The 57,671-nt window shown below is 56.6% G+C and carries 48 protein-coding genes and 3 pseudogenes (2 of these 51 running past the window's edge); 20 read left to right on the top strand and 31 right to left on the bottom strand.

Annotation, left to right across the window (positions count from 1 at the left end; translation table 11 throughout):
• The 4 genes and pseudogenes from EDC27_RS16820 to EDC27_RS14960 form a co-directional block, all read right to left on the bottom strand.
• A pseudogene (locus tag EDC27_RS16820) lies at nt 1-502 on the bottom strand (sugar transferase) (its annotated part extends 177 nt beyond the left edge of the window); the annotation flags it as partial.
• Nucleotides 439-813, bottom strand: coding sequence for a hypothetical protein (locus EDC27_RS14970; protein WP_148045788.1), 375 nt, complete (start codon nt 811-813; stop codon nt 439-441). The pseudogene EDC27_RS16820 and the gene EDC27_RS14970, both read right to left, overlap by 64 nt.
• Before the next feature lie 292 nt (nt 814-1,105).
• Nucleotides 1,106-1,309 (bottom strand): DUF6485 family protein, encoded by a 204-nt coding sequence (locus EDC27_RS14965; RefSeq protein ID WP_123291438.1) that lies wholly within the window; start codon nt 1,307-1,309, stop codon nt 1,106-1,108.
• Nucleotides 1,310-1,331: 22 nt separating this feature from the next.
• Nucleotides 1,332-1,523 carry a hypothetical protein gene (locus EDC27_RS14960; RefSeq protein ID WP_123291437.1) on the bottom strand — a complete coding sequence of 64 codons (192 nt, stop codon included), beginning with the start codon at nt 1,521-1,523 and terminating at the stop codon, nt 1,332-1,334.
• A 167-nt stretch (nt 1,524-1,690) separates the two neighbouring features.
• On the opposite strand from EDC27_RS14960, the gene trkA reads away from it, so the two are divergent.
• Together trkA and EDC27_RS14950 are read left to right on the top strand one after the other, a co-directional pair.
• On the top strand, nt 1,691-3,055 hold the full coding sequence (gene trkA, locus EDC27_RS14955; RefSeq protein ID WP_123291436.1) for a Trk system potassium transporter TrkA: 1,365 nt from the start codon (nt 1,691-1,693) through the stop codon (nt 3,053-3,055).
• Nucleotides 3,055-4,506 (top strand): TrkH family potassium uptake protein, encoded by a 1,452-nt coding sequence (locus EDC27_RS14950; RefSeq protein ID WP_123291495.1) that lies wholly within the window; start codon nt 3,055-3,057, stop codon nt 4,504-4,506. Before trkA ends, EDC27_RS14950 begins: the two co-directional genes overlap by 1 nt.
• 166 nt (nt 4,507-4,672) lie before the next feature.
• Here EDC27_RS14950 and EDC27_RS14945 read toward each other — a convergent pair whose 3' ends face one another.
• The 3 genes from EDC27_RS14945 to mltG form a co-directional block, all read right to left on the bottom strand.
• Nucleotides 4,673-6,319: a fatty acid--CoA ligase gene (locus EDC27_RS14945; RefSeq protein WP_123291435.1), complete on the bottom strand. Its 1,647-nt coding sequence runs from the start codon at nt 6,317-6,319 to the stop codon at nt 4,673-4,675.
• A 116-nt stretch (nt 6,320-6,435) separates the two neighbouring features.
• The gene (locus EDC27_RS14940; RefSeq protein ID WP_123291434.1) at nt 6,436-7,266 is read right to left on the bottom strand and encodes an NTP transferase domain-containing protein; all 831 of its coding nucleotides are present in this window, start codon (nt 7,264-7,266) and stop codon (nt 6,436-6,438) included.
• 27 nt (nt 7,267-7,293) lie between these two features.
• Nucleotides 7,294-8,355: an endolytic transglycosylase MltG gene (gene mltG, locus EDC27_RS14935; protein WP_123291433.1), complete on the bottom strand. Its 1,062-nt coding sequence runs from the start codon at nt 8,353-8,355 to the stop codon at nt 7,294-7,296.
• A gap of 470 nt (nt 8,356-8,825) precedes the next feature.
• Here mltG and selB point away from each other — a divergent pair, with 470 nt between their 5' ends.
• From selB to EDC27_RS14920, 3 genes are all read left to right on the top strand, one after another.
• Nucleotides 8,826-10,754, top strand: a complete 1,929-nt coding sequence (gene selB / locus EDC27_RS14930) for a selenocysteine-specific translation elongation factor (protein WP_123291432.1) — start codon at nt 8,826-8,828, stop codon at nt 10,752-10,754.
• A gap of 94 nt (nt 10,755-10,848) precedes the next feature.
• Nucleotides 10,849-11,154 carry a Dabb family protein gene (locus EDC27_RS14925; RefSeq protein WP_211334928.1) on the top strand — a complete coding sequence of 102 codons (306 nt, stop codon included), beginning with the start codon at nt 10,849-10,851 and terminating at the stop codon, nt 11,152-11,154.
• 29 nt (nt 11,155-11,183) lie between these two features.
• On the top strand, nt 11,184-11,651 hold the full coding sequence (locus EDC27_RS14920) for a DUF1285 domain-containing protein (protein WP_170161854.1): 468 nt from the start codon (nt 11,184-11,186) through the stop codon (nt 11,649-11,651).
• A 201-nt stretch (nt 11,652-11,852) separates the two neighbouring features.
• Here EDC27_RS14920 and EDC27_RS14915 read toward each other — a convergent pair whose 3' ends face one another.
• The 4 genes from EDC27_RS14915 to EDC27_RS14900 form a co-directional block, all read right to left on the bottom strand.
• Nucleotides 11,853-13,406 (bottom strand): acyl-CoA carboxylase subunit beta, encoded by a 1,554-nt coding sequence (locus EDC27_RS14915; RefSeq protein ID WP_123291429.1) that lies wholly within the window; start codon nt 13,404-13,406, stop codon nt 11,853-11,855.
• A gap of 165 nt (nt 13,407-13,571) precedes the next feature.
• Nucleotides 13,572-15,050 carry a sigma-54-dependent transcriptional regulator gene (locus EDC27_RS14910; RefSeq protein WP_123291428.1) on the bottom strand — a complete coding sequence of 493 codons (1,479 nt, stop codon included), beginning with the start codon at nt 15,048-15,050 and terminating at the stop codon, nt 13,572-13,574.
• 97 nt (nt 15,051-15,147) lie between these two features.
• Nucleotides 15,148-16,671 (bottom strand): two-component system sensor histidine kinase NtrB, encoded by a 1,524-nt coding sequence (locus tag EDC27_RS14905; protein ID WP_123291427.1) that lies wholly within the window; start codon nt 16,669-16,671, stop codon nt 15,148-15,150.
• 26 nt (nt 16,672-16,697) lie between these two features.
• The gene (locus tag EDC27_RS14900; protein ID WP_245994630.1) at nt 16,698-18,038 is read right to left on the bottom strand and encodes a replication-associated recombination protein A; all 1,341 of its coding nucleotides are present in this window, start codon (nt 18,036-18,038) and stop codon (nt 16,698-16,700) included.
• Between the two features lie 152 nt (nt 18,039-18,190).
• Between EDC27_RS14900 and EDC27_RS14895 the strand changes: the two genes are divergently transcribed.
• Both EDC27_RS14895 and EDC27_RS14885 read left to right on the top strand, forming a co-directional pair.
• Nucleotides 18,191-18,604, top strand: coding sequence for a WxcM-like domain-containing protein (locus EDC27_RS14895; RefSeq protein ID WP_123291426.1), 414 nt, complete (start codon nt 18,191-18,193; stop codon nt 18,602-18,604).
• 229 nt (nt 18,605-18,833) lie between these two features.
• Nucleotides 18,834-19,526: a phosphoribosylanthranilate isomerase gene (locus tag EDC27_RS14885; RefSeq protein ID WP_123291424.1), complete on the top strand. Its 693-nt coding sequence runs from the start codon at nt 18,834-18,836 to the stop codon at nt 19,524-19,526.
• Between the two features lie 28 nt (nt 19,527-19,554).
• On the opposite strand, the gene EDC27_RS14880 is transcribed toward EDC27_RS14885, so the two are convergent.
• The 5 genes from EDC27_RS14880 to EDC27_RS14860 form a co-directional block, all read right to left on the bottom strand.
• Nucleotides 19,555-20,259, bottom strand: coding sequence for an ABC transporter ATP-binding protein (locus tag EDC27_RS14880; RefSeq protein WP_123291423.1), 705 nt, complete (start codon nt 20,257-20,259; stop codon nt 19,555-19,557).
• The gene (locus EDC27_RS14875) at nt 20,252-21,025 is read right to left on the bottom strand and encodes an ABC transporter ATP-binding protein (RefSeq protein ID WP_123291422.1); all 774 of its coding nucleotides are present in this window, start codon (nt 21,023-21,025) and stop codon (nt 20,252-20,254) included. Before EDC27_RS14875 ends, EDC27_RS14880 begins: the two co-directional genes overlap by 8 nt.
• Before the next feature lie 9 nt (nt 21,026-21,034).
• Nucleotides 21,035-22,078: a branched-chain amino acid ABC transporter permease gene (locus EDC27_RS14870; protein ID WP_245994629.1), complete on the bottom strand. Its 1,044-nt coding sequence runs from the start codon at nt 22,076-22,078 to the stop codon at nt 21,035-21,037.
• A 21-nt stretch (nt 22,079-22,099) separates the two neighbouring features.
• Entirely contained in the window at nt 22,100-22,993 is an 894-nt protein-coding gene (locus EDC27_RS14865) for a branched-chain amino acid ABC transporter permease (RefSeq protein WP_123291420.1), read from the bottom strand.
• 190 nt (nt 22,994-23,183) lie between these two features.
• On the bottom strand, nt 23,184-24,314 hold the full coding sequence (locus tag EDC27_RS14860) for an ABC transporter substrate-binding protein (protein ID WP_123291419.1): 1,131 nt from the start codon (nt 24,312-24,314) through the stop codon (nt 23,184-23,186).
• Nucleotides 24,315-25,352: 1,038 nt separating this feature from the next.
• Between EDC27_RS14860 and EDC27_RS14850 the strand changes: the two genes are divergently transcribed.
• Both EDC27_RS14850 and EDC27_RS14845 read left to right on the top strand, forming a co-directional pair.
• Nucleotides 25,353-26,687 carry a CoA transferase gene (locus tag EDC27_RS14850; protein ID WP_123291417.1) on the top strand — a complete coding sequence of 445 codons (1,335 nt, stop codon included), beginning with the start codon at nt 25,353-25,355 and terminating at the stop codon, nt 26,685-26,687.
• A gap of 34 nt (nt 26,688-26,721) precedes the next feature.
• Nucleotides 26,722-28,146, top strand: coding sequence for a CoA transferase (locus EDC27_RS14845; RefSeq protein WP_245994628.1), 1,425 nt, complete (start codon nt 26,722-26,724; stop codon nt 28,144-28,146).
• Between the two features lie 365 nt (nt 28,147-28,511).
• Here EDC27_RS14845 and EDC27_RS14840 read toward each other — a convergent pair whose 3' ends face one another.
• From EDC27_RS14840 to rplM, 5 genes are all read right to left on the bottom strand, one after another.
• Nucleotides 28,512-29,720: a pyridoxal phosphate-dependent aminotransferase gene (locus tag EDC27_RS14840; RefSeq protein WP_123291416.1), complete on the bottom strand. Its 1,209-nt coding sequence runs from the start codon at nt 29,718-29,720 to the stop codon at nt 28,512-28,514.
• Nucleotides 29,717-30,589: a tRNA pseudouridine(38-40) synthase TruA gene (gene truA, locus EDC27_RS14835; protein ID WP_211334927.1), complete on the bottom strand. Its 873-nt coding sequence runs from the start codon at nt 30,587-30,589 to the stop codon at nt 29,717-29,719. The genes EDC27_RS14840 and truA overlap by 4 nt, the downstream gene beginning before the upstream one ends.
• Entirely contained in the window at nt 30,577-31,614 is a 1,038-nt protein-coding gene (argC, locus tag EDC27_RS14830; RefSeq protein ID WP_123291415.1) for an N-acetyl-gamma-glutamyl-phosphate reductase, read from the bottom strand. The genes truA and argC overlap by 13 nt, the downstream gene beginning before the upstream one ends.
• A gap of 96 nt (nt 31,615-31,710) precedes the next feature.
• On the bottom strand, nt 31,711-32,103 hold the full coding sequence (gene rpsI / locus EDC27_RS14825; protein ID WP_123291414.1) for a 30S ribosomal protein S9: 393 nt from the start codon (nt 32,101-32,103) through the stop codon (nt 31,711-31,713).
• Nucleotides 32,104-32,118: 15 nt separating this feature from the next.
• Nucleotides 32,119-32,559: a 50S ribosomal protein L13 gene (rplM, locus tag EDC27_RS14820; protein WP_123291413.1), complete on the bottom strand. Its 441-nt coding sequence runs from the start codon at nt 32,557-32,559 to the stop codon at nt 32,119-32,121.
• A gap of 516 nt (nt 32,560-33,075) precedes the next feature.
• Here rplM and aroF point away from each other — a divergent pair.
• The 3 genes from aroF (at nt 33,076) to aroB (ending at nt 36,409) form a co-directional block, all read left to right on the top strand.
• Nucleotides 33,076-34,140, top strand: coding sequence for a 3-deoxy-7-phosphoheptulonate synthase (gene aroF / locus EDC27_RS14815; protein ID WP_123291412.1), 1,065 nt, complete (start codon nt 33,076-33,078; stop codon nt 34,138-34,140).
• A gap of 93 nt (nt 34,141-34,233) precedes the next feature.
• On the top strand, nt 34,234-35,214 hold the full coding sequence (locus EDC27_RS14810) for a prephenate dehydrogenase/arogenate dehydrogenase family protein (RefSeq protein ID WP_123291411.1): 981 nt from the start codon (nt 34,234-34,236) through the stop codon (nt 35,212-35,214).
• Nucleotides 35,207-36,409, top strand: a complete 1,203-nt coding sequence (gene aroB / locus EDC27_RS14805) for a 3-dehydroquinate synthase (RefSeq protein ID WP_170161853.1) — start codon at nt 35,207-35,209, stop codon at nt 36,407-36,409. The genes EDC27_RS14810 and aroB overlap by 8 nt, the downstream gene beginning before the upstream one ends.
• 237 nt (nt 36,410-36,646) lie before the next feature.
• On the opposite strand, the gene fabD is transcribed toward aroB, so the two are convergent.
• From fabD to EDC27_RS14785, 4 genes are all read right to left on the bottom strand, one after another.
• Nucleotides 36,647-37,570, bottom strand: coding sequence for an ACP S-malonyltransferase (fabD, locus tag EDC27_RS14800; protein WP_123291409.1), 924 nt, complete (start codon nt 37,568-37,570; stop codon nt 36,647-36,649).
• A gap of 136 nt (nt 37,571-37,706) precedes the next feature.
• Nucleotides 37,707-37,973 (bottom strand): hypothetical protein, encoded by a 267-nt coding sequence (locus EDC27_RS14795; RefSeq protein ID WP_148045787.1) that lies wholly within the window; start codon nt 37,971-37,973, stop codon nt 37,707-37,709.
• Between the two features lie 89 nt (nt 37,974-38,062).
• Nucleotides 38,063-38,365 carry a hypothetical protein gene (locus EDC27_RS14790; RefSeq protein WP_123291407.1) on the bottom strand — a complete coding sequence of 101 codons (303 nt, stop codon included), beginning with the start codon at nt 38,363-38,365 and terminating at the stop codon, nt 38,063-38,065.
• Entirely contained in the window at nt 38,366-38,734 is a 369-nt protein-coding gene (locus EDC27_RS14785; RefSeq protein ID WP_123291406.1) for a hypothetical protein, read from the bottom strand.
• Nucleotides 38,735-39,044: 310 nt separating this feature from the next.
• Here EDC27_RS14785 and EDC27_RS14780 point away from each other — a divergent pair, with 310 nt between their 5' ends.
• The 8 genes from EDC27_RS14780 (at nt 39,045) to EDC27_RS14745 (ending at nt 51,376) form a co-directional block, all read left to right on the top strand.
• Nucleotides 39,045-41,099: an acetate--CoA ligase family protein gene (locus EDC27_RS14780; protein ID WP_123291405.1), complete on the top strand. Its 2,055-nt coding sequence runs from the start codon at nt 39,045-39,047 to the stop codon at nt 41,097-41,099.
• 72 nt (nt 41,100-41,171) lie between these two features.
• Nucleotides 41,172-42,020 (top strand): sugar phosphate isomerase/epimerase family protein, encoded by an 849-nt coding sequence (locus EDC27_RS14775; RefSeq protein ID WP_123291404.1) that lies wholly within the window; start codon nt 41,172-41,174, stop codon nt 42,018-42,020.
• 24 nt (nt 42,021-42,044) lie between these two features.
• Nucleotides 42,045-43,043, top strand: coding sequence for a TRAP transporter substrate-binding protein (locus EDC27_RS14770; RefSeq protein WP_123291403.1), 999 nt, complete (start codon nt 42,045-42,047; stop codon nt 43,041-43,043).
• Between the two features lie 14 nt (nt 43,044-43,057).
• Entirely contained in the window at nt 43,058-43,555 is a 498-nt protein-coding gene (locus tag EDC27_RS14765) for a TRAP transporter small permease (RefSeq protein ID WP_123291402.1), read from the top strand.
• Between the two features lie 75 nt (nt 43,556-43,630).
• Nucleotides 43,631-44,911, top strand: coding sequence for a TRAP transporter large permease (locus tag EDC27_RS14760; protein WP_123291401.1), 1,281 nt, complete (start codon nt 43,631-43,633; stop codon nt 44,909-44,911).
• A gap of 132 nt (nt 44,912-45,043) precedes the next feature.
• Nucleotides 45,044-47,137 (top strand): PAS domain-containing sensor histidine kinase, encoded by a 2,094-nt coding sequence (locus tag EDC27_RS14755; protein ID WP_123291400.1) that lies wholly within the window; start codon nt 45,044-45,046, stop codon nt 47,135-47,137.
• On the top strand, nt 47,138-47,536 hold the full coding sequence (locus EDC27_RS14750) for a response regulator (RefSeq protein ID WP_123291399.1): 399 nt from the start codon (nt 47,138-47,140) through the stop codon (nt 47,534-47,536).
• A gap of 210 nt (nt 47,537-47,746) precedes the next feature.
• On the top strand, nt 47,747-51,376 hold the full coding sequence (locus EDC27_RS14745; protein WP_170161852.1) for an FAD-dependent oxidoreductase: 3,630 nt from the start codon (nt 47,747-47,749) through the stop codon (nt 51,374-51,376).
• Between the two features lie 725 nt (nt 51,377-52,101).
• Here EDC27_RS14745 and EDC27_RS14740 read toward each other — a convergent pair.
• The 6 genes and pseudogenes from EDC27_RS14740 to EDC27_RS16620 all read right to left on the bottom strand — a co-directional run.
• Nucleotides 52,102-53,211 carry an ABC transporter ATP-binding protein gene (locus EDC27_RS14740; RefSeq protein WP_123291491.1) on the bottom strand — a complete coding sequence of 370 codons (1,110 nt, stop codon included), beginning with the start codon at nt 53,209-53,211 and terminating at the stop codon, nt 52,102-52,104.
• Entirely contained in the window at nt 53,198-53,980 is a 783-nt protein-coding gene (locus EDC27_RS14735; RefSeq protein ID WP_123291397.1) for an ABC transporter permease, read from the bottom strand. Before EDC27_RS14735 ends, EDC27_RS14740 begins: the two co-directional genes overlap by 14 nt.
• Before the next feature lie 13 nt (nt 53,981-53,993).
• Nucleotides 53,994-54,887, bottom strand: coding sequence for a molybdate ABC transporter substrate-binding protein (modA, locus tag EDC27_RS14730; RefSeq protein WP_211334926.1), 894 nt, complete (start codon nt 54,885-54,887; stop codon nt 53,994-53,996).
• A gap of 23 nt (nt 54,888-54,910) precedes the next feature.
• Entirely contained in the window at nt 54,911-55,942 is a 1,032-nt protein-coding gene (locus EDC27_RS14725) for a substrate-binding domain-containing protein (RefSeq protein WP_123291396.1), read from the bottom strand.
• Between the two features lie 1,047 nt (nt 55,943-56,989).
• Nucleotides 56,990-57,282 (bottom strand): annotated as a pseudogene (locus EDC27_RS17130) (RpiB/LacA/LacB family sugar-phosphate isomerase).
• A gap of 220 nt (nt 57,283-57,502) precedes the next feature.
• Nucleotides 57,503-57,671, bottom strand: a pseudogene (locus tag EDC27_RS16620) (IS1380 family transposase) (its annotated part continues 59 nt past the right edge of the window); the annotation flags it as partial.

Below are 57,671 nucleotides of genomic sequence, written 5' to 3'. Positions count from 1 at the left end.
GGGCCTCACCTTGTGGCGAAGCATGTTACCGAAGACCTTCTTTCGAAATTCTTCGTTCAAGGCCACCGGGTGCGAACGCGGTCCCACCAGCGACAAGCGGCCCTGAATAACGTTGATGAGCTGTGGGAGTTCGTCCAGGAAACTTTTGCGCAGAAACCTTCCAAGGGGGGCACGCGAGGGTCGCCTTTGGTGGCTTGTTTGAACGTGTAGCCGTCTTTGCACACTCTTAGGGTGCGAAACTTGCCTAGTTGATAGGCTGTCCATCCAAACCATATCGCCGTTTTTTGAAAAGAATCGGGCTCGTGACCTCCTCGGGGGATTCCATCAGACGAAGGAAGCCGTCGACCATGTCGTCCACGTAGCCAAAGGATCGCGTTGGAAAACCGTCCCCGAAGACGGTGATGGGTTTGTTGAACAACGCCTGCGCGATGAACTGGCTCACCACTCGGTCGTCGTGGGAATGCATGCGCGACCCGTAAGTGTTAAAGATGCGGGCGATTTTGTGTGATCAATGGTCAGCGTCACCGTCGTGGCGCTGCGGCCTTGGGCCGAATGCAGCGTGGAGAACTCCTGTGAAGGCCCGCTTTTGGGAAGAAAGGCTCGATTGGCGTCCTCTCGAAAAAAGTCCATGACATCGCCCACGTTCCAGCTGCGAATTTCCCTGCCCGTCTCGTCAAAGGCCGTGATGCCCGGCCTTACCAGCATCTTAACAGCATAAAGTGGTGTAGCCTTCCACACATAGAATCCCGCCACCGCCAGAGCCATTCCTATGCCGATCACCACATATTTCCAGGAAAAAACCACAAGGTCCACCAGGTCCGCCACAAAGCCCTGGATTCACTGGTTTGCAGGGCACGGTTTCTCCCGCAACGGCAACACTCATCGACTTTCGCACTTCACACATTCTCAAAAGCCCACGGAAAAAACCCTCTCCCATGTGCGGGAGAGGGTTCCAGCGATCGATCGAGCGCAGCTCGAGAAGAGCGCTTCGAGCGGGTCAATGGGAATTGGTGGAAAGGAAAGGGACGTGAGCGACCGCACAGCCCACCCTCCTCACTGCCGGGGCGGGATGAGCCAACCCCACGTGCCGTGAGACGACAGGCCGTCAGATCCTTTTTTCCCGCACCAAACGGGCAAAGTGCTCAAAGGATCGATCGTAGGTACGTTCCGCGTCCTTGGGAAAGCAGCAGCCGGGAAGCTGCCGACTTTTCAAGTGATACTGAAGACATTCACAACAGAGGCCCTTCTTGGCACAGGGCTCGTAAGTGCACGGACACACATCCAGATTCTTTTCCTTGCGACATTCCATCTTGTTTCCTCAAAACCGGCCTTCAGTGATGCGCTTGCTGGGCTGCCTTTTTGTCCCCTTTGGCAATAATGAGGCTCAGAAGAAAAAGCACCACAATTTCCCACACGACCACCGCCGTCCATTTTTCAAAAAAATGCCAGAATAGGCCGCCGCCAACAATGGCGGGGACCCCACCGACCACCAACATGCCCAAGCGCCACGCCCATTGTGACATAGATTCCTCCTGTATGCCCCTTATTTCACAACGCCGGTTTGTATCAGATTCCTTAGAAGTATGCAAGAACGAGCCGGCTCCATCTTCCCTTGGGCGTGGAGTTCTGCTAAAGGCGGGACGTAACCACGGCTAAGCACGTGGACACACCATGCCCTGGAGGTGAACCTGTGAGGGTGATCATTGTGGGTGCGGGAGAAGTGGGTTTTCACATTGCCCATCGGCTTTCCCAAGAAAACAAGGAAGTGGTGGTCATCGACAAAAATCGTGAGGCATTGCAACGCCTTAGTGATCTAGCCGATGTCCAGACCCTGGAGGGATCGGGCAGTGACCCGCGCATGCTTCAAAACGCGGGCATCGATGAAGGCCAGACGTTTTTAGCCGTGACGGATTCTGACGAAACCAATCTTATCGCCACCTTTTATGCCAACATTTTAGCTCCGAAAATCAAGAAGTTGACCCGCATCCGCAACGATGCCTACACCGACTTTCAACCCGGACTTTTGGAAAAACATCTCAACATTGACAAAATCATCAATCCCGACCAGGAACTGGTTCACACCATCGAAGGACTTATTGCCGTGCCGGACGCGGAGGACGTGTGGGAACTATCCGGAGGTCGCATTCAGCTCATCGGCATTCGCCTCCATGCTGGATCGTCCCTTAATGGCAAGTCCCTCGTCGAGCTGGCCCAAGTTTCTCCCCAACTTCCCTATATCGTGGGCGCCATTTTTCGCCACGAGACCCTCATCGTCCCCACGGGCAAAGACATCTTATGTTCGGGAGATTTAATTTATGTCGTGACCGACAAGAAACATCGCCATGACGTGCTCAGCTTTTTTGGGTGCCGAGAGAAACCGCCGGAAAACATTTTGATTATCGGTGGGGGCAACATTGGGCTTCGCCTGGCCAAGCAGCTGGAAGCCCGCGATTTACGGGTGCGATTGTTGGAAAAGGATCGCCGCCGATGCAATGTACTTTCACAGGCTCTCAACAAGACCATCGTGCTTCACGGAGACGGAACGGACCAAGCTATTCTTTTGGAAGAAAACATCGCCCACATGGATACGATTGTTACCCTCACGGGCGATGAAGAAACCAACATGCTGTGTTCCCTGTTGGTCCAAAGGCTGGGTGCGCAACGCATTATCACGCGCCTCAGCAAGTTCGCCTACATGCCCATCGCTCAGGCTGTGGGGTTGGGCCGCGTGGTCAATCCCCGACTCTCGGCCATCAACAGCATTCTACAACATGTGCGCCGAGGAAAAATCTTATCGGCCGTGTCCCTTCGCGGCGAAGAGGCCGAAGTGTTGGAGGCCGAAGCCGTGGCCGACTCGCCCCTTGTGGGTCGGCCATTGCGGGAGGTGAAATTTCCTAAGGGCGCGTTGGTGCTGGCAGTTGTTCGGGATCATGAGATCGAGATTGCCACGGGCAAGACGGTCATCAGCGCGGGGGATCGCGTCGTGGTTCTCTGCTCGCGAACGGCGGTGTCTTCAGTGGAAAAATACCTTTCGGTAAGGGTGAAGCATCAATGATTTCTTGGATTTTTGTGCCCCGCGTCCTGGGAGCCCTCCTGTGGTGCATCGGCGCCACTCTGCTTCTGCCTCTGGGGTTTTCCGTGGCCTACAGCGATGGCGCCTCTGGGGCGTTCCTTTTGAGCATGGCCGTGGCGGCGACTTTGGGGGCCGCTTTGATGGTGTGGACTCGAGGCAAAGCGGTCCCGCCGGTCATCGGGCACCGAGAGGGTATCCTCATCGTGGCCTTGGGCTGGATGATCGCCGCCGCTTTGGGCGCTTTGCCTTTCATGTTTGCCAAGACCTTTTCTTCCGTTACCGATGCCTTTTTTGAATCCATGTCCGGATTCACCACCACCGGTGCCTCCGTGCTCACCGACATCGAAAGCGTGCCCGAGAGTCTCCTTCTCTGGAGGGCTTTGACCCAATGGTTGGGAGGCATGGGCATCATTGTTTTGTCCTTAGCCATCCTGCCCTTTTTGGGTGTTGGAGGCATGCAGCTCTACAAAGCCGAAGTTCCCTCCCCGGTGCCGGACAAGCTGCGCCCTCGGATCAAAGACACGGCCATGGCGCTGTGGAAGGTCTACATCCTTTTCACGGTGGCAGAAACCGCGCTGCTCATGGCCGGCGGATTGAATCTCTTTGAAGCCTTGTGCCATACCTTTGGCACCCTGGCCACCGGCGGCTTTTCCACCAAGAACGCTTCCGTGGGCCACTATCAAAGCGCCTACGTGGACGGGGTGATTACGGTCTTCATGCTCATGGCCGGCATCAATTTTTCTCTGCACTACTCTGCCCTCAAAGGCCGACCCCAGAGCTTTTGGCGCGATCCCGAATGCCGCTTCTTTCTCGGACTCTTCGCCTTGTTCACCGTCGTCACCACAGCCTCCCTTTACGGTTCGGTGTATGCCAGCATCTCGCAGGCTTTTCGGTATGCTGCTTTTCAGGTGATCTCCATGCTCACCACCACGGGATTTACCACGGCGGACTATGAGAGATGGCCGGCGCTGGCCCAAGCGGTTCTCTTTCTATGCATGTTCCTGGGAGGATCTGCCGGATCCACTGCAGGTGGGATCAAATGTCTGCGCATTCTTCTTTTAATCCAGCATGGATACCGAGAAATGCTGCGCCTGATTCATCCCCACTCGGTTTTTCATGTGAAACTGGGAGGTCGCATGGTCCCCACGGACGTGCTGCACAGCGTCTGGGGCTTCTTTGTGCTCTACCTTGGCCTTTTTGTTCTGTTTTCCCTTCTGATGGCGGCCATGAGTTCGGACCTTCTCAGCGCTTTTTCCTCTGTGGCAGCCACCTTAGGAAACATCGGGCCGGGCTTTGGCGCCATCGGCCCGGCGACTAACTACGCCGCCCTGCCCGAGGCCGCCAAGTGGCTTTTGTCTTTGAGCATGCTCCTGGGGCGTTTGGAAATCTATACGGTCCTGGTCCTTTTGATCCCCGAATTCTGGCGCCCCTAGGAGCGTGTTCGACAACGGGCTTTCTGTTTTAATTTGTAGGAGCGCCGAAAGACGTGACACGATCTCGCGGCCGGTGTCGCTCCTACAAAACCCTACTGTCACCGCATTTTCAGACAGGCTGCCGGGCACCTTCTAGGGCAGAAAGGCGCCTCGCCCCATCACAGATCTAACGATACTGCTGCCGCATCACCTTTTTGTCCAGCTTGCCCACGCTGGTCTTGGGCAACGCTTCCACAAAAGCAATCTTGTCCGGAACCGCCCACTTGGTGATGGTGCCCTCTTCCACAAACTGCATGAAATGCTGGCGAATATCTTCCTGACTCACCTTGCCCTTGAATTCGTCTTTGAGCACCACGAGCACCATGGGTCGCTCACCCCATTTCTCGTCTGGGACGCCGATGGCCGCCGCTTCGCTCACGCCGGGATGCTGCATGAGAATGTCTTCCAGAATGAGTGTGGAAATCCATTCTCCGCCGGTTTTAATGACATCTTTGATTCGGTCCGTGATCTGCAGGTAGCCGCGTTCGTCAATGAAACCCACATCCCCCGTGTGCAGCCAGCCACCGTCCCAAAGCTCCTCAGCCCGCTCCGGATCCTTATAGTAGCCTTGCGTGAGCCACGGAGAGCGCACCACCACTTCCCCGGTGCTTTTGCCATCGTGGGGCAATGGCACGCCGTCCGGCGTCACCACCTGCAAGTCCACCAAAGGAATGGGCTGGCCCGTTCGGCACCGCACGGCTATTTGCTCATCCAGGGACCAAGACATCATATGGGGTTGTGGCTGGGCCAGGGTGAGCACAGGGCAGGTTTCCGACATCCCATAGCCCGTGATCAAGTCCACCCCTCGGTCCATGGCCGCCTTGCACAAGCCCTTGGTGAGAGCCGAGCCGCCGATGATGACTTTCCATCCCGTGAGATCCACGCTCTTGGCCGCCGGGCTGGAGAGAATCATGTGCAGAATCGTCGGCACGCAATGGGAAAAGGTCACCTTTTCGGACACCAAAAGTTTCAAAATCACGGCCGGGTCATAACGGCCCGGATACACCTGCTTGACCCCTAACTGCCCGGCCACATACGGAATGCCCCATGCATGGACATGAAACATGGGCGTCAAGGGCATGTAGACGTCGTTGGATCGAAAGGTGGCCGCCGTATGGTAAGATCCCGCCGCCGCCAGCACGGCCAAAGTATGCAGCACCAGTTGTCGGTGGCTGAAATAAACCCCCTTAGGCAGCCCCGTGGTGCCCGTGGTGTAAAAGGTGGTCGCCTTGGCGTTCTCGTCAAAATCGGGAAAGGTATAATCGTCGGAGGCTCGGGCCAGCAGATCTTCGTATTCGCCGTCCAAAGGCACCTTAGTGGCGGGCGTCTCGGGGCCGTCCCTGAGCACGACGATCTTTTTAACGGTTTGAAACTGGTCCTTGATGGCTTCCACAATGGGCAGAAAATCCGTGTGCACCAAAAGCACGTCGTCTTCGGCGTGGTTTATGGTGAAAAGAATCTGCTCAGGCGACAATCGAATGTTCACGGTATGCAAAATGGCCCCCATCATGGGCACCGCGTAAAAGAGTTCCAGATACCGGTGGCTATCCCAGTCCATGACACCCACCGTGGAACCTTCAGCCACGCCAAGGCTTTTCAGCATGTTCGCCGCTTTGTGCACCCTCTGAAACATCTCGGCGTACGTAAAGCGATAAAGGTCCCGGTAAACGATTTCCTGGTTTGGTGTGCAACGCAGTGGCTTATGCAGCAGATGCTTAATGAGAAGTGGGTAGGCATAGGCAGACGGCGTTTGATCAATGAGCTTGACTGGCATGAATCCCTCCTTAAACGGTTAAAAAGAACCCCCTTGACGCGCTCCCTTTCAAAGGAAGGCTCCTTTGGAAAAGGATTTGCACCCGAAAGCACAATAAATGAAGCGGGCCGACCCCGTCAATTATTGCCTTGACGTAAACGGTAAATTTTTTGAACTTCGGCAAGGGCTTCGGGAGTGTCCACGCCCATGACTTCCCAGGGTTCGGCCAAAAGGAAGGTGACCGTAAGGCCCTTGGCGTTGAAGATTTCCGTCAGGTCGGTGAGAAAATATTCCTGAATGACAACCCATCGGCCGTTTCTTTTCTTGCGCACTTCGTGCGGGCGCTGAGCGAGGGCTTCTATGCCTTCCAGCAGGACAGTTCGATCCACGGCGTAGACGCCCGCATTGCAGGGCGCCTGCTGCATGCGCCCTTCCATGGTGCGCCAGTACTGCCATTCCACGATGCGTTGCACGCGCTTTTCGTGCACCTCGAGCTTGCCGTACTGGGCCGAGTCCTCCGGGTGAAAGGCCAAAACGTTCATGTGGGCGGTCCGCAGGCCTTCCAAAAGGCGGAAGTAGGTGAGAGGGCGAATGAGCGGCACATCGCCCATGGTGATTATGACGGCCTTTTCCTCAAGGTTTTTCAGGAAAGGGCGGGCCGCCAGCAGGGCCCCTCCCGTGCCGTCGGTGACGGGCTGAAAGATGTAAGTGCAGCCCAGTGAAGATGTTGCGCGGCGAACGTCTTCGGCTCGATGATGCACCACGATGCCCTTGGGGCCTAACGGCAGGTTTTCCAAAACCTCCACGAGCATGGGTCGGGAGCCCTCGTAAGGGTTATGGGCCGTGGGGCGAAGGGGCAAAAGGGTCTTATTGCCGTCGTAGCCGATCATTCGACTGCCCTTACCGGCAGCGAGGATGAGGCTGGCGGCGGTCCGTGACCGTTCAGCGTGGGCGTTGGGGCTATTCATGGCATGTTCTCAATCGTGAGCGCATTTTCAGGGGGCCGTTTCACTCTTTTGGTCTTCCTGTTTCATGGCGCGCACACGCGCCACGGCCTTCATGTGTTCTCGGTAGGTTCTGGAAAAGGTATGGGTTCCGTCATTGTTGCTGACAAAGTACAGGTAAGGGGTCTTTTTGGCATTCAAGACCGCCTGCAAGGATTTTTCTCCGGGATTGCAAATGGGTCCAGGCGGCAGTCCCTTGTGAAGGTATGTGTTGTAAGGGCTTTCCCTTTCCAAATGGCGCCGAAGAATGGGGCCGTTAAAATTTTCCAGATCATAGACCGCCGTCGGATCGCTTTGCAGGGGCATGTGGCGCTGCAGCCGGTTGAGGAAAACCCCGGCGATCAGCGGCCGTTCCTCATCCTTGACCGCTTCCTTTTCTACCAAAGAGGCCAGGGTGACTGTTTCATGGACCGAAAAACCCATCTGGCGCGCTCGAGCTTGCCGTTCGGGCGAAAACCTTCGCCAGAATTCCAGCACCATGCGGCGCAGGATGTCTTGAGGACCATCTGTACGCCAAAACACGTATGTTTCTGGAAAAATATATCCCTCTAGGGATGGGGCCTCGGGAGGCACATCCAGCGACGACATGAAGTGGCGGTCTTGAGCCCATTGCAGAACGTCGTCGGCGTCCGCAAGGTCCGTCGCGGCCACAAGACGCGCCACATCCTTGAGTGATGCGCCCTCTGGAATGGTCACCCGGTAGACCACCACCCTGCCTTCAAACAGAATATCCAGCACAATGTTGGGCGTCGGTGCCGCAGGGAATTGATATTCCCCAGCTTTCAGTTGGCCGGCCACGCCGCGGGCTCGAGCGTACCAGTAAAAGAGGTTCGGGTCGCTCACGATACCTTCTTTGGCCAACTGAGCCGCCACGGCGCGAGCGCTCGTGCCTGGTCGAATGAGAACCTTGGCCGAGGCTTTGAGACTCGGCCAAGGTGTGAGACCAAAAAAAAACAGTCGAAGACCGAACCCCACACCCAGGGCAATGCTAGCCAGTAGAAGCCATAAGGAAACCGTTCCGATCCAGATCCTTTGACCACCAGAACGCACCATCCTTCTCCACTTGCCTTGAACATCCACCACTGAAGCCTTGGACGCCTCCTACCACAGAGTCCGGTCTTTCTCAAGGCTTGCAGCGGAAGACAGAACGCCACTTTGGTGATGCCTTGAAAACGGCGTGGAAGGACGTCCTTTTGGGTCCCATGCTGGCGGACGATCGCACACCGGTGTGGAAAAGTTGCCGGAGTCACGTGGTCTTCCTTTTGGATATAGCCGCACGCACCGAAGGGCTGTAGGAAAAGGTTTTTGAGCTCTTTGGCGGCTTCGTCTTGTGAGAGTGCCGAAAGGCGCGACACCCCATCGAAGTGTGCGCGCATCTTTTGGAAGCGTTTTTAAACCCCTGCCGGCAGCTCCCCGAGGATGCCTCTTCTCGGCAACGGCGTTGAATTGCGTGGGTGGATGTGGCACTATGCCAAGGAATGGAAAACCTTTCAGATCTTGTGGCGTGAACGAGGTAAAGCACTATGCACCAAGTCGTGCTCGGCACCGCCGGCCATATCGACCACGGGAAAACGTCCCTCATTCGTGCTCTAACGGGCATCGATACGGACAGGCTCAAAGAAGAAAAGCGACGGGGCATCACCATCGAGCTGGGCTTTGCTCATCTTGACCTGCCCGACGGCACGCGACTGGGCATCGTGGACGTGCCGGGCCATGAGCGTTTCGTCAAACATATGGTGGCCGGAGCCTCGGGCATTGACCTGGTGGCATTGGTGATCGCGGCCGACGAAGGGGTGATGCCGCAGACGCGGGAACATTTGGAAATCTGCCAACTGCTTCGCGTCAAAAAAGGCCTGGTGGTCCTGACCAAAATCGACCTGGTGGACGATCCGGAATGGGTCGATATGGTGGAAGAGGATGTTCGCGACTTTCTCCAGGGAACTTTTCTAGAAAACGCCCCCATCGTGCGCGTTTCGGCGGTCACGGGCGAAGGACTGGACATTCTCAAACAACGCCTCTTTGAAATCGTGCCCAAGGTGCCCGCTCGAAACACGTCAGGACCTTTTCGCATGTGCATCGACCGGGTTTTCACCATGAAAGGATTCGGCACGGTGGTCACCGGCACCAGCCTCTCCGGGAAGGTTCGGGTTGGGGACCTCGTTACCGTTTATCCCTCGCGCATCGACACCAAGGTGCGCGGCCTTCAGGTGCACAATCAGGAAGTTGAGGAAGCTTTTCCGGGACAACGCACGGCCATCAATCTGCAAGGGGTAGAGCGGGATGCTCTGCAACGGGGTGAGGTGGTGGCCAGTCCGGATTCCCTACTGTCCAGCTACATGCTGGACGTGTCCCTGGAACTTCTCCCCGAGGCTCCGCAACCGCTCAAAGACCGCCAGAAAATTCGTTTTCACACGGGAACCACCGAAACGGTGGCCACGCTGGTTCTATTGGACCGAGACCAGCTGACTCCCGGCGACAAAGCCTACGCGCAGGTGCGGCTGGACCGCCCATTGGCTGTTCTTCGAGGAGACCGTTATGTGCTGCGCTCCTATTCGCCCATTCGCACCCTGGGGGGTGGGGCTGTACTCCACCCGGTGCCGAAAAAGCACAAGGGCAAAGACAAACCCCTGGCGGCCCAGGCCTTGAAGGTCTTGGAAACAGCCGATGCCGCCACTGTGCTTCAATGGCATCTTCGCGATGCAGGCTGGCTCGGCATTTCGGAAAAAGAGCTTCAGATTCGAGCTAACGTCTTTGGAAAATCGTTTTCCGACGCCCAGGAAATGTTGCTGTCCCGGAAAAAAGCCATCCTTTACGATCGAGAAAACCGTCGTTTCATTGACCCCGAGTTTTTGGCGGCTTTGCAGGACAACGTCACGGCTATCCTGGAAACCTATCACGCAAAAAACCCTCTTAAACCCGGCATGCCCAGGGAAGAAATTTCGGCCCAAATCGAACGGCCGGTGGATCCCAAGCTGCTGCACCACGTGTTGCGCCGTCTTACCGAAGAAGGCAGAGTGGTCCTGGACAAGGAATGGGTGCGCTTGTCGAGCCACAAGGCTGATTTGAGCGCCGACGTCAAGGCCATTCAAGAGCAGATGGAAAAAGCCTACAAGGAAGCGGGCTTGCAACCACCCTTTTTCAAGGATGTTTCGGCCAAGCTCTCCGGCACGGCCCGCCAACACAAGGACGTGCTGGATTGGATGTTGAACCAAGGCCGCCTGATCAAGGTCAAGGAAGATCTGTTCTTTCACGCCCAAGCCATCGCCGCTCTGCAGGAAAAATTGGTGACCTTCCTTCAGCGGCACGGGGAAATTTCCGCAGCCCAGTTCAAGGAAATGACCCAGGCCAGCCGCAAGTACACCATCCCTTTGTTGGAATATTTTGACGGGCAAAAACTCACCATTCGCATTGGGGATGTTCGACGCCTGAGAGAAACCAAGGCAGCGGGATAAGAAGAGTAAGGTGCGGTTCAAGCCGGTGGCGGCACGAGCCGTCCCTGGCGCCTTGAACGGCAAGCCCGGTAGCATTGGGGAAATAAAATGAGACATGGCGGAGGCGACAATGATCAAGCATGTGGTGGTCATGAAGTTCAAACCCGGGGTGAGCGAAGAAGACCTGACGCAATTGGAACAAGGGCTCGAACGGCTTCCCGGCACGATTCCAGAGATTCTGTCCTACGATTTCGGGCGCGACATCGTCCACTCCCCACGATCCTTTGATTTTGCCCTGGTTTCCAGCTTCGCGGACATGGAGGCTTTAAAACGCTATCAAGCGCATCCCGAACACATGAAGGTCCTGGAATTGGTGCGGAGTCTATGTGGCCAGATCATCGCTGTGGACTTTACGTTTTAAAGGGCGAGCTTTTTGAGGTGGACATGGGCATGGCGCGGCAGAAGCACGTCTATGACTATGTCATCGACGCCCACGGCACTTGGTTTTGCGAAGGAAATCCCGTGACGGATTCCGACCTCTTTCGCATGCTGAGCCGGTCACTCTTTGTAAAAGACGGCCGCTATTACGTGCGTTGCGAAGGGGAGGTGCATCCCGTGCGCGTTGCCGATGCACCTCTGTGGGTTCGCTACGTGTTTCTTGATGAAGATTCCGGCGGGCAAATCCGTGCCGTCCACATCCAACTGGAAGACGGGCGGCGTGAACCCCTTAGACCGGAAACCCTTTCGGTCAAGGAAGAAAGCGCCCTGTACTGTCTGGCAACGCGCCGAAATCTTTTGGCGCGCTTTGCCAAACCGGCCTATTATGAACTGGCATCCCGACTGACGTATGAACCCGAGACCCAAGCATATGTGCTGACCGTCGCGGGTCGTTCCTACCGCCTGACGCCTCGAACATGATTTTCGGGTGTCGAAAACGGCCTACGCGCCCCGGAGGAAGCTGTGGGCTGCCTGTACCCTTGAGAACGACCTTCCAGGGTGACGAACACCCATCACCCGAAGGCTAAAAACGCAGGGCGGCCCTGATGGCCGCCCTGACAAAACAGCAACCCGCTTATTCCCTCAAAGAGTCGGCGTCCTCACGGTCCGGGTCTGTAAGGATTACGCGGGAATGTTGCCGTGCTTTTTGGGAGGCAACGCCTGCCGCTTGGTGGCCAGCAGCTCATAGGCTTCCACAAGGCGCCGGCGCGTTTCACTGGGCACGATGACTCCGTCGATGTAGCCTCGAGAAGCGGCAATGTAGGGATTATAAAGAAGATTTCGGTACTCTTCGATTTTTTCCTTTCTCTTGGCCTCGGGATCCGGCGCGGATTGAATTTCTTTTCGAAAGATGATGTTGGCCGCACCTTCAGCGCCCATCACGGCAATTTCGGCCGTCGGCCAGGCCAGAGCGATGTCCGCGCCCAGGTCCCTAGAACACATGGCCAGATACGAGCCGCCGTAGTCCTTGCGAATAATGAGGGTGACTTTGGGCACTGTGGCCTCTGAATAGCACCAGAGCAATTTGGCGCCGTGGCGAATGATCCCACCCCATTCCTGCTGCTTGCCGGGCAAGTATCCGGGCACGTCGGCCAGGGTCAGCAGAGGAATGTTAAAGGCGTCGCAGAAGCGAATAAATCGCGTGGCTTTGTCCGACGAATCCACATCCAGACAACCGGCCAATACCTTGGGCTGATTGGCGATAATGCCGATGGTTCGGCCGTTGAGGCGCGCTAGGCCCACCACGATGTTTTGCGCGTACATTTCATGGACTTCGAAAAAGTCGCCTCGGTCCACAATGGCCCGAATGACATCCTTGATGTCATAGGCTCCCATGGGATTATCGGGCACAATGGTATCCAGCTCGGGAACCAGTCGATACGGGTCATCGCCCGTGTCCACGATGGGCGGATCGTCCATATTGTTGTCCGGCAAAAAGCTGAGTAGCCTCTTGATCTCATCGATGGCATGCTTGTCGTTTTCGCAGGCAAAATGGGCCACACCACTTTTGGTGCTGTGCGCGATGGCTCCACCCAGTTCTTCATGCGTGATTTCTTCTCCAAGGACGGACTTGATGACATCCGGGCCCGTGATGAACATGTAACTGGTGTTCTTCACCATGAAGACGAAATCCGTCATAGCCGGGGAATAGACGGCGCCACCGGCGCAAGGCCCCATGATGGCGGAAATCTGAGGAATAACCCCGGAACTGATGGCATTGCGGTAAAAAATCTGACCGTACCCGGACAGGGCATCCACACCTTCCTGAATCCGAGCCCCTCCCGAATCGTTGAAACCCACAATGGGTTTGCCGGCTTTCAGGGCCAGGTCCATCACTTTGCAAATTTTGCGCGAATGCATTTCCCCCAACGTGCCGGCTCGAGCGGTAAAATCCTGGGAAAAGGCAAAAACCTGCCGACCGTTCACCAGACCGAAGCCCGTAATGACGCCGTCCGCAGGGATGTCCATCTTGTCCAATCCAAACAGGGTGCCGCGGTGTTTGACGAAGATGTCCAGCTCACGAAACGTTCCGGGATCAAAGAAATAATCTAGTCTCTCTCGCGCGGTGAGCTTTCCTCGTTGGTGCTGCGCCGAGACGGCTTTTTCGCCGCCCATCTCCTTGACCTTTGCTTCGCGCTCTCGCAGTTCCCTGATTTTTTCCGCCACCGTCTGCATAAGTGATTCTCCTATTGATTCTCGTCACATGGAGGGATTACCGGCCGCAGCCGTTTTGAGGCTTCGCGCAATTCTATTGGCTTACCTCACGATGTCAAGGACTTTACCAGATCCTTTCGCACTGTTTGGCTAAGAAGGACGGCCCATTTTCTGCCTCTTTCGTCATCACCTTTCGCGAACCGCAACGTACTGGCAGCTGCGTCCTTTGCCCATGCGCATCAAAAGGCCTCGATCCACCATGTCCGTGAGTTCCCGCAAAGCCTGGCGCTCGGAGACTTCATTAAGGCGAGCGTAATCCCGGTTGGTGATGTAACCCTGCAATTCAACAAGATCCAAAGCTCGAAGTTGACGCACGCGCTGCGGCCCCGGCGCCAGAACCCGTTCCGCGTCTCGTCGCTCGGAAGGTCCCTGAAAAGCCGCCGCTCCTTGCATTTCGGGCCGCGTTTTCGAAAAAGTGGAGAAGGAGTCCGGAGTGGGGCGCAGAACCTCGGAAGGCAGGTCCTCCGGCGTAATTTCGCGATCCGGGCAAAGGATCACCGCTCGCTCCATAACGTTTTCCAATTCTCGCACGTTGCCCGGCCAAGAATAGTTCAGCAGGGCGCGCAGCGTGTCGGCCCGAAGCCTCAGGTCCTCACGGCCGATTTGTTTCTGGTATTTTTTCAAAAAGTGATGCGCAAGAAGAGGGATGTCCGTCGTGCGCTCTCTAAGGGGAGGCAACGGCACATGAACCACATTCAGCCGGAAAAACAGGTCGGAGCGGAATCGGCCAGCGGCAACTTCTTCTTTGAGATTTCGGTTGGAAGCGGCCACGACCCGCACATCCACCTCCAGAGTTTCCGTGCCGCCCACCCGTTCAAACCGCATCTCTTGCAAAGCTCGCAGCAATTTGACCTGAAGCGGCGGTGACATTTCGCTGATTTCATCCAGAAACAGCGTGCCTCCATGGGCAAGCTCAAATCGACCCTTGCGCAGGCCGATGGCACCCGTAAAAGCGCCCCGTTCATGGCCGAACAGTTCGCTTTCCAGAAGATTTTCTGGAAGGGCACCGCAGTTTATCGAGATGAAAGGCCCGTTTTTTCGAGGGCTGTTGTAGTGGATCGCTCGGGCAATGAGCTCTTTTCCCGTGCCGGATTCCCCCGTGATGAGAACCGTGGCTTTGGTGGGCGCCACTTTTCGAATCAGCGCGTAGACCTTTTCCATGGGCTCGCTTTTACCCACAATGTTGTCAAAATGGTATTGCTCTTCCAGAATCTCTTTCATCTGCCGATTTTGGCGCACAAGCTGATAGTGTTCCACGGCCTTTTGAACGAGCACCTTAAGTTCTTCGTTTTCAAAAGGCTTGAGAATGTAGTGGAACGCTCCTTTTTTCATGGCTTCCACGGCTTTTTCCACCGTACCGAAAGCCGTCATCATGATCACAGGCAGGTCCGCATCGAAGGCCCGCAGCTGTTCCAGAACTTCCATGCCGTCCATACCCGGCATTTTCATGTCGGTGACCACTACGTCCAGATCGTTGTTTCGGGCCAGTTTCAAACCTTCCAGGCCGCTTTCCGCGGTGAACACGTGATGGCCCTCTTCGGACAAAAGATCCTCCAAGATGATCAAATAATTTTTCTCATCGTCGATGACCAAAACATTTCCCATGTCTCTGCATTCCCCATCATGATTCCAGGAGCTTCCTCAGGGTCGTGCGCCCACAGGGCGCCTTGCGTGAGCCTCCAGCCCTGTAGGTGGTGGGCCGTCATGCGCAGACTTCGCTGACGTCCTGGGCTTTAAGAGGCAATCGCACCACGGCGCTCGTTCCCCCTTCTGGGCGCGGCGCCAGCTCCACCGTGCCCTGATGGCCTTGAACAATGCTCAACACAATGGACAGTCCCAGTCCCGTGCCTTTCTCCCGCGTGGTGAAAAAAGGGTTGAAGATTTTGGGCAACACCTCCGCGGCAATTCCTGGCCCCGTATCGTTGATGCGCACCTCCAAAATGGGCTCTCGACGGCTGTCGAAGGACTTCAGGGATGTGGCAATCTCCAGCACGCCCCCCGACTTCATAGCCTGCACCGCATTGACCAAAAGATTCATGAAGGCTCGGTAAAGCAGATTGGCATCGGCGAGCGTGAGGGCGCCGCCGGTTTGATAGTCCCTTTCAATACGAATGTTGCACTTCTGACATTCCGCCTCCAGCACCATAAGGTTTCGCTCCAGAATGTCTTCCACACAGCAAGGCTCGAGCCTCAGATCCTTGGGTCGAGCAAAATCCAGGAATTCCGTGACGATATTGTTCAGCCGCGTGGCCTCTTCAGTGATGATCGCGGCCAGTTTTTTGCGCCGAGGATCTTCCGTGCGTTTTTCCAAAAGCTCGGCTGTGCTTCGAATAATGCCCAAAGGATTCTTGATCTCGTGGGAGACGCCCGCAATCATTTCGCCAAGCACCGCCAACCGCTCCGCACGATGCAGTTCCTCCTCCAACTTTCGACGCTCCCGAGCTCGAGCCTCCAGAATTCCTTCTGCCCGCCGTAAAATGGTCACGAGGGCGGCGAACAAGACACCCACAAAAACGGCCACGCTCCCGAAAATGATCACCTGAAACCGCGCGATGTTGGCCTGATCCGCCGTCACGTCCTGGGTGAATTCAAAGACGCCGATGATGCGCCCGCGCTTCCAGCTCAAAGGCAGCTCCACCCACATGGGCAGATAGGTGCGCATCTTTTGCGGCCCAATTGGCCAGGAAATGCCAAGGAAGGAAAGACGCCGCCCTTCCATGACGGAAAACATCTCGCCGGAAAGCGCTTTCTGAAAGGGTTCTCCCAGATCCTTCTTTTCGCCCAGGGGCGCGTCTTCTGTGCTGTAAGTCAAAATACCTTCAGTGTTGTAGATGTTCACGCTTTCCACAGCCAGTCCATGAATGGCATTTCGAACCACACGGTCCAGGCGCCGGTACTGCTCCTTACGGCTAAGTCGAATTTCGCCTTCCACGGCCAGAGTGACCGCCGTGAATTGGTAAAAAACCTGGGAGTTTAAGTTTTCCGCCGTCAGAAACGCATACTGCTCGCTCTTTTGCATGAGAATTTTTCTGGCTTTGTGGGACAGAAAGCCAGAAAGAAACACCGTGCTGATTAGGATGACCACGAGGCTGGAGACGGCCACGTACTTGACCAATCGAAACGGTTTTCCTTGAGCAGTGTGCGGGGAAAACGTCGCCTCGTTTTCATTGGGCTTCTTAATGGGCAAAGCCGTGTTTTTGAGTCGCCACGATTTCAAAGGAAACACGGCACTCCTTTTTCCACGTCTATGTCTCAGCTTTTTTGCTTCTTCACCAAGGCGCGACGCCGCTCCAGCGCCTCTTTCCACTTGCCTTCCCAACCCCGCACGCTGGGTTCAAAGAACACGCTGCCTTTCACAGTCTCGGGCATGTAAACTTCCGGAACCCATCCTTGAGGGTCGTCATGGGGGTACCGGTACCCTTTGCCGTATCCCAATTCCTTCAAAAGCGCCGTGGGAGCATTTCTCAGATGGAAGGGCACAGGATCATAGGGCGTCTTGCGCGCGCATTCTCGAGCCGATCTCAAGGCTTTGTAGACGCTGTTGCTTTTCGGCGCAAGGCTCACATACACCACAGCCTGAGCCAGGTGCAGTTCCCCTTCCGGGCTTCCCAGCAATTCAAAGGCGCGAACGGCGTTCATGGCCAACACCAAGGCAAAGGGGTCGGCAAGCCCCACGTCTTCGGACGCGGCCACCACCAGCCGCCGGCCGATGTAGAGGGGATCTTCTCCGGCTTGAAGCATGCGGGCCATCCAATAGAGCGCCGCGTCCGGATCGCCCCCTCGCAGACTCTTGTGAAAGGCTGAAATGAGATTGTAGTGCTCTTCTCCGCTCTTGTCGTAATGGGCAGGCCGTTCCATGACATCCAGCACGGCAGAAGCCTCCACGCGGCGTACGCCATCTGCCTGAGGAGGCGTGCTCAAAACAACTGTTTCCAATAGGTTCAAAGCCACGCGCGCGTCACCTCCAGCCGCCTGCACCAGAAGTTTCAATGCATCCTCCGTGAGCATAGGGCGCAGCAACCCCAGGCCACGCTCCGAATCGCTCAGGGCTCGCACGATGACTTGGGCAAGATCGTCCTCGGACAAGGGTTCCAGAATCAGAACATGGCAGCGGCTGAGCAGGGGACGAATGATCTCAAAGGAAGGGTTTTCCGTGGTAGCCCCAAGAAGATAAAGTGCTCCTTTTTCCACATGGGGCAAAAGAACGTCTTGCTGTGCTTTGTTCAGTCGATGAATTTCATCCATGAAGAGCCAGGATCGCTTGCGGGCCGAAGCCCATACGCGGCGCGCTTCTTCAACGGCTTGACGAATCTCCTTGGTGCCCGCCGTGACGGCCGAAAGGGCCATGAAATGCCCTTCCGTGTGAAGGGCAATGAGGTGCGCCAGCGTTGTCTTGCCGCAGCCCGAAGGGCCCCAGAGAATGAGCGACTGATAGAGGGATTGGCTCAACAGGCGATGGAGAATCTTGCCTTCTCCCAAAAGGTGCCGCTGGCCTACAAATTCATCCAGGCGGCGCGGACGCAGGCGATCCGCCAGCGGCGCCATCACAGACTTTGCGCTCAAAGGTTCAGGTTTTGAAGGCGTTTTGGACAAAGCGTTTTTCCTTTCCCATCACCGGTGGTCCCTTCAACTTATAAGGCATTTAAAAAGGGTTTCCAATAAGGCTCGTTTGTCCCTTGACAAGTGCTTGTCGACGTGCCACAGGAGCAACGCTCGGAAGAATTCCACAAGGCAAACCCAAGGACGTGAAAACTACCGTTCACGACGGCAAATTCATCGATCTACCCAAAATCATTGATCGACAATGGGCGATCATGCCTATTTACGGCGGAGTTCACCTTCCGTTCAGCATCCGGCGCGTTTATTTCCTCTACGACGTTCCGAGTGGCCAACACCGCGGAGGCCATGCGCACCGAAAACTGCAGCAGCTTTTCGTGTCTGTCATGGGAATCTTTGACATGGTTCTGGACGACGGATTAGGACGGCGGCGCATTCACATGGACCGCGCCTATTGCGAACTTTACGTGCCCCAGATGTTTGAGAGGGAGCTGGAAAATTTTTCGTCGAAAGGCATCGGCCTCTTCTTGAATTCTCTTTGCTTTGACCAATCGGATGACATTCGTGACGGCGAATGCTTTCGCTGGGAAAAAGCCCTATGAAAGTTCCGTTTCTGCACCTTCGAACAGCCCATGACGAACTGCCCGACGCCTTGGATGCCGCCTATGGGCGCGTGATGGTGTCGGGCCGCGACATTCTCGTGAAGGAACTTAAAGCCTTTGAATCGGCGTTCGCGACTTGTTGCGCTGTTCACTACTGTCCCTCGAGGGGAAATAGCCTCGGCACAGAACCTCCTCGACCACCCCTCGACACCAACGGACCCGTGAGGACGTGAAGCCCTTAACTTTCCGTGAGCCCATTATTCAGGTGGCGGGAATTCTCGATCTTCAGGAATGCCAAACGCTCGTGGACCTCGGCGTTTCCTGGTTGGGCTTTCCCTTGCGACTCACCGTGCATCGCCAAGACGTAACGGAGGAAGAAGCCGCCCAAATCATCGCTTCTGTGCCCCGTTACGTAACCCCGGTTCTCATCACCTATGAACACCGATGGCGCGAGATCCACGATCTGTGCCGATTCCTGAGTGTTCGCGCCGTGCAGTTGCACGGCCCTGTCGCGCCCGAAGAAGTTCGCCGGCTGAAAGAAGTTTGGCCGACGCTTTGGGTGATCAAAAGTGTCCTCGTCAAGCCGGGGGTTCGTGCCCAGGAGTGCTTTCAAGCCGTGGAACCGCTTCTTCCGTTCGTGGATGCGCTGATCACAGATACGGAAGACCCCGATACGGGAGCCTGCGGCGCTACGGGAAAAACTCATGACTGGTCTGTGAGCCGATGGATTGTGGAGCGCTGTTATAGGCCGGTCATTCTGGCCGGAGGGCTCACGGCCGAAAATGTGGCCGACGCGATTCGAACCGTGCGCCCGGCGGGCGTAGACGCGCATACGGGACTAGAAGATGCCTCTGGAAGAAAAGACCCTAAAAAAGTGGCCGCTTTTCTTCGGGAAGCACGGGCCGCCTTAGCCAATCTCTAAGGATCGCCTCGGCTCCTCAAAAAGTTCCTCACCCCTCGCCAAGATAGGCCTTGCGAACGCGTTCGTCCGCCAATAGGTCCTGACCCGTACCCTCCAACGTGATGCGGCCGGTTTCCAGCACATAGGCATAGTGCGCCACGTGCAACGCGGCCATGGCGTTTTGTTCTACGAGCAAGACGGTGGCCCCTTGCCCGTTGATGGTTTGAATGGTTTGGAAAACCTCTTCCACTACCAGGGGCGCCAGCCCCAGGGACGGCTCGTCCAGGAGCACCAGACTGGGGCGGCTCATGAGCGCTCGGCCCAGGGCCAGCATCTGCTGCTCCCCACCGCTCAACGTGCCGGCAAGCTGCTTGGACCGTTCCTGAAGGCGAGGAAAAAGGGTAAAAATCCATTCGAGATCTTTGCGAAATTCTCGGGCCGGGCGATTGTAGGCACCCAGTTCCAGGTTTTCTAAAACCGTCAGGTTGGGAAAAACCTTTCGCCCTTCGGGCGCCACGCCGATGCCGAGCCGAATGATCTTATAGGTGGGCAGCCTTGTGAGCTCGCGGTCGACAAATGTGATACTGCCTTGCTTGGGGCGCACGAGGCCCGATATGGCTCGAAGGGTCGTGGTCTTGCCCGCGCCGTTGGCTCCAATGAGGGTCACAATCTTCCCTTGGGGCACCTTCAGGTGAATGCCTTTCAGGGCATGAATGCCGTTGTAGTAGACATGCAAATCCTTCACTTCAAGCATGCTTGGGCTCTCCAAGATACGCCTTGATGACATCCGGGTGACGTTGGATTTCCGCGGGAGTCCCTTCTGCGATGGTGATACCGTAATCCAACACCTTGATGCGTTCGCACAACCCCATGACGAATTTCATGTCGTGCTCGATGAGAAAGATGGTCAGTCGATACCGGCTTCGAATGTCCCGTACCAGCTGAGCCAACTCCATGGTTTCTTGCGGATTCATGCCAGCAGCAGGCTCATCCAACAACAACAGCTTGGGTCGAGTGGCTAAGGCGCGGGCGATTTCCAGACGGCGCTGTTGGCCGTAGGGTAGGGCGCCAGCCTTTTCGTCGGCGAGATGTCCTAAATGGAGTTCTTCAAGAAAACCGCGGGCTTCCTTTTCAATGCGCGCTTCTTCTTTTCGGTGGGAAGGGAATCCCAGCATCGCCTTCCAGAACCGCGACTGGAGGGTGTGATGAAAAGAAACCATGACGTTTTCCAGGACACTCATGTCCGCAAAGAGGCGAATATTTTGAAAGGTACGGGCTATCCCCTGTGCGGTCACCACGTGCGGCGGGGCGCCCGTGATGTCTTTTCCATTCCACAGCACCCTTCCCGCTGTCGGCGTCAGGAATCCGGTGATCATGTTGAACACCGTGGTCTTGCCTGCGCCGTTGGGTCCGATGAGGCCCACCAGTTCCCCGGGTTCGATGACGATGGAAAAGTCCTTGACGGCCGTCAGACCCCCGAATTGCATGACCAGGTTATCGAGCCGAAAGAAATCGTTCATGCACAACACCTACGACTTGGTCTGCAGACGAAGCACCGCAAAAAACCGGTCCCAAGACAATTCGCTTCGCCCCATGATGCCCCGACGAGCAAAGACAATGACCACCATAAGAATGATGCTGAACAAAACCATGCGCATGCCGGGAATGCCTGGAATGGTAAAAAACCCGAAATTCATCGGGCTTTCCACGACGCGCAGAGCCTCACCGCCCCAGGCGAACAGCATCGCCGCGATGATGGAGCCACTAATACTGCCTAATCCGCCCACGACGATAATGATGAGCAAATTAAAGGTGAGAAAGAAGGTGAAGAGGGTCGGGGAGATGGTGGTGATGAGGTGGGCCAGCAACCCTCCGGCAACCCCCGAAAAAAACGAGCTGATCAAAAAAGCCAAAAGCAAGTGTTTGAAGGGATCCACGCCCATGGCCTTAGCGGCCGTTTCGTCTTCGCGAATGGCTTTGATGGCGCGACCATAACTGCTGTGAACCAGCTTGGTGATGACCACCACCGTGATGACGGCCACGCCCCACGACCACCACAGGGTTGTGTAGGGAGTGAGACCCTTGAGGCCCAGCGGTCCGTTGGTAACACTCTGCATGGCATTGCACAGCACACGGACCACTTCACCAAAACCCAGGGTCACGATGGCCAGATAATCCCCGCGTACACGAAAGACAGGAAAACTGATGACAAAGGCAAAAACTGTGGCCGTGATGCCCGCCGCGATCAAGGAAACGGCAAAGGGGACCTGAACAACGCTAAGGGGCCAAATGAGCGGTTCAATGATGAAACTCATCTGCTTTTCAGCCGGGGACATGGTTAGCAAGGCGGACGTGTACGCACCGATGGTGATAAAGGCGTTGGGACCCAAATGCAAGAGTCCGCAAAAGCCATTCACCAGGTTGTAACTCACCGCCAGGGTGATGAAGATGGCCATATTGTTGAGGATGCGGATTTGGTACTCTGACCCGTATTTTTCAAAAATGTAAAGAATTAGGCCCAGAACTACCAACAACAAGAGGTTACAGATCTTATTCCGTCTGGATGTGTTCATCATCAAATCCCTAGCATCCCATCATGTCTTGTCCGTAATGGGCTCACCCATAATGCCTGTCGGACGAAAAAGCAGCACAAGAATAAGGACCGTAAAAGCAAAAGCGTCCCGATACTGGGCCATTTGGGGGAATAGGGCCACGATGAGGATTTCTCCCAAGCCCAGTATGAAGCCTCCCACCACGGCACCCACAATGTTGCCGATACCCCCCAGCACGGCGGCAATGAAGGCCTTGAGCCCGGGAATAACCCCCATGAAAGGGTTCACCTGCGGATATTTCATGGCCCACATCATGCCGCCCGCCGCAGCTAAGCTGGAACCTAAAAAGAACGTGACAGCAATGATACGGTCCAGATTGATGCCCATGAGGCGCGTCGTTTCAAAATCCTTGGAAGCGGCCCGCATGGCTTTGCCGACCTTGGTTCGATGAACAATGTAGAGAAGACCCAAGAGGAGCGCCATCGTTAACAAGGGCATGTAGACGGTCAGAACCTGAACGCGCAGCCCCCATAAATCGATCACTTTGGCAAAGACATCAGGACGAGGAAAGCTCTTGGGCACACCGCCGATGAGAACGATGGCTAGGTTTTCCAGGAGAAAGGAGGCGCCGATGGCTGAGATGAGCAAGGAAATGCGGGGTGCCTCTCGCAGAGGTTTGTAGGCCACTCGGTCCAGTAGGATGCCAAACAGACCCGTCAAGACCATGACCAGAGGAAAACTCACCTGCCATGGAAGACTAAAAAGCGTCACCGCATAAATGGCCGTATAAGCGGCCACCATGAGCAGATCGCCGTGGGCAAAATTGATCAGCCGAAGAATTCCATAGACCATGGTGTAGCCGATGGCAACCAGGGCATAAAGGCTTCCCAGGGAAATGCCGTTGATGACCTGCTGCAGGAAGATGTTGATCGTCACGGAGCTTTCCTTTACGTCGTACACAAGGCATTACGCAAAAAGGAGCAGGGGGTACCATGCCCGCCCTGCTCCTCGATGGGTTCACGGGCTTCAGGAAACCCACGCCCGCGGTTTCCTTCCTCGCTCTTCCTCAAGGAGCTGTTTCCGCGTGAAAGCCGAACCGGAAACCAATGGGCGCTCGCCGGCACCTCTACGGGTTGACCGTGGTTACGTAAACGAACTTGCCGTCCTTGACCTTGTTAATGACCATGCTCTTGATGGGATTGCCGTCCTCCTGCATGCTGATGAGCCCCGAAACTGCAGGAAAATTCTTGATGGCCACCATGGCCTCGCGAATCTTGTCGCCGTCGGTGGAACCTGCCTTTTCGATGGCTTCCACGAGCAGGAAGTAAGCGTCGGCACCCAAAGCGCCAAAGGCGTCCGCTTCTTTGCCTTTTTTGGCTTCAAAGCGCTTGATGTATTCCTTGGCCAGTTCCGTGGAGGCCGCCTCCTTGTTGAAATGGGCGGTAAAGTACATTTCTTCCACAGCTTCTCCACCGATCTTGATCAACTCATCCGCCTGAGCCCCATCACCGGTGAGGATGGGCACATTGATGCCAAGATCCCGAGCCTGCTTGGCCATGAGGGCATCTTCCGTATAGTAGTTAGGAGCATAGATGATATCTGGGTTAGTCGCCTGCACGGAAGAGAGCTGGGCCGAGAAGTCCTGATCACCCGTCTGAATATAGGTGGTGGACACCACTTTGCCGCCCAGCTTGACGAATTCCTTGACGAAGAAGTTGGCCAGCCCCACACAGTAGTCCTGGGCAATGTCGATGATGACGGCAGCCGTCTTAGCCTTCAGTTCGTTAACCGCGAAACGGGCAGCCACTTCACCCTGAAAGGGATCGATGAAGCACGCACGAAAGGCATACCGCTTGCCTTGCGTTACCAGCGGGTTGGTTGCCGTCGGGCTCACTGAAACGATCTTGGCGGCTTCGGAAATGGGGTTGCCTGCCATGGTGTTGCCGCTGATGGCCTCACCGAGAATGCCCACCACCTTTTCCTTTTCCACTAGACGGCTCACCGCATTGGCCGCTTCGATCTTGTCACTTTTAGTATCCACAAGGACAAGCTCAATCTTTTTGCCCAAAACCGTCGGCTTGATTTCATTGGCAATCTGAATGCCATCCCATTCCATCTGACCGTAGGCCGCGACCGCTCCGGTCATGGGCAGATAGACTCCAATCTTGATGGTGTCCTTAGCCAACGCTGGTGCCGCCAAGGCAAAAGCCACGCCGCACAGCCCTGCCACAAAACTCAACCATCTCTTGCGTCCCATAAATCCCTCCTCGTGTCTCGTTGAAATCAACAAACTTCCTTACCACGCATCAAAACATTCTTCCAACACCCCAAGATCACTCACTGAAAAAGACGTCATGGTCTCTACTTGACTCGCCCGCATCTGTCAACCCAAAACCCGATGCCAAGGCCCTGCGGACGGCTTGAACCATGGGAAAGCTTCATGACACACAAACGGCGTGCATCACACGCTCAGAAGATTCTCGGTAAAAAGAGCATCGATTCCCCCTACGGCATCGTCCTCGCCCTGCAGACAGCAAGGAACACACGTGGAACTCATCAAACGGCTCATGATATTTTTCGCGCATCCGCAGGCCGCTGGAGCAACTCAGCGCCATCCCGTGCCCCTCAGCCTTGTCATTCCTGGGCGAGAAAAGCTCTGGATTTCCCCTTGCGCGGGAATGACCTCGCTCAATGGCTGCCCCACGGGCATGCACGTCGAAATTCCACTTCGCCGGTCGATAACAACCCCGACGGCTTCCGCCATGGGTAAAGCTGTGGAGATAACCGCTTGGGCGGGAATCACGGATTGTCCAGCGTCCTGTCATGCCCGCGAAAGCGGGAAACCAAAGTTACTGGCCTCCATGTCACTCCCGCAAAAGCGGGAGACCAGATTCATCATTGCCGTTGCGATTTTTTACCCTAGGACCAAGCCCCCGTACCGCGAGGCTGCGGTTCCCTCAAGACCCCTTCATCACCGGTGCCGAAAATCCGAGCGCCTTTCCGAGAAATCCTCCTTGACCCTGGCGAAGGAATTTTGCTAGAAGCAAACCTGATTCATCCTAAAAGACCGTTCGGGCGCACACGAGGGCTCCTCTTCGGTACCTTCTCCTTCGCCATCGAATCGTCTCGCGACTCTCGTACCTTCCTCCCGTTGACCCTGGACCGGTCATCATGTCCTGCGCTGCAGCGTTGACCCCGAGCGGTTCGAGGGCACCGTCCCGTTCCATCCCACCCAAGGCCGGCTCGAGGAATTCGGGCCTGAACATCGGTTCGCCAACCAAGAGGAGGTATCTGAATGGACCAAGGCAAATCGTATCAGGAGCGCATGAAAGAACTGTTCAATGTGGAAAATCTCTTTGGCAAACGAATGCCCCTGGAGGGCGTACGGGTCCTTGAGGTCTGCTCCGTGTTGCTGGGCCCGGCGTGCTGCGATTACCTGGCCGAATTCGGAGCCGAGGTGATCAAGTTCGAGGGGCAAAAGGGCGACCAGATGCGCTTTGTGACGCCTTACGCCTTTTTCTGGAAAAATATGTCGCCCGGGCTGGAGATTGAAAACCACAACAAATACTGGGTGGGAATGCACTTGGGCCATCCCAAGGCCAAAGAACTTTTCTTGGAGATGGTCAAAAAGGCCGACGTGGTGGCGGACAACCTGACACCGGGCCGCATGGCGGAATGGGGCTTAAGCTATAAGGAACTAAGAGAAGTGAATCCGCGCATCATTCAGCTCCACGTGTCCGGCTATGGCAGCTGGGGACCGTGGACGGGGCGAACCAGCTATGATGCCGTGGCCCAAAGCATGGGCGCCCTTTCGTCCATTACGGGCTTTGAAGGCCGAGGACCCATCAAGTCGGGGGTTTGGATCGCCGACTGGATCACGGCCTTGATGTGCGCCGTGGCCATTATGGCCGCCTTGAACTATCGAGAGCGCACAGGAGAAGGCCAGTTCATCGACTACATGCAGGTAGAAAATGTCATTCGCTTTCTGGATTGGACCTGGCTCTACGCCTACCTTACAGGAAAGGATCGCCCTCGATCCGGCAACCGCGACCTGGCCGTGTGTCCGTCGGATCTTTTCGACTGCACCGACGGCTGGATCGCTTTGGCCGCCTTTGATGATGCCTCTTTCAAAGGTCTGTGCCAGGCCATGGGCCGTCCGGAACTGTACCAAAAATTCGCCGACCCGCTGGAGCGGCTTAAGGACGAAAACGCCCGAGAACTTTTGCAGATCATCGACGCCTGGACACGTACCAAGAAAGTCGAAGAAGTGGAAGCCCTGGGTGCCCAATACGGCTTTGCCGCATCGCGGGTCATCACGGCCAAAGACGCCTATTACCGCCCTCACTATCGCCAACGAGGCACCGTGCAAGAATACGAAGACGCCCTTTACGGGCCCATGGTTCAGCAAGTGTACCCGCCGCGCATGAGCGAAACACCCAGCCGGATTCTGTGGGGGTGTCGTCCTCTGGGGTTTGATAATGAGTACGTGCTGACCAAACTTCTCGGGCTTCCCCACGACGAAGTGGAAAAGCTCAAAGCGGAAAAGGTCATTTTCCAATGGAACCCGGACATACCCTCTCATTGTCCGCCGCCCGATTGGGATGGCAAGAGCGGACTGAAACTGGCCTAGCAGGGACTGAACCAGGTGACGCAGGAGGACGAGTATGACGGACAAGAAACGGGGACCTTCGGTTTATGATGATATGTTCGATGACGACGCCCTGGCGGCCATGCTCAAGGAAGACAAAACCATAGTGGGTCTTGCCATCAATGAACAGTATGCCAAATGGGCTTATTGCGAAACGAATCCCAAAGACACGTTTCGAAAACCCGAAGCCTTGGACGACATGGTGGTCCTGGATGTGAGCTACGCCCATTTCGGCGCTTTGTACGCCTCGTCCATCTTGGCGGAATTCGGCGCGGAGGTGATTCGCATTGAACCGCCGGCAGGGGATCTGGCCCGCAAGATGACGCCCTACGGCATCATGGTTAAGGACACGGGTTTGGCCTATCTGACCGAGGCGAGGAACAAGTTTCACATCACGCTGAACTTGGAATCTGCCGAAGGCCAGGCCATGTTTCGTACTCTGGCTTCCAAGGCCGACGTGGTCATCGAAGGCTTTAAACCGGGGTATATGGACCGTCTCGGTCTCGGCTATGAGCAGCTGAAGGCCTTAAATCCTGGGTTAATCTATTGCGGGATGCACAGCATGGGCCATTTTGGGGAAGATTCGGAAAAATTCAGCAACCAGCCCGACTACGACATCGTGGCCCAGGCGCGCGGCGTCATCATGTCCGTTACCGGCGAACCGGATCTGGACCCTGAAGTGCCCCCCGAATACAAAAGGCCCCTCAAATCCGGTAACTGGATGGGTTGGTATGTGGGTGGCGCCTGGGCGGCTTTCGGTATTCAAGCGGCCATGCTGGTTAAAAGGCGCACCGGAAAAGGGCAGTTCGTGGACTGCTCGCCGCCCGAAGGACTTCTCTCCATTTCCAACTACCTGATGCAGTACTACCACATGAGCGGCAACGAAATGCCTCGAGCCGGCAATTACGACTACGCCGTCTTTCCCTACACCTATGTGAAGTGCAAAGACGGGTACACCTTTATGTCTGGGTTTACGGATCCCAACTGGGCCGCTCTGTGTGAAATCATGAACCGGCCCGATCTGCAAAAGATGTTTCCCACCATCAAGGAACGGCTGACGCCGGAAAACCAGCCAAAAATCCAGCATGAAATTGAAAAGTTTACCGAAAACTACACGTCGGAAGAAATCCTGCAAATGCTCACCGAATACAGTCGGCGCCCCGACAAAAAGGGCACCGTGGTGACGGGACGACTGGAAACCCCCACGGATGTGCTGACCCGTGAGCACTGGCGGGTACGGGAAACTTTTGTCAGACGCAAAGATCCTTACTACGGCGAACTGGTCATTCAGAATTCATCCTTTAAGTCCATGAGCCGCACGCCGGGGCGCATCAAGTGGATCTGCCGCCCTGTGGGTGGGGACAACGAGTTCATCTACCAAAAGTATCTTGGCCTCGGGAAAGGCAAGCTACAGCAACTTAAAGAAAAAGGCATCATCTAAAGCCCTCGGCGCGCAAGGGTGAACGGCCCGTCCTGGCCGCCCTTTGCGCGCCACCGGGCTGCTCGCCCGTTCCGTTCCTCAATGCACCACTTTCCTCAAAGCCTCCTCGCTCCCATGAGCCGATCGTCCGTGATGCGGGGCGAGGAAAGTATGCACAAGGGCGGTGGTGCCTGCGTGAAAGCGGGCCTCCCAATGTGATTAGGGAGTAGAATTCGCTCAACCGCTGGCCGGCCATAAGCGATGTTCCGCTCGGGTTGGTCACTTGGTGCCCGAAGGTCAACCGACCTCGCGTTGGGCAACGATTAAGGACTCCCCCTATCGGGGGGATCTTTTATGGCCGCAAAGGTCCGGCCTTGCCAAAGAGGTTAGGTCGCCGTGGGTGTGAGCTTTTGAAGCGCCCGTTCCAGCCGGTCAAATCCTTCGCGCAGTTCTTCCAAGGACAGGGCAAAGGAGAGTCGAATACAGCGATCTTCTCCGAAAGCGTCCCCGGGCACCACGGCCAGGTGCACCTCGTCCATGAGGTAATCGGCCATGTCCGTGGACCCCTGAAGAAGGCGCCCGCCCACCGCATGGCCGTAGTAGGCGCTCACGTTGGGAAACACGTAAAACGCGCCGTCCGGCACATGGCACGTGATGCCGGGAATGTGCCGAAGCCGGTCCATGACATAGGTCCTCCTTTCAGCAAACACCTGTACCATGTGCCGGCAAGTGTCCTGATCTCCCGAAAGGGCCGCCACGGCCGCCCATTGGGCCACAGAGGACGGATTACTGGTGGACTGGCTCTGAATTTTTCCCGCCGCCTTGATCACTTCGCGGTCTCCCAGCAGGTAGCCAATGCGCCAGCCCGTCATGGCGTAGGTCTTGCTCACGCCGTTGACCACAAAGGTGCGGGCCTTAAGCCGCGGTTCCACCATGGCGATGTTGGCCCACGGCGCCTCATCAAAAAGGATGCGGTAATAAATGTCATCAGAGACGATCATCACCTGGTCGTAATCCATGAGCACATCAGCCAGGGCTCGCAGTTCTTCGGGCCGATAATGGGCCCCTGTGGGATTTGAAGGGCTGTTGAGAATGAGCAAACGGGTGCGCGCCGTGATGGCCTTTCGAAGATCTTCGGGCGCCATTTTAAAGCCCCGTGATTCAGCGCAGGGTACGAACACGGGTTCCGCACCGGCCAGCCGCACCATGTCTGGGTAGGAAACCCAATAGGGGCTGGGAATGATCACTTCATCGCCCGGGTCGAGCACGGCTTGAAACAGGTTGTAGAGGCAATGCTTGCCGCCGCACGAGACGAGCACTTCGTCGGGTTCATAGTACAGGCCGTAATCCGCCTGAATGGTCCGAATCACGGCTTCCTTCAGTTCTTTGATGCCCTGAACGGGAGTATAACGGGTCTGCCCTCTGAAGAGCGCTTGAACGGCCATTTGTCCGATGGGGTGGGGCGTGTTAAAATCGGGTTCCCCGACACCGAAACTGATAACCCGCACGCCCTGGCTGCGCAGAGCCTTGGCTTTGGCATTGATGGTAAGCGTCGCCGAGGGTTTGACCTGGCGAACCCGTTGTGAAAGTTTCATGTCATGTCCCCTCTTTGCTGTGCGTTGCGCTTTTCTTCCCTCCCGTAATCGACGCAAACCAGGTAGAGTCCATGGGCCGGCGCCGTGATGCCCGCCCGGCTTCGATCCCGACTCTCAAGAATCGCCTCAAGTTCTTCCGGTCCCATGAGGCCGCGGCCGGCTTGAACCAACGTACCCACGAGATTGCGCACCATATGCCGCAAAAACCCCGTGGCCTGAAAGCGAAAATACAGATGATCGGCATCGGGCCGCCAGGCGTGCGCCGCCATCATGGTGCGCACGGTCTGGGTCACGGAAGATCCGGCAGCCATAAAGGCCCGAAAATCGCGCGTTCCCAGCAGCACGGGAAGGCACTGTTGGATCTTTTCCAACTCCAAGGGCTTGGGCACGTGCCAGGCACGAAGGCGTTCCAGGGCCGATGGCAGTGGGCGATTGAGAATGCGGTACTCGTAGGTCTTACTCACCGCCGAATACGACGCATGAAAGGAATCGGGCACCTCTTCCGCATGCCGAACCACAATATCCGGAGGCAAAAGGCCGTTCAAACCCCTTTGAAAATCTTGAGGGGTCAGCCGCGTCCTGGCGTAGAAATTGATCACCTGCCCCAGTGCGTGCACACCCGCATCGGTGCGGCCCGAGGCCCGCACCGTCACGGGCCGGCCGAGCATGATGCCCAGTTTGGATTCCACCACTTCCTGAAGCGTGAGCACTCCCTTTTGGCGCTGCCATCCGTGGTAGTGCGATCCATCGTATTCCAGAACGAGCTTGAAGTTCCTTTTCCTCTGAGGGTCAAAGGCCATAGAAGCCTTTTCAAGGGCGTCCTTCACCGAGGGGCACGCGTCCGCAAAGGGCCCGTTCACGGCTGCCATGGGGCGGCTTCCAACCCGCAGTCTTCCGGAAAGCCGAGCATGAGGTTCATGTTGCACACGGCTTGGCCCGAAGCGCCGCGTGTCAGGTTGTCGATGACGGAAATGACGATAACACGGCCCGTGCGAGAATCCACCTTCCAGGCCAGATCGCAGTAATTACTGCCACGGACTTGGAGCGTTGTGGGAAAATGGCCCGAAGGGCAGAGTCGCACAAAGCGGGCCGACGCATAAAATGCGTGAAAAGCTTCCGCCACGTGCTGTTCATTGACGCCCGGTTCCAACTGCGCGTAAATGGTGCTCAGAATCCCGCGACTCATGGGTACAAGGTGCGGCGTGAAGTTGATGCGCACGGGTTTTCCTGCCAGAAAACTCAGTTCCTGTTCTATTTCGGGCGTGTGGCGGTGTTCGGCCACCTTGTAGGCACGAAACCCGTCGTTAACTTCACAATAATGGGTCGTGAGAGACAAACCTCGACCGGCTCCACTCACTCCCGACTTGGCATCGGCGATAATGCTTTCCGCCACGATGAGTTTTGCTTGAAGAAGCGGAGCGCAGCCAAGAATGACGCTCGTGGAATAACATCCAGGGTTGCCCACCAGGCGCGCGTTTGCGATCCTTTCACGATGCAGTTCTGGAAGGCCATAGACGGCTTCGCCCAACAGGTGAGGCGCACTGTGCTTTTGATACCAGGCTTCATAGACGGAAGCATCTCGAAACCGAAAATCCGCACTCAGGTCCACCACCCTGATCCCGCGATCCAACAGAGATGGAATGATGTCCATGGCCGCTTGGTGGGGCAGGGCAGTAAAGACCAGCTGCGCCCCTCGAGTCAACACGTCAGGGTCTGTGTCTTCAAAACGCAAGTCACAGTGGCCGCGCACGGCCGGATACACGTCGGAGAGGCTCTCCCCCTGATTGGCTCGCGACGTGATTGCGCTTATCCGCACTCGAGGATGCCCGCTCAAAAGCCGAATCAACTCAAAGCCCGTATACCCCGACGCGCCGGCAATGGACACTGGAACCATGGCCGCCTCCCTGGACTGAGCCCCAAACAAATTTTAGGGGCCCACACCGTTGGCGAGAGCCCCTGAGCAAGGAAGATGGTGTCTCGGGTAGGAATCTTACCGCTTGGAGTATTGGAATCGAGCCCGTGCGCCGCGCTGGCCGTATTTCTTTCGTTCCTTAATGCGGGCATCCCGAGTGATCAACCCGGCGCGCTTCAGGACCTGGCGGAACTCGGGGTTGAACTCAATGAGCGCCCTGGAGATGCCGTGCTTGATGGCCCCAGCCTGACCGCTCAAGCCACCGCCCCTCACATTGACAAACACATCCAGCTTGCCAAAGGTGCCCGTAAGCATCAAGGGCTGATGAATGACCATCTTGCTGGTTTCGCGTACAATGTATTCGTCAATGGGCTTGTTGTTGATCACGATGCGACCGGTCCCGGGTTTGAGCCAGACTCGAGCGACCGCCGTTTTACGCTTTCCCGTCGCATAAAAACTCTGTTCCGCCATGGGACGACTCCTTGACTACTCGCGGCTGCCCAGTTTCAGGGCAGTGGGTTGCTGGGCCTCATGAGGATGCTCGGCGCCACTGTAGACTTTCAGTTTCTTGAGAAGCTTGCGGCCGAGGCGATTCTTGGGCAACATGCCTCGAACGGCATACTTAATGAGCCGTTCGGGATGTTCTTGGTTCAGCTTCTTGGCCGTCGTGACCTTGAGGCCTCCAGGGTATCCGGAATGCCGATAGTATTTTTTTTGCTCCCACTTGCGGCCGGTCAAACGTACCTTGGCGGCGTTAATGACCACCACGAAATCGCCCGTATCCACATGGGGAGTGAAGGTCGGCAGATGCTTACCTCGAAGCCTCACGGCAATTTCACTGGCCAGTCGGCCGAGGATCTGGCCGTCAGCGTCCACCACAATCCATTTTCTTCCATTGGGATCGAACTTGGCACTCGTCGTTTTCATCGAAAGTTCTCCACTTAAACCACGTTACGTGTCCGACTCGAAGTTCAGTCCTATAGGCAACTCCCCAAATGTTGTCAAGAAAAAGTTCGTCGCCACCACGGCCGGCCTTTTTCACCGAACGTGAAAAAATCAACTTTGCCCCTTGACATGCTTGAGGGCTCTTGCCTATAAGGACCATGCGTGCGCTTAAGGTACGCACGGTGTGATGAAACAAATAGAGGAAAATAGTATGCAGCGCATCGGCACGGTTCAGGGCTTTTACTTTTATTATGGGTGGTATTGCGACCCCTTTGGGGTTGGCCGACCACCGCGCTGAGCCGTCCGAAGCCGCAGGACGCCGGCACCTAGGCCGTGGGCTAACCCCAAAGCCCACGGCCTTTTTTTTCCACCTCTTTAGGCCGTGGGCACAAGCTCACGGCCTTTTGTGTTTTTGAGGCTTCGGCACGGTCGTGCCGATATTCCAGGAATGGGGAAAGCGCACGCTTTTCCCACCAAGCCAGGCAAGGAGGACCCGCCATGATTGTTGTGATGAAACCCGAACACACGGAACAAGACCTTCGGCAACTGGTATCCCATGTGGAAAAGTTGGGGCTGCGCACCCATTTGTCCCGTGGGGAACGGCGCACCATTGTGGGCATTATCGGGGAAAGGGACCTGATTCAGGAGATTCCTTTTACGAGCTTTCCCGGCGTGGAAGCGGCACATCCCATTTTACAGCCCTACAAGTTGGTCAACCGAGAATTCAAGGAAGAAGACACAAAGATTCGCATCGGTGAGCATGTGGAGTTGGGCGGGCGGGCCATTCCCATCATCGCCGGCCCGTGCGCCGTGGAAGGGCGCGAAGTCCTCGATGAAATTGCCGATGCTTTGCACGCCTTGGGCATTCCCATGCTTCGAGGAGGCGCCTTCAAGCCCCGCACCTCACCTTACAGCTTTCAAGGCCTTGGAGAACTGGCCTTGAAGTACATGAGTGATGTGCGAAGCCGCACGGGCATGCCCGTGGTCACCGAAGTCATGGACCCCCGAGACCTTTTGCTCGTCTACAAATACGCCGACGTGTTGCAGATCGGCACGCGCAACATGCAAAATTTCAAGCTGCTTACCGAAGTGGGCCAAGTGGACAAGCCGGTGATTCTCAAACGAGGCATGGCGGCCACCATCAAGGAATTTCTCATGTCCGCGGAATACATCCTCAGCCATGGCAATGACAAGGTGATTCTGTGCGAACGCGGCATACGCACCTTTGAGACGGAGACGCGCAACACGCTGGACCTGAGCGCCGTGCCGCTTCTCAAAAAGCTCTCCCACCTTCCGGTCATCGTGGATCCTAGCCACGCTCTGGGCCGAACCGACCTCATCCCCGCCATGGCGTGTGCAGCCGTCGCCGCCGGGGCCGACGCACTGATGCTGGAAGTGCACGTTCGACCTCACGAGGCCTTAAGCGACGGATCCCAGTCTCTGACCCCCGCGGCCCTGCAGGCGCTCTTGGATCGGGTAGAACCGGTGGCCCAGGCCGTGGGGCGCACGATTTTGCGAACCACGGCAGAGCACCACGCCCAGGTTGCAGAAACCGCGTCGTGAAGCACTTCGGGAAAGTACTTGGAAGCGGGCATGGACGGCAGAAGCAGTAAGGGGCCATAACGATGCGTGACATAGTGCGCTTCAGGAGGCAGCATGACGGAAAATCCCTCGGACTTTAAAAGCTGGCCAAAACATCCCCGCATCGGCATCATCGGGGGCTTGGGCGCCATGGGAAAGCTCTTTCATCGGTTCTTTACCGAACGTGGCGCAACGGTTGCCGTCTCCGATGTGGGGACACCCCTAAGCAATCACGACGTCATAGACCAATCCCATGTGGTCTTGGTGAGTGTGCCTTTGCATCGAGCTTCAAACATCCTTCAGGACCTGGCACCACGATTTCGCCCAGGACAACTGGTCTTGGACATCTGCTCCCTTAAGATGCCGCCTCAAAAAGCCATGGAAGGGTGCGCCGCCTGGTATGTGGGTCTGCACCCTATGTACGGCCCTTATGTGGAAGACTTTGTTGGCCAGACCATGATTGTCTGTCCGGGCCATGTGGCGCCACAACCCTGGCAATGGCTCATGAGTTTGCTGGAAAAGGCGGGCTTGAAAATCCACATATGTTCCGCTCAGGAACACGATCGCATGATGACCGTCATCCAACTCATTCCCCACGTGACAACGGTGGTCTTGGGACACTGCCTGCGCGAAATGGGTATTGACGCCGCCGAAAGCCTTCGGTTCACCAGCCCCATCTATCGCCTGGAACTGGACCTCATCGGCCGACTTTTTGCCCAAGACGCGGCGCTGTACGCCGCCATCGCCATGGAAAACCCTTACAAGAGCGAAGTGCTGGAGGTTCTGCGCCGAGTGTTTGGCGAAACCATGGACGCCGTCGAACACGGCCGATGGCAGGCCTTTATTCAGGCCTTTGAACAAACGCGAGCGCACTTTGGAGAGTTCTGCACCCAGGCCTTGCATGAAACCAACCAGCTTCTCACCTGGCACCAAAACGCCAACAATCATGGAAACCAGAAGGCCTCGGTGGACAACAAGGCGAAGCTCAGCTCGACACCTTTCAGCTACAACGCACCCCTTCAGGGCGCCCAAGAAGGAGAAAAGGCTCATGCCTGACAACCCAACACCTCTGGCCGGGTGTGACGCCCCGCCTTTGAACCCAGTGGCTACCCGCCCAGACGGGCAGGGGAACGCTCTGGAAACAAAAGCGGGATCCATTGGGACAGGGCAGTCCCCTCTGGACGGATTTCACGTGACTTTTGCGCCTCATGGAGCCCGATCTTTGGCGGTATGGCTCCAAGAGCACTTTCCCGGGCGGCATCCTTATATCTTTGTCGACCAACGGGTCGCTTCCCTGTGGGGAGAGATTTTAGACGGGCAAGGGTTCGGTGATGCCTGGATTCCATGGGATGCTCGCGAGGACAGGAAGCGCCTGGACACTGTGGAGCATCTGGCCCGAGCGGCCCTGAGTCGCGGAGCCGACCGTCACAGTGTGTTCGTGGCCATTGGAGGCGGGGTGACCGGGGATGTGGTGGGGTTTCTCGCCTCCATCTTCATGCGGGGTGTTCCTGTGGTGCAGGTTCCGACGACGCTCCTAGCGCAGGTGGACAGCTGCCTGGGCGGCAAGACGGGCGTGGATCTGCCGGAAGGGAAAAATCTTCTGGGCACTTTTCATCATCCGCAGGCCATTCTTGTAGACGCGGTTTTTCTTAAAACCTTGCCCGCGAAAGAATGGCAAAACGGCATGGCGGAAGTCATCAAGTCTGCGCTGTTGGATGACGGCGACCTCATGGAAACTCTGGAATCCTTTGCCCAAGAGACCAAGGGTCAAGGCATTTCGTATCCTTTGCCTCACAAGATGATAGAGCCCATCGTCTTTCAAAGCTTGAGCCTCAAGGCGCGCCATGTGGCCACCGATGAAAAGGATTTCGGGGTGCGCCAGTTTCTGAATCTGGGGCATACTGCCGGCCACGGCCTGGAAGCTTTGAGTGGCTATGCGCTGCCGCACGGCCACGCCGTGGCGCTGGGCATGAGGGTGGCGGTGCAGATGGGCATTCTCATGGGCCTCACCAACCCCGACCTGGCCCGGCGCCTGGATCGAATCCTTGAGGCTTATCAGCTGCCGCTAAAGACGCTGCTGGCCAAGGATGCGAACGCGCTGCTGCGCCACATTCAGCACGACAAGAAAAAGGGTACCGGTGGCCTCACCTGGATTGTGCCTCGAGACGTGGGGCGCATGGAACGGCGCACCGACATTTCCGACAAGATCTTTCGAGATGCCCTGCGCGTCATTCAGCCGAACGAAACCTAGAGGAGTCCAAAAACCCGTGACGTGGGGTTGTTCTGCAAGGGACTCGTCTGTTCTTGCTCAAGGAGCGCCGTAAGGCACGATCCGGCGGCGCAGCGTGCCCCGCACCTCCATCTGACATTCTTTGACACGCCACGAAATGGCTCGCCAGGAAGACCTCGTGGGGGAGCGCCACCAAGAGCGATACGATTTTCCACGCTGCACCGCTCTTGCACGGAACGTTGTCGCACACATCTGATCTTAGGCGCTGTTGGCACGGAGAAACGCCGTCAACGTCGCGGAATCTTCCACGTTATGCACGACCACGTTGCGGTCGATACGCCGCACCAGTCCTCGCAGGACCTTCTTGGGCCCGACCTCCACAAAATGGTCGTAGCCGTTGGCCAGAAACCACTCGATGGACTGCTTCCATAAAACCGCGCCACAAAGTTGCCTGACCAGCTTTTCCGGGGCCTCGTCGGCGCTTTCCAACGGCTTGGCATCGATGTTGTTGACCACGGGAATCTTGGGTCGGGAAAAGGAGGCCGCCCGCACATGGGGTTCAAATTTCAGACGGGCCGATTCCATGCATCGGCTGTGCCATGGGCCGCTCACGTTGAGTTTGACGCATTTCTTGGCGCCTTCCGCGACGGTGGCTTCCAAAGCCTTGTCCACGGCTTCCACGGGGCCGGTGATGATGAGCTGGTCCGGGCAGTTGATGTTGGCGATTTCCACATCACAAAGCCGGCAAATGCGCTGGAGCTTCTCTTCCGGCATATCCATGACAGCGGCCATGGCTCCGGGGGTTTCCAAAGACGCTTCGTGCATGAATTGCCCGCGCCATCGAACCAAGGTCAACGTATCTTCAAGGGTTAAGACCCCCGCGGCATATAGAGCGCTGTATTCGCCCAGGCTGTGGCCGGCGGTCGCCGCAGGAAAAATTTCGTGATGAGCCAGCGCGGTGAGACACGCCAGGTTGGTCACGGTGATGGCCGGCTGCACATTGTCCGTTTGAGTCAGCACGTCTTCGGGGCCTTCGAAGCACAGCTTCTTCAGGTCCATGCCGAGAATCGCTTCGGCCCTATCAAAGAGCTCCCGAACCTCAGGGTAGTTTTCGTAAAAATTCTTTCCCATGCCCACATATTGGGATCCTTGCCCTGGAAATAAGAAGACCCAATTTTTCATAGCGCCGGCTCTTTCCTGTGAGGAGTTTTCTTTTCGCGCGCCGCTTTTATCGAGAAGCCCCCCCGTTGTCAAGGGCCGCCGAAGCCGACACACAGTACCCTTCCCCGCCTAAAAGGGCACCACCATTGCGGCACGGTTAGGCCAGATCACGCCGACGTGTCGACAGGCTGTCTGTTGATGTGATGTGCAGTATATAGGTGAAGCTTCCCCGCATGCCCTCGAAAACCGGCGGACCGGAAATAGTCGCGCCGTCAATGACCGAATAAAGCTGTGAGTAGGTGTTGTGCTGCGTCATGGGATATGAGACGATATAGGTAATGCCGCCCACTACATAGGTCACGGGAAAGGGATAGAATTGTTCGTCAAAGATAACTTCCAACATGGCTTGACATGTGTCGTTCAAGAACAATCGGCCTCTCAAATTTTCGTCGGCCGTGCCGACCCGCTAAAAGATCCTGGCATTTCAGGAGGTAACACTCCCTCCGTGCTCACCTACAATGTGCCCTTGCCGGAAAGGGCGTTGTTGTCCAAAAGGGCAAAGGGAACGACAACGCGGATACGGATTTCTTGTTCGTATCCGGACATATGGACTCTAGCCATATGATTCAGGGTCATGGAAAAAGACCGAGGTCCATTGTTGCTGACGCAGCCTCCCGCGGCGTCCCGTATGACAAAAAACGTGTCCCAGAGATAACAAACGGAGAGATCTCCCGCAGGGGAGGCCAAGAGATAGACGTGGTATTGCCCCGGAGGCAGAAACGAAACCGCAATGTCGCCAAACAGGAAGGCGTCCACCTATTGCGTCACACCCAGTTTCCAGACCACAAGATCGGGCTCGTAAATCATGAGCTCTCCATCGGGCTTGACCAGATACAGATGGAAAGGATCCAGCGCAGGGGCCATGATGCCGAGGTACAGATTCACCGGAGCGGGAAAGGCGGCAAGGCTCACGCGCACTCGGACGACGCGGCCTCCTTCGGCCACGGGACCCACACGGATGGGCTGAACGACTGCGGAATCGGCCAATACCACGGGATCGCCCCTGGAGGAATAATCAAACACCTGCTGCGCCACAAGCATGGGCATGACCTGAGCCTGCGCGCTCCAGCACAACCCAATCACAATGGCCGCCATCACGGCAACAACTCGGAAATGGTCTTTCATGATTGACCCCTTTGCTCACGAACGCCTCGAGATACGACAAATCACTTCTTCATGGTGTAACTTCATTGAACTACCCAATCTATACAAGCCCATGCGAAGCGACTCGCGTTTTTTCTTGGGTGCGGTTCTTTTTGCTATGGCAAATTTATTTTTTGTACCGCCCGATGGACACCTCAGGGTTTCCGATTGCCATTCATTGTGGCATGGTATGGGCCATCGTGGCGGTGGGCCGGCGGCATGAAGGGCTTGAGGAGGGACAGGCACCGGAAAGGGGCTTGCAGGACTGGTTGAGGCATGAGGAGGGAGAGGCATGGAGCGGTTTTTCGAGGCAAAGAGTGTGGCTGTGGTTGGAGTTTCCAGTTCACCGACCAATCTGGGACGCGCCATCGTTTTCAACCTCATGGAGTTTCAGTACCAGGGGCTGATCTATCTTGTGGGCCCAAAGGGAGGGGTGTTTGCCGGTCACAAGATTTACCGGTCCGTGGCGGATCTTCCAGAACCCGTGGACCTGGCCGCCGTGCTTGTGCCGGCTCGAGCGGTTCCCGAGGTCGTGCGCCAGTGCGGTGAAAAAGGGATAAAAAGGATCATCGTGGAATCAGCGGGGTTTCGGGAACTGGGAGACGACCGTCTCGAGCTGGAGCAGGAGATCCGTGAAGCCCTATCGCGCTACGGTATGCGCATGATCGGGCCCAACTGCATCGGGATCATCAATCGATACAACGGGCTGGCCGTGCCGTTCATGCCCATGAGGGCCGAGGCGCCTTCGGGCCGCGTGGCCATCTTTTCTCAAAGTGGAGGGGTTGGGGCCACCATGATCAACCACTGCGCGGCGGAAGGCATCGGATTTTCCCGATTTGCCAGCATCGGCAACAAGCTGGATGTCCATGAAAACGACCTTGTGGCTTACTACGCCAAGGACCCACAAACCCACGTGATCTTCGGGTACCTGGAAGGCGTCGCCAAGGGTAGGGAACTCATGGAAGTGGCCGCACGGTCCACCAAGCCCATCGTGGTGCACAAGTCCAACCGAGGTGGCGCCGGAGCGGTCATCGCGCGATCCCATTCCGCTTCCCTTTCCACGGATGATGCCGTTACGGACGCCGCCTTTCGTCAATGCGGCATCCTTCGAGTCGTGGATCAAAACGAAGGACTCACGGCCATTAAGGGTTTCCTCTTGCCCCAAATGCGGGGTCGCCGCCTGGCGATCATTTCCCGTTCCGGCGGCCATGCGGTCATGGCGGCCGACGCCGCGGACGAATTTGGATTCGAGCTGCCCCCTTTTCCCGAAGACGTGGTGAGATTGGTCGAAGCGCACGCGCGAGCCGGCGTCATTCAATTCCACAATCCCATGGATTTGGGGGATGTATTTGATCTGGAGCTCTACGAAAAGCTGGCTCAGGAAACACTGGCTCGAGCCGACATCGACGGGTTGCTTTTCATTCACAATTACCAAGGCATTTTTGATGCGGAAGGTTCCCGACAGCTCGTGACGCGCCTGGGGCATTTGATGCACACCACGGGAAAACCTGTGGCCGTGTGCGTCTTCACCATGCAAAAGGAGCTGGAATACAATCGAAAAAACGCCGGCTATCCGCTCTTTACGGACCCTCGAGACGCCGTGCGCGCTCTGGCCTGGAATCGGGATTTTTCCGGTCGCCCTGAAAACGTCTTTGCCACGGAACGCCCTCAGGGCATTGACTTGGAAAGGGCTCGGCGCCTTTTGGATACCGCCCCCGAAGGGCCTCTGGATCCCGATCTCTTGGCTTCGGCTCTGACCTGTTACGGGATTTCCACAGTGCCGTGGGCAATAGCGAAAAGCGCCGAAGAAGCGATGGAAGCGGCGGCACGTTTGGGCTATCCTTTGGTCATGAAGACGGCGTCGCGGCACGTGGTGCACAAAACCGACGTGGGCGCCGTGCGGTTGAACGTGAGCAGCAATGTCGCGCTGCGCGACGCTTACGCGAGCCTTGTGGCTTTCGGCCCTCGCGTCCTGGTGCAAAAAATGGCCGAACCCGGCATGGAATGGATTGTTGGAGGCCGCCAGGACGACAACTTCGGCCCGGTCCTCGTGGTGGGACTCGGAGGCATTTATGTGGAAGTGCTCAAGGAAACAGCGCTGGGCATCGGCCCTCTGAACTCCGAGCAGGCTCGGGCTCTCGTGCACCAATGCCGTGGAGCAACTTTACTTCAAGGCGTGCGAGGGCAAAAGCCACTGGACGAAGATGCCCTGGTGGATGTGCTGGTGCGGGTGTCCTGGTTCCTTTATGATTTCCCTCAAGTGCGTGAATTGGACATGAATCCCGTGCGCGTCCACGGAGTGGGCTGTGCGGCCTTGGATTGGCGTGCGACGGTGTCCGCGAGCTGAGCGCACGCCCTATAAAGCCACGCATGCCGTCATGGCGAAACGAAAAACTCAAGGGCGAGGGCGAGGAAGACCATGAAGTTTGCCTACAGCACACTGTCCTTTCGACCGAAGAGCCTCAAGGAAGCCGTGGACGCGGTGGCCAAGGGAGGCTTTCGTTGCATAGAGCTCATGGCCGATCGGCCCCATCTGTTTCCTGAGGATTTTGGTGCGGCTCGGTTGTCCGAGCTTGTGCAATGCCTGACAGAAAAAAACGTCAAGCCGGTAAACCTCAACGCCTGCAGGGTGAGCGCGCTGGGGGATGGACCTCATCCCAGCTGGCTTGAGGAAGACTGGAAAGAGCGGGAACTGCGCATTCGCTACACTCTCGATTGCCTGCGCGTCGCGGCCGCTTTGGGCATTGGGACGGTGTCCACCAATGGGGGTGGGCCCATTCCCGAGTCCATGAATCAGCGGGAAGCCTGGCGCCTTTTTGTGGCCAACATGCATCGCATAACTCCCATAGCTAAAAAGCTTGGTGTGCGGTTGTGCATTCAACCTGACCCGGAGCAACTCATTCGCACGGGCGACCAAGTGTTGGAGCTCATCAACGAAGTAGGAGAACCGACGGCCTTGGGCGTGGATTATGATCCCGTGCATGCGCTGGTGGTGGGACAAGACCCGTGCGAGACGCTGCAGCGACTCAAAGACGCCGTGGCCTTCGTACGCCTTTCGGACATGCAGGACCCCGAGGCCCATCGTCATGTGCAACTGGGCGAGGGCCAGTTCCCTCTTGTTTCCTTCTTGCATTGTCTTGAAGAATGCGGGTACCAAGGACATGTGATCATTTCGGTTCATGGCGGGGATCTGCCACCGCAGGACGTGGTGGCGGCAAGTCAAGACTACCTGCAACGCAATGGATACATGCAGGATGAAAGCCTTTAGACTTTCCCACAAAGGAGGTTCACCATGACGAGAAGGCAGGCAGGCCTGCTGGTGTTCTTGACCGTGGTATTCTTTGGCATGGCCACCGCCCACACCTGGGCCGGTGGTGTGATCAAGCTGGGTGTGGTCACCAAACCCGGATCGGCACAAAATGTGTGTGCGGAAAAATTCAAGGAGCTTGTGGAATCTCGATCCGATTACGAAGTAAAGATCTTTCACAGCGCCTCCTTAGGCACCGAGACGGAAATTCTGCAACAGATTCAGATGAATTCGGTCCAGATGGGCATCATCACCTCGGGGCCTTTTGATGTCTTTGTGCCGGAAGCCCGAGTGATTGATTACCCCTTTCTGTTTGCCAACAGTCGCGAAGTCGATGCGGTCCTGGACGGACCTGCCGGCCAGGCGTTGCTCAAGGCTCTGGAAAGGGCACGCTTCAAAGGGCTGGCTTTTTCGGAAAACGGCTTTCGCCACCTCACCAACAATGTCCGCCCTGTACATCGCGTGGAGGACGTCAAGGGATTGAAGATTCGCGTCATGGAATCGGTTCTGCACAAGGAGCTGTGGCGCGTGCTGGGAGCCAATCCAACCCCCATGGGTTGGCCCATCTATACGGAATTGCAGCAAGGAACCATCGACGCGCAGGAAAACCCACTGTGGGTCATCTGGAACTACAAGCTCTATGAAGTGCAAAAATATATGACCCTCACAGGACACGTCTATTCCGCCCACATCGATGTGGCTAACCTGCAATGGTTCCATAGCCTTGCGGCCGAAGACCAGGACATGATCGCCCAAGCGATGAAGGACGCGGCAGCCTATCAGAGGCAATGGAACCGGGACAATGAAGCGGACTTTCTGGCCAAAATCAAGGCCGCGGGCATGATGGTGGACGAAGCGCCGGATCTAGCTTCCTTTCGAGCCAAAGCCGCGGTTCTCAAAGATCTGGAGATCTACAAGGACCCAAAGGTTCAGGAGATGCTGCAGATTTTCCTGGACGCCGTGGCCAAGATTCGAGGTCAATAGGAGTCGAAAGAGCCATGAGCTGGGTGCACACCTTGAGCCGGCGCCTCAACCGTGGAGTGGAAATCACCACCGGCATCCTGGCCATGCTGATGGCCCTGGTCACCGGTCTTCAGGTGTTTTTTCGATACGTTTTGAACCATTCTCTTTTCTGGTCCGAAGAAGTGGGAAGAATCCTTCTGGTCTGGATCACCTTTTTGGGGGCTACCGTCGCCTATCGCAGAAAGGCCCATGTGGGCATCGATGTGGTCGTGCGCCGGTTAGGTCCAGACATACAACGGAACCTGGAACGCCTTTTGCTCGCCGCTTCCTGCCTCTTTTTTCTCGTGCTCATCACCTTTGGCGTTCAATTCATTGGCTTCATTGCACATCAAAAGACGCCCGCTTTGGGGCTTCCCATGGGAGTTCCTTACATGGTGATTCCCCTGAGCGGCGTCATCTTTTGCATTCATGCCGCAAGCCTTGGGTTAGAAAGGCGGACCTCCGCTTTCACAAATGAAGGCCATTCTGCATAATCTTTCGGAACGGCATTTTCGTGAACCGGGGGTTTCAGAATTTTTCCTGAACGGAATGGATCTTGGAGCCCGGCCATGCTACCCATGGTTCTCTTCGTGACCTTGATGCTGCTCTTTCTCGCCAACATGCCCATTGCCCTGGCCATCGGCATGGCGTCCCTGGCGGCTCTCTGGCTTCACGGCGATTTGCCGCTCATGATGGTCATTCAGAGGCTGTACGCCGGCGTGGATTCCTTTCCACTCATGGCGGTTCCCCTTTTCATGTGCGCGGGAGCGATCATGGAAGCGGGAGGCATTTCGAGGCGGGTGGTGCAGCTGGCGGAATCCATCGTGGGTTGGCTTCCCGGAGGCCTTGCCGCCGTAGCCGTCGTTTCCGCCATGTTCTTCGCCGGTATTTCGGGTTCGGCGGCGGCGGATACAGCCGCCGTGGGCGCCATTCTCATTCCGTCCATGATTCGTCGCGGTTATGATAAGGGGTTTGCTGCGGCGGTGCAGGCGGCGGGAGGGTCCATCGGGGTGGTGATTCCGCCGAGCATTCCTATGATTATTTTCGGTTTTCTCACCGGAGCCTCCATCGGAAAGCTCTTTGCCGCGGGCATTCTGCCGGGTGTCCTCATGGGTTTGAGTCTCATGGCCATCTCCACAGCTCTTTCCTGGAAGCATCGATACAGCACGGTGGTGGCCTTTTCCTGGCGGCGGCTGGCCCAATGCACCTGGGACGCCAAATGGGCCCTGGGTGCCCCGGTGGTGATTCTCGGCGGTATTTTGAGCGGCGTCTTTACGGCCACGGAATCGGCGGCCGCAGCGACCTTTTACGCCCTTATTGTAGGACTGTGGGTGCATCGGGAATTGCACTGGAAAGATCTTCCGGGGCTGTTCACGCGATCGGCCATCACGGCGAGCCTGGTCCTTTTCATCATCGCCACGGCTTCCATTTTCAGCTGGTTTATGGCCATCGAGGACATTCCAGCTCGACTGGCCGAAGGCCTTCTGGCCGTCACCACACACCCCACAACCCTTTTGATGCTCGTCAACGCCCTGCTTCTTTTGGCCGGCACCTTTGTGGAAACCACAGCATCCCTTATTCTGCTCGTTCCCGTGATCCTTCCCTTGGTCCCCACAATGGGCGTGGACCTCACCCAATTGGGTGTTATCGTGGTGGTGAACCTGGCCATCGGCATGCTCACCCCTCCTTTGGGCATCTGTCTGGTTGTGTCGTGCACCCTCGCCCAATGCCGCCTGGAAAAGGTGATCACCCGAGTCGGGCCTTTGCTCCTTGTGCTCCTGCTGGACTTGGTGCTCATCTCCCTATGGTCGCCGCTCACGCTATGGCTTCCTTCCGTTCTGCATCCATAGCCGGCACGGCTTTTCAGTGCAAAAGGGGTGTGACAGGGCGGTCCGTTTGTGATAGCTTGGACATACTGATCCGTCCTGCAGTGCACCATTGGCTGAAGCGCGACGCGAACCCTGTCTGCGGAACGGGTGCCCATGGAGTTTCTGGAACGGCTGAAGTTCAAGACGACCATCAGCGTGGTTTCGCTCACCATGATCTTTTCCGTGGCTCTTGCCGCCTGGTTGGGCATCCGCATGTCCATCCTTCCGGCCATGGAAGAGCGGGTGGAAGATCAACTGCAGGCTCTGGGTGAAAACCTGCACCAATGGTTGGAAGCCGCGCCGCGCCGCACCGCACCCAAGGAACTGGGAACACGGCTTCACGAACAGATCATCTTTTACCCAGGGTTTCATGCTCTGCGCTTGGAAGACGCGCAAGGCACGCTTCTATTTGCTTCAGGATCGCTTCAGGACGATCCTTCTCGGCAATGGGAAGTTCGGCGTCGCGCAAAGGGCATGGAACTCACTCGGTCCAAAGGGAACGGAACCCCCTTGTACGAGCTGGTGCTCACGGTGGCGCCACCCGACGCCAAAACCCCTCTGGTGGTGCGCTTGGGTGTGCACGACCCGCTCATGAAGCCGATGCGCGAGCGGTTGCTGCAGACCCTGCTCCTCACCACGGCGTTGATTCTCATTGCAGGGTACTTCATCAGCCGATGGTTCACGGCCCGCATCACACACCCCGTACAACGGCTTTTGGAAATGACCCAGTTGCTGGCGCAAGGGCGCATGCACGATGTCTTGAAGAGCGTGGACGTGAACCCCTTGTGCCGGCCTGTTTCGGCGGCGGGCACCTGGGACCTCGAAGTGCCGGCGCCGGGTATGTGTCCGCATCTGACCCAATCCGGCACCGAGGCCCTTTTCCCATGGCGAAAGGCGGAAGAAAAAAGCGCGCACCAGGCGCCCCATCCTCTGTGCACGGAGTGTCGCGTTCCCGATGAAGTCGGGGACAACGAACTCATTCGGCTGCTCTACAGCTTTCATTTTATGGCCAGTGAGATTCGTTCGTATCAGGATCGGCTGAAAAACCGTTACGAATTCGAAGAACGGCTGTTGGCCGCCTGCCCCGACGGCATCGTGGCCAACGACGCCTCGGGCCGCGTCATCTTGTTCAATTCGGGCGCCGAGCGGCTTTTGGGCTATAAAGTCTCGGAAGCCCTCTTCCGGATGAACGTGCGCGACTTTTATCCCCAGGGCGAAACGTCGGCGATTAAGAAGGCGCTCCTGAGCGACGACTATGGAGGCCCGGGTGTTTTGGTGGACTACAACGTCACGGTGCGCACCAAAGACGGGCGCATGCTTCCCGTTCGGCTTTCGGCCACCCTGCTTCCGGAAGGAGGCGACACCTACTCCGTTGTGGGCTTCTTTCACGACCTCAGCGAATTAAAAGCCCACATGGACGCTTTGATGCAGACCAACGAAAATTTGAACGCCGCCAACCGTCAACTGGAACGCCTCAACCGGTATTATTTGGAAATGCTCAGTTTCGTCACCCATGAATTGAAATCGCCCATCGCCAACGGCTACATGAGCGCCAATGCGTTGAGACAGGAAATTTTTGGCCCTTTGCGTGACGAACAGAAGAGGATGGTGGAGGCCATTTGCAACAATCTGAATCAGTCTATGGAAATGATTCGACACTATCTGGATCTTTCCCGGATTGAAAAGGATGAGTTGCCCGTGCGGCCCAGAAGGGTGAGGTTGGACCAAGAGATTGTCGCGCCCGTGCTTTCGGCCCTGGAACCCAGCATGCAGGAAAAGGGGCTTCGCGTGGAAGTGGATGTTCCCCCGGGACTGGCCTGGACTCTGGATCCGGAACTCTTTCGCGGCGTGATGACCAATCTATTGAGCAACGCCGTCAAATATGGAGAACCTCAGGGACGCCTCCTCGTCAATGCCGCCGTCACGTCTACAGGGTGGCTTCGCCTCAAAGTCTGGAACTCGGGACCGGGTCTTTCCGAAGAGGAGCAGGGGCGGCTGTTTCGCAAGTTTCAACGCCTGCCGTCCGCACGCCGTTCGGCCACGCGAGGCACCGGCCTGGGGCTCTTTATCACCAAGACCCTGGTGGAACGGCATGGAGGACGTATTTGGGTGGAAAGTGCACAAGGCAAAGGCGTCGCCTTTGTGATGGACGTGCCACCGGGGATGGGAGCACACGCTGAGTCGCTATCGCAAGGGGAGGGTGAATGAATGAGCGGGAAACGTATAATGATCATTGATGACGATCCGAGTTTTCTCGAGATCACGGGGGCTATTCTCCGCCGGTTCGGCTATGACGTTCTGACGGCGAGCAACACCCAGGACGGCCTTCGACTCATTGAAGAGGAACAGCCCGATCTGCTGGTCTTGGACATCATGATGGCCACCGTGGATGAAGGGTTGAACTTTGCCGTGAAACTGCGGCAGAACGAGGCACTGCGCAAGCTTCCCATCATCATCGTCTCGGCGCAACCCGAATCGGAAAAAGGCTACACGCGCTCTGTCGAGGACGATCTGGACTGGATTGCCGCCGACATTTTCATGGAAAAGCCGGTGGATCCACAAGCACTGCGCCACAATATCGAATTGCTGCTTAAACGGGAATCCTGACCTGGGTCCCGCGGCGTCCCATTCTCGGCACCGCGTTCCGCTCCCGCTGAGGCTCCCGCTGCTGTTCCGTAAAGTTCCCTTGCCTTTGCGTGTTCTTTTTCGCTGCAATGCCGTGTGGCTCAAGGCCGGTGCCGTCTCGATGTCGGGCATGGCCAGGAAAAACAAAAAATGTCAAGGAATGATGATTCCACTGTGCTGCGGAGGGCTTCTATGGCGAAGACGGTGACGGTCACATTGGATGGAAAGACGGTGCAAGCTCAGGAAGGCAGCACCATTTTGGACGTGGCCAAGCGCGAAGGGATCCACATTCCCACGCTGTGCTACACCCACCTGCTGCGCCCTTTGGAAAACTGCCGGCTGTGCGTCGTGGCCGTGGAAGGAGAAAAACAGTTTAAAGCGGCCTGCAGCACCCCCGTGCGCGACGGCATGATCATCCGCACGTCCGGCAGTGACCTGGCCCAGACACGAAAACTCCTTCTCGAATTGCTTCTGGATACCCATTACGGCGACTGTGTCGCCCCGTGTTCGGTGACCTGCCCGGCCAACGTGGATATTCAAGGCTACCTGGCGCTGCTTCGCCACGGGGAATACCTGGAAGCCGTGCGGCTCATTAAAGAAAAGATTCCCATGCCGGCCACCATCGGCCGCGTCTGCCCTCATCCGTGCGAAAGCGCTTGCCGCCGGCATTTGGTGGATGAACCGGTCAACATCAATCACTGCAAACGGTTTTTGGCGGACTTTGAAATAAAATCTGGCGTGCGCATTCTTCCTCAGGTGCCTCCGGACACGGGACATCATGTGGCGGTGGTCGGAGGAGGTCCGGCGGGGTTGAGTGCCGCCTACTACCTCAGAGCACTGGGGCATGGCGTGACCATTTTTGAAGCTCGAGAAAAATTGGGGGGCATGCTTCGTTACGGCATTCCCGAATACCGACTGCCCAAAAAAATTCTCGACTGGGAGATTGAGGGTATTTTGAGCCTGGGCGTTCACGTGCGCACGGGCGTGGTCTGGGGCCGAGACTTCACGCTGGATGATCTCAAAAAGGAAGGCTTTGGCGCCATCTTTCTTGCCATCGGCGCCTGGGCCAGCCGGAAACTGGGCATTGTGGGCGAAGAACTGGAAGGCGTGGAAAGCGGGGTGGATTTTCTGGAAAACATCGCCGCTGGCAGACCGGTCAAGGTGGGCCGACGCGTGGTGGTCATCGGGGGCGGCAACGTGGCCATCGATGCGGCCCGGTCCGCTCTACGGCTCGGTGCGGAAAAGGTCACCATTCTCTATCGGCGATCTCGAAAGGAAATGCCCGCAAGCCACGAGGAAATTGAAGCCGCGGAAGCCGAAGGCGTGGAAATCCATCTACTGGCCGCGCCCACCCGTGTTCTGGGGGACAACGGCCGAGCGCAGCAGCTGGAATTTATTCGCATGGAACTGGGAGAACCCGATGCCAGCGGACGTCGGCGCCCGGTGCCTGTGGAAGGCTCGGAAACCCTTCTGGACGCCGATCAGGTCATCAGCGCCATTGGCCAATACCCAGTGCTGCTCACGCCAGACCAGGACCCGAGCATGGAGAAGATTCCCGTCACGCGGTGGAGCACCATCGGGGGGGATCCACGCAGCATGCACACGGGCGCGGAAATGGTTTTCGTCGGTGGCGATTTGTTCCGCGGCCCCATGACCGTGGTGGCGGCCCTGGCGGACGGCCGTAAGGCCGCCTATTCACTGAACCGCTTTTTCCAGACGGGCCGCGTGGAACCCGAACCCCTGCATTTCAACATCAGCAAGGGAAATCTGGACCAGATCGACAAGGAACCCTTCGGAGTCTACAAGGTCATACCGCGGGAACGCATGCCGGAACTGGAAGTCTCTCAAAGAGTGAAAAACTTCGTGGAAGTGGAATTGGGCTTCGATGAAGCGAAGGCCCATAGGGAAGCCGAACGATGCTTGGTGTGCGGCTGTAGCGCTGCTTTTGACTGCCGCCTGCGGGAACTCATGAACGAATTCCAGGTGGATTGGCGGGAACAACCCAGCAAAAAAATCCACTTTCAGCGGGTGGCCGCCATTGACACGCATCCCGTCATCGCCCTGGACCCCAACAAGTGCATTCGCTGCGAACGCTGTTACGTGGCCTGCCAGACCTTTCAGTGCAGCGACGCCATCGACTTCAAAGATTGGCCCAGGTTCAACGCCAAATGCGTCTCTTGCGGCCTCTGTGTGGACTTGTGCCCCACAGGGGCCCTCATGGAACGGCGTCAAGGCCGGCCCGTGGAACGCCTGGACTGGACTTCCGTGCCCACGCACTGCATTCATTGCGGATACGGTTGCGAACTGGACCTGAAGGTCAAGGGGCAACGGTTGGTGTGGATTGCCGACGGGCGGGATACCGTTCCCAACCGAGCGTCCACATGCCGCAGGGGCCGCTTTCGAGCCTATGACGACCATTGGCGTGGCCAAAGGGCGACGCGCCCTATGGTGCGGGAAAACGGCGAACTCAAGGAAGTGTCCTGGGGGCGAGCCGTGGAAGCCGCCGTGCAGGGACTTCGAGCGGTGGCGCAAAAACATGGCTTGACATCGGTGGGTGCCTTGGGATCGCCTCGATACACCTGTGAAGGACTTTACCTTCTCCAAAAGTGGATGCGCACGCGATTCGGCACGCCCTATGTGGACACCCTAGGCCGAAAGACTGCGGAAGCCGCTTTGCGCCACGCCCTGATTCCCACCGAAAGACCCTCTGTGGTCCATCCCATGAGTGACTTGGCTCAGGCGCAGGGCATTCTTCTCATTGGAGAACGCATGGAAGAGACCAATCCGGTGACGGTGACGGCCGTGCGTCGATCGGTGCGCAGCGGACGAACGCCGTTGTGGAGCCTTGGCCAGTTGCCGGAATCTCTGCGAGCCATGGCCGCCGTAGACTGCGGGGCCCAAGCGAAAAACTGGCCGCAACTCTTGGCGTCTTTGGCCATGCAGTACGCGGAAAAAATCGGTGAAAAGGCCGTAGACCTGCTGAAGGAAACTCTCGGAGAAGAGATCCTTGAGGCCCTTCGCGCCGCTCCATTGGAAGCCGTCGAAAAGAATGCGCTGGAAGGCGTGGTGCGCGGCATGAGCGCAGTGGGCGGTGTGGCGGTGGTTCTAGACCTGGCGGCCTTGGAAGGGCTGAGTGAACCGGAAATTGATCATGCCATCAAGGCGGTCCAAGCCCTGGTCTCAATCATGAAGGAACATGCCAAAAAAGATGGATCGGGTCTCTTTCTTGCCGCCCCCTATGCCAATGCTGTGGGAGCCTGCCTTGTGGGCATGAACCCGAAGATGCTTCCCGGGCGTGTATCTTTCGAAGATGCCGAGGCCGTGGCCAGGCTTCGAGAACTGTGGGACGGTGCGTCGATTCCTCAGTGTCCCGCCCTCGACGTGCCGGAAGCCCTTCAAGAAGGTCACTTTCGAGCCCTCCTCCTGCAAGACAGTGCGCTCTGGCAAGAAGGATTGCCTCAGGTTTGGGAATCTTTGAGTCGGTTGGATTTTCTCGTGCTGCAGGACAACCTTCTCGGCCCCGCGGCCCAATGGGCTCACGTGGTGCTGCCCACGGCTGCCTTTGGCGAACAGGAAGGCATCATGATCAACCAGGAGGGACGCCTGCTGGCCCTGCACCAAGCCTTGGGCCGAAATGGGGAAAGCCTGCCCGACTGGGACGGCATCAGTCGCCTTATGGCTGCCGACGGGGCTGCCTTTCCCAAAAGCCTGGATTCCGTTTACCAGGAATGGGCGAGGCTCTTTTTCGACGGCGCCGTGGCCGATTGGAACAAAGCCGCTGCCGAAAAACAGCGCCTGGCGAATCTCTTGGCCAAGGCCTAGCGCGTCGGGAAAAACCCTTGTGGAGGCGCTCGGCACGGCCTTCCCGTGGGAGCACGGCCACGGTAACGACCCCAATGAATCACGACCAAAATGTGCGTTATTCTGACCACGCTGCTCTTGGCTTGTCTGTCCGGATCATGTTGGGGGTAGCTCCCTGTGGCTGCCCCTGATTGGGGCAGGCACGGGGGCCAAGGGGGCAGGCACGGGGCCTGCCCCTACACGAGGCTTCCGTGCCGGTTGCCTGGAAATTCGGCCCTTCGACGGTCCATTATTCAGATGCGCCGTTGATCGTCGGGTTTCGATGTGGTCGCAAGTGGATTTTCTTGGGCATTAGAGCAGAGTTGGGGGTTGTCCGGTTGACATCCTGCTCGCGTGCCACACCCACGATGGTTTTGTGGCCTTTGAGAATCTCCAGCACGATCGAGCTTTTACGATTGGCCGTTCATGTTTGCCCTCGAACCGGCTTAACTACTCTTTCTTCCATCTCGCACCCCCTTTTGCAGACCAAATCGACGGCTCGTGGCCGGTCCAGTCCAGTGCGAGGTCACTATAGGCCGTGCTCCAGCACACCCTGCTCCGATTCTCCTGGCGGCGGATGTGAGGCACAGGCCGTTACCTTTTATTGTTGGTCCAGTCTGGTGTGGGGGCACTATAACCGGCTTTAAAGAACATCAGGTTCCTTTAATTTTTCCGGGAATTGACGGACCGATCCGTTTCATTTCGCCTCATTCCTCAGTGCAATCATTCCTATTTAAGGGGACGCAAAAAAAGCGATCGATCGGCAGGATGATTTCAATTTTCTTGTGATGAAGCGTTTCAGACCGGTGCCTCTCCGTCGTCACCTTGATCACCGCGTCACTGTCGTACGGTTTGAAAGAAATGGAGAGGTCATGAATGCCTTCCACCATTTCAACGACTTCACCCTTCAATCGCGGATCGTTCTGGGAGCATGGTTGGCCACTCAAATGTAACACGACGTTCTCGGGACGAATACCGAGGACTACAGAGTCCCCTTTTTTGATTTCCGCATTTCCTAGTGTATTCCTGTCGATGGACAATTGCAGCCCGAGGCTTTTCAATCCAACAACGATGCCGTGGTCGTGCTTGTCGATGACCATTGCGGGGAAAAGATTCGGTATGCCCAAGAAACGGGCAGCTTCGAGTGTGGCCGGCCTGTCGAAAACTTCTCTGCGAGGACCGCTTTGGTGTAAAGTGCCGTGGATAAGGATGTGGATCTTTTCACCGAAGAAAAATGCTTCCTCCAAATCATGGGTAACCATGAGTGTGGTGACATGGTATCGTTGTTGTATGGATTTTAAAAGTCCCCAAAGCTCTCGTCGAAAGGTTTCATTCAAAGCCGAAAAAGGTTCATCCAGGATCAAAAGCTTTGGGGAAGGCGCGAGCGCCCTAGCAAGTGCCACACGCTGACGCTCGCCGCCGCTCAGGTTGGCCGGCATCCGGTCTTTGAGGTCCCCCAGGTCCAGGGCATCGATCAAGGACTCCACAACCGCCCAATCGTTCCCATGAGGTTTACGTCTGCAGCGGATGCCGTACATGATATTTTCCTTGACCGAAAGGTGAGGGAAGATGGCGAGTTGTTGGGGCAGGTAACCCACATCACGTCGCTCCACCGGGACCTGGGTGAGGTCTTTGCCGTTTAAAAAAATGCGGCCCGCCGCAGGTCTTCGAAACCCCACAATCAGTTCGAGAACCGTGCTTTTCCCTGCACCCGAAGGGCCCAAAAGGGCATGGCATTCACCGGAATGAATCTCGAGGGACAAAGGGTTCAGAGTGAACGAGCCGGTCCGGAGCGTGATTCCCTCAAGTTTCAGCATGAAAGCGCCTCCTCGAAACCCTGCGAACAAGAAAAAGGGAACCCAGCCCGATAAACAGTAACAACAGGATCAAGGCCACGGTCCCCTCGATGTCGGCCGTAGAAAGTCTCATGTATATGGCAACGGGCAGCGTCTCCGTCCGCATGGCCATGGTACCGGCCACGGTGATGGTCGCGCCAAACTCGCCCATGGCCTTGGCCCATGAAAGCACGAATGCCGTAAACAGACCCCGTTTCGCCAATGGCAGGGTCGTGGTGGCAAAGGCTCTGAACGGACCCGCACCCAGGGAACGGGCAACGCGCTCGTATTCCGTCGGGATTTCATCCAGTGCCGTCTTAACAAATCGGGTGGCGATACCCAGGACCGTGACAAACTGCGCCAAAACGACCCCGGCGAAACTGAACACAAACGTGACGAGATGCGCCTGAATCCACTCTCCTAGAGGATTGTTAAAGAAAATAAGGAGAACGGCTCCAAGGGCAGCCGGTGAAACAATGATGGGAAACTCCAAGATGGTGTCGGCCGCCAGGCGACCCCTGAAATCAAAGCGCGACAAAGCATAGGCCGCCGGCACCGCAAGCAACAAGGCGAAAACGGCGGCCAGGGTGGCCGCCGCCAGGCTCAGCTTGATCGTAAACAGCGTGCGGTCGCTGAACCATATCCGGCGCACTTGGTCCCATTCAAAAAAATAGGCCAGAGAAAGGATAAGGAGCGCATAAAAGGACAACACGGCCAATGATGCGCAAATTGTGATTCGACGAAACCCCACGTGGCAATCGATCCTATTTTTTCAACCATTCCGTTGGGATAACATATTCGCCACCCACAGGCTTTTCAGCACCTACATAGGCAAATGCCTCGTCGGGCGTGGCAAAGTATTTGTACTTGGCGAATATGGCCTGGCCTTCCGATGAGAGGATAAAATCAATGAATTTTTGGGCTGCCTGGCGATTTTGGGTGTATTTGGCAATGGCGATGGGGATGTATCCAATGCGCGGAATCTGATCCGGGTGCAGCGGCACGGTTTCAATCCGTTCCGGGTCCCAGTGTTGAAACACCCGCCAACCGATCACGGCGTCGACCTGCTTAAGGGAGATGGCGGTGGCGGTTTTTTCACAGCTACCCGTGTAATTGGTCAGATTCCGTTTGAAGGCTGCTTTTTGCTTGGGAGTGAAGTTTTTTTCGATGATTTCCACCGCGTATGCCCCCACACAAACCCCTTCAGGGTTGGCGATGGCCACCTTGATTCCCGGCCGAGTCAGGTCCGCAAGGGTTCGAATATCGAGTGGATTACCCTTTGGCACATTAATGGCCGGGACCAAATAGACGACATTTCTTTCGGTTTCCGGAAAAACATCGCCGTTCCGTTTGGCCAGTTCCATGTAATCCGACGAACCGGGAAAGTAGATGTCCCCCTGCTTGGCCAGTTTCATCTGGGAAAGAACATAACCCGATCCGCCGAAGACGATATCGACTTTCACGCCGGTTTTCTTTTCGTACAAGGCAGCTGCCTTTTCAGTGGGCGGCTGGCTCGCCGCCCCGGCATAAACGAGAAGCCTTTGCTGGGCCTCGGCCGCCCCAGAGAAAAACAAAAGGAAGCATAAAACCAAGCCCGTCACGCTCACATGCCATCCCGACTTCATCCAACTATCAACACCATCCAAATTGAAAGCCATTGTTTATTCTCTCCTTTCGTACGTTAAACGAGTTCCTCTTGGCCTGTTGTCCGGGTGTCGATCCCCCTGAAGCCCGCCAGAGATTTTCGATAGCTTGCGCTTTGAACGATTTTGCGCAGAGCCACAATGCGCGGATCGTTTTCCAAGTAAGCCGGATAACAGAAATCAAACGCCTCCAAGCTCACCTGGAGAAATTCGAGCCCGGCTTGTTCGGCGGTCAGACGATGGCATACTCCCGCATCGACCCATCCGTGGCGAACGGCCACGGCCACCTCCCAGTGGTTTTCAGCAATGCTCTCCACCGCCCTGTCACTGGGAAGGACCTTGTCTTGGCAGCGCCGCGCACCGGTGCCTGGCTTGCGTCCGATCCAGCGAACACTTTGAGAATTCAATTTCTTGAACCTGCTCAGGCCTTCTCCGGAACGAACCGCCACGCCTTCGTGCCAGACAGCGCCTCGTAACAACTGAAATCCCTTTCCGAGCATGTCACGAACCACAGCTGCATTTCCTCCCGCTTCATCGACCTCTCGCAGATGGGTCCCGGCCACATGCACCACGCCTTTTTTGAGTAAAGAAAGAGCTTCTTTACTGGAACGGTGAAAGGACAGCACCCTCACGCCTGCCTTTGAGCCCATCACCGAAGCCAGAAATCCGGCTGCGGGATCACAGGAGGCCATGACCAAGGTCATTTTTGACACATCCGTCGAGAGCGGTTTTCGCACATGGCCGTCAACCCAGCCATCGGGCGGCAAAATACTGTAAGGTAGCGGTTCCACCGGAAACGCGAGAACCGTCTGGTCAAAAGAGGCTTCCCAAAAGGCAGGGGATTCCTCCGATGGTTGCCATGCCCAGGCAATAACTTGGCTCTCTGTGTCCGCAAACAGTTCCTCAACCGTACAGTCCAAAGCCCGGGCCAGTGCCAAGGCTGTATGCACTGACGGGACCAAAGCGCCGTTTTCGATGGCGGCGATTCCGGAACGAGAAACACCCGAACGGCGTGCCAGCTCGGCCTGCGTCCAATTCTTTTTCGCGCGGAATTCACGCAATCGCGACATATTCACCTCTTCAATAAAGTCATGATCCTTGCGCCAATGTCAGGATCCTGTCGTTTTTTCATCCAATGGCCATTATTGTCAAGGGCTCCGCGATCCGTCCTCGACGCGATCACGTCGGGGCGAACACTGACCCCCCCAATTGGGCTGCACCCACAATCAGCGTCGAGTGCGGTCCACAAAAGGCGTGTGAGACGGAAGAGAGAGCGGTTCAGCCCGTTCGAAGGAAAAGATGGACGGCCAATCGTCCAATCACTTCATGCCTTGAAGGCGTAACCTGGCGACGGTTCATCGGGTGGTGAAATGGGCCATCTATCCGCTTATCCAGGGTTATTCCAGGTATGGTGATGGATCACCGTCATGCTTCGGCGGCTTATGGGCTTGACTGTCACCAAGAAATAGGCCCATGGCATCATGCATTGCAATGGTTGGCTTTTGTCTCAACACCCGAGGGGAGGTGGGGGAGGGTGGTTCCCCCTGATTCAGCCCCCCCTGGAAGCTAACTCCTTTTTACACCATCATACGGAAACTCATGTCGTAGGCACATCCACCCAAAAGTATCCCAGGAAAGATGATCGTCAAAAAATCGAAGCGGCCACAGGTCTCGATCTCTCCGGATATCTCGAACGGGGGTACACGGCCGTCAGGGTGGACTATAGGGGCTCAGGGCTCTGAGGGAGGTTGATGCGGGGTCTGATCGAACAGTCGCCCGGGTAAAAGGTCTACGTGATCATCCGGATGGACAACGTCCCCCCTTGAGATACCCTACGGGGAAAGAATGGTCCTGGCAGGAACCTTCATCAACGAGAGAACCGGCTACGAATTGGGCGTGTTCACCAACATAATCCCCCAAAAAAATAGACAGGGTGTCGTCGGTCCGCTTCGTCCCCCGCGGGCCTGGACGTTTCATCCATACGTGCGTCTCGTTCTATGATTCGGCCCCTGGCTTCTCCTTTTAACTGACAATTGCATCAATCTTTTGAATCCGTTTCATAGGATGTCCCCCTTAAAGGGGGTATTGAGCCAGACGTCCACGGTCTTGAGGGCCGTTCAAGGGGAGATCGTCCTCGCCTCTAGGGAGATTCTGTTCGCATCATTGTGCCCTCTAAGTAGGAGGGTCGTTTTTCGGTTCCAGCAGCGTGCGCACCGAATCCCTTTGAGTCGGTTGGCCACCATGGCCTCCCCGTTCCCGGAGCCCCCAAGACAATGCCCCGCTCGCATGCTCCCTTCTGCACCGCTTTGGCCGCAGCGCGTAGGAACGGGGAACAGTCGACGGGCGTGTCCGAATGCGTGCCGAAGTCATAAACCTCATGCCCTATCTCCCCCAGGAATGGCTTGATCATCTCCTTCGTGAATCGGTAAGAGCCCCTCCATGCCTTCATGCACACAGGGCTCTTTTTTTGAAAAAGGCGCCGTCGACATTCTCTTATAAGACATAGCAGAGTCCACGCCCTGTATTTTTTCTTGCAGTCTTTGGAAAATCAGCCCATGTCGGCGGACCGTGAGCGTACTTATCTAATCGGCCGTCGCAACCATTTCGAGACCGCTGAGGTTGATCTCAGGCTATCCGGTAGCCATAAACCCATAAACCTTCCAGAAGGCTTCATAAGCAGGCAGTGCCGGCTGAATCTCAGCTGGAGCTGGCGCCCGCTTTCCATCCGCAGGGAGGCGCGCTCGATCAGGTTCCTGGATCACGGGCTTCATCCTGCTCCGCTTGACTACATGGCGGATC

The sequence above is a fragment of the Desulfosoma caldarium genome (assembly GCF_003751385.1).
Classification (GTDB): Bacteria; Desulfobacterota; Syntrophobacteria; order Syntrophobacterales; family DSM-9756; genus Desulfosoma; species Desulfosoma caldarium.
This window is presented reverse-complemented; position numbering and strand designations above follow the sequence as displayed.

What these genes read in the sequence shown, in the direction of transcription:
- EDC27_RS14965 (WP_123291438.1), bottom strand. Translation starts at nt 1,309, where the DNA reads ATGGAATGTCGCAAGGAAAAGAATCTGGATGTGTGTCCGTGCACTTAC.
- EDC27_RS14960 (WP_123291437.1), bottom strand. Translation starts at nt 1,523, where the DNA reads ATGTCACAATGGGCGTGGCGCTTGGGCATGTTGGTGGTCGGTGGGGTC.
- EDC27_RS14945 (WP_123291435.1), bottom strand. Translation starts at nt 6,319, where the DNA reads ATGCCAGTCAAGCTCATTGATCAAACGCCGTCTGCCTATGCCTACCCA.
- EDC27_RS14940 (WP_123291434.1), bottom strand. Translation starts at nt 7,266, where the DNA reads ATGAATAGCCCCAACGCCCACGCTGAACGGTCACGGACCGCCGCCAGC.
- mltG (WP_123291433.1), bottom strand. Translation starts at nt 8,355, where the DNA reads ATGGTGCGTTCTGGTGGTCAAAGGATCTGGATCGGAACGGTTTCCTTA.
- selB (WP_123291432.1), top strand. Translation starts at nt 8,826, where the DNA reads ATGCACCAAGTCGTGCTCGGCACCGCCGGCCATATCGACCACGGGAAA.
- EDC27_RS14925 (WP_211334928.1), top strand. Translation starts at nt 10,849, where the DNA reads ATGGCGGAGGCGACAATGATCAAGCATGTGGTGGTCATGAAGTTCAAA.
- EDC27_RS14920 (WP_170161854.1), top strand. Translation starts at nt 11,184, where the DNA reads ATGGCGCGGCAGAAGCACGTCTATGACTATGTCATCGACGCCCACGGC.
- EDC27_RS14915 (WP_123291429.1), bottom strand. Translation starts at nt 13,406, where the DNA reads ATGCAGACGGTGGCGGAAAAAATCAGGGAACTGCGAGAGCGCGAAGCA.
- EDC27_RS14910 (WP_123291428.1), bottom strand. Translation starts at nt 15,050, where the DNA reads ATGGGAAATGTTTTGGTCATCGACGATGAGAAAAATTATTTGATCATC.
- EDC27_RS14880 (WP_123291423.1), bottom strand. Translation starts at nt 20,259, where the DNA reads ATGCTTGAAGTGAAGGATTTGCATGTCTACTACAACGGCATTCATGCC.
- EDC27_RS14875 (WP_123291422.1), bottom strand. Translation starts at nt 21,025, where the DNA reads ATGAACGATTTCTTTCGGCTCGATAACCTGGTCATGCAATTCGGGGGT.
- EDC27_RS14870 (WP_245994629.1), bottom strand. Translation starts at nt 22,078, where the DNA reads ATGAACACATCCAGACGGAATAAGATCTGTAACCTCTTGTTGTTGGTA.
- EDC27_RS14860 (WP_123291419.1), bottom strand. Translation starts at nt 24,314, where the DNA reads ATGGGACGCAAGAGATGGTTGAGTTTTGTGGCAGGGCTGTGCGGCGTG.
- EDC27_RS14850 (WP_123291417.1), top strand. Translation starts at nt 25,353, where the DNA reads ATGGACCAAGGCAAATCGTATCAGGAGCGCATGAAAGAACTGTTCAAT.
- EDC27_RS14845 (WP_245994628.1), top strand. Translation starts at nt 26,722, where the DNA reads ATGACGGACAAGAAACGGGGACCTTCGGTTTATGATGATATGTTCGAT.
- EDC27_RS14840 (WP_123291416.1), bottom strand. Translation starts at nt 29,720, where the DNA reads ATGAAACTTTCACAACGGGTTCGCCAGGTCAAACCCTCGGCGACGCTT.
- truA (WP_211334927.1), bottom strand. Translation starts at nt 30,589, where the DNA reads ATGGCAGCCGTGAACGGGCCCTTTGCGGACGCGTGCCCCTCGGTGAAG.
- argC (WP_123291415.1), bottom strand. Translation starts at nt 31,614, where the DNA reads ATGGTTCCAGTGTCCATTGCCGGCGCGTCGGGGTATACGGGCTTTGAG.
- rpsI (WP_123291414.1), bottom strand. Translation starts at nt 32,103, where the DNA reads ATGGCGGAACAGAGTTTTTATGCGACGGGAAAGCGTAAAACGGCGGTC.
- rplM (WP_123291413.1), bottom strand. Translation starts at nt 32,559, where the DNA reads ATGAAAACGACGAGTGCCAAGTTCGATCCCAATGGAAGAAAATGGATT.
- aroF (WP_123291412.1), top strand. Translation starts at nt 33,076, where the DNA reads ATGATTGTTGTGATGAAACCCGAACACACGGAACAAGACCTTCGGCAA.
- EDC27_RS14810 (WP_123291411.1), top strand. Translation starts at nt 34,234, where the DNA reads ATGACGGAAAATCCCTCGGACTTTAAAAGCTGGCCAAAACATCCCCGC.
- aroB (WP_170161853.1), top strand. Translation starts at nt 35,207, where the DNA reads ATGCCTGACAACCCAACACCTCTGGCCGGGTGTGACGCCCCGCCTTTG.
- fabD (WP_123291409.1), bottom strand. Translation starts at nt 37,570, where the DNA reads ATGAAAAATTGGGTCTTCTTATTTCCAGGGCAAGGATCCCAATATGTG.
- EDC27_RS14785 (WP_123291406.1), bottom strand. Translation starts at nt 38,734, where the DNA reads ATGAAAGACCATTTCCGAGTTGTTGCCGTGATGGCGGCCATTGTGATT.
- EDC27_RS14780 (WP_123291405.1), top strand. Translation starts at nt 39,045, where the DNA reads ATGGAGCGGTTTTTCGAGGCAAAGAGTGTGGCTGTGGTTGGAGTTTCC.
- EDC27_RS14775 (WP_123291404.1), top strand. Translation starts at nt 41,172, where the DNA reads ATGAAGTTTGCCTACAGCACACTGTCCTTTCGACCGAAGAGCCTCAAG.
- EDC27_RS14770 (WP_123291403.1), top strand. Translation starts at nt 42,045, where the DNA reads ATGACGAGAAGGCAGGCAGGCCTGCTGGTGTTCTTGACCGTGGTATTC.
- EDC27_RS14765 (WP_123291402.1), top strand. Translation starts at nt 43,058, where the DNA reads ATGAGCTGGGTGCACACCTTGAGCCGGCGCCTCAACCGTGGAGTGGAA.
- EDC27_RS14760 (WP_123291401.1), top strand. Translation starts at nt 43,631, where the DNA reads ATGCTACCCATGGTTCTCTTCGTGACCTTGATGCTGCTCTTTCTCGCC.
- EDC27_RS14755 (WP_123291400.1), top strand. Translation starts at nt 45,044, where the DNA reads ATGGAGTTTCTGGAACGGCTGAAGTTCAAGACGACCATCAGCGTGGTT.
- EDC27_RS14750 (WP_123291399.1), top strand. Translation starts at nt 47,138, where the DNA reads ATGAGCGGGAAACGTATAATGATCATTGATGACGATCCGAGTTTTCTC.
- EDC27_RS14745 (WP_170161852.1), top strand. Translation starts at nt 47,747, where the DNA reads ATGGCGAAGACGGTGACGGTCACATTGGATGGAAAGACGGTGCAAGCT.
- EDC27_RS14740 (WP_123291491.1), bottom strand. Translation starts at nt 53,211, where the DNA reads ATGCTGAAACTTGAGGGAATCACGCTCCGGACCGGCTCGTTCACTCTG.
- modA (WP_211334926.1), bottom strand. Translation starts at nt 54,887, where the DNA reads ATGGCTTTCAATTTGGATGGTGTTGATAGTTGGATGAAGTCGGGATGG.
- EDC27_RS14725 (WP_123291396.1), bottom strand. Translation starts at nt 55,942, where the DNA reads ATGTCGCGATTGCGTGAATTCCGCGCGAAAAAGAATTGGACGCAGGCC.